39 protein-coding genes, 1 tRNA gene, 3 rRNA genes and 2 pseudogenes are annotated in these 42,792 nt (G+C 40.9%); 42 read left to right on the top strand and 3 right to left on the bottom strand.

Going from position 1 to position 42,792, the window contains the following annotated elements; translation table 11 throughout:
* Nucleotides 1-123: pseudogene (locus ADH51_RS09880) on the top strand (IS200/IS605 family transposase); the annotation flags it as partial.
* A gap of 185 nt (nt 124-308) precedes the next feature.
* On the opposite strand, the gene ADH51_RS05890 reads toward ADH51_RS09880, so the two are convergent.
* Nucleotides 309-779, bottom strand: coding sequence for a COG2426 family protein (locus tag ADH51_RS05890; RefSeq protein WP_048675173.1), 471 nt, complete (start codon nt 777-779; stop codon nt 309-311).
* A gap of 317 nt (nt 780-1,096) precedes the next feature.
* Between ADH51_RS05890 and ADH51_RS05895 the strand changes: the two genes are divergently transcribed.
* Both ADH51_RS05895 and ADH51_RS05900 read left to right on the top strand, forming a co-directional pair.
* Nucleotides 1,097-1,552, top strand: coding sequence for a CtsR family transcriptional regulator (locus ADH51_RS05895; RefSeq protein ID WP_014633783.1), 456 nt, complete (start codon nt 1,097-1,099; stop codon nt 1,550-1,552).
* A complete protein-coding gene (locus tag ADH51_RS05900; protein ID WP_048675175.1) occupies nt 1,553-4,003 on the top strand; it encodes an ATP-dependent Clp protease ATP-binding subunit in 2,451 nt (816 codons plus the stop codon).
* 129 nt (nt 4,004-4,132) lie between these two features.
* Here the strand turns inward: ADH51_RS05900 and pbp3 (ADH51_RS05905) are convergent, their stop codons facing one another.
* Entirely contained in the window at nt 4,133-5,389 is a 1,257-nt protein-coding gene (gene pbp3 / locus ADH51_RS05905; RefSeq protein WP_048675177.1) for a D-alanyl-D-alanine carboxypeptidase PBP3, read from the bottom strand.
* Nucleotides 5,390-5,533: 144 nt separating this feature from the next.
* Nucleotides 5,534-6,781, bottom strand: a complete 1,248-nt coding sequence (gene pbp3 / locus ADH51_RS05910) for a D-alanyl-D-alanine carboxypeptidase PBP3 (RefSeq protein ID WP_048675180.1) — start codon at nt 6,779-6,781, stop codon at nt 5,534-5,536.
* Between the two features lie 209 nt (nt 6,782-6,990).
* Here pbp3 (ADH51_RS05910) and pnp point away from each other — a divergent pair, with 209 nt between their 5' ends.
* The 39 genes and pseudogenes from pnp (at nt 6,991) to rrf (ending at nt 42,791) form a co-directional block, all read left to right on the top strand.
* Nucleotides 6,991-9,228 carry a polyribonucleotide nucleotidyltransferase gene (gene pnp / locus ADH51_RS05915; RefSeq protein WP_048675184.1) on the top strand — a complete coding sequence of 746 codons (2,238 nt, stop codon included), beginning with the start codon at nt 6,991-6,993 and terminating at the stop codon, nt 9,226-9,228.
* The gene (locus ADH51_RS05920; RefSeq protein WP_048675187.1) at nt 9,225-9,995 is read left to right on the top strand and encodes an SseB family protein; all 771 of its coding nucleotides are present in this window, start codon (nt 9,225-9,227) and stop codon (nt 9,993-9,995) included. Before pnp ends, ADH51_RS05920 begins: the two co-directional genes overlap by 4 nt.
* An 85-nt stretch (nt 9,996-10,080) precedes the next feature.
* Complete coding sequence (cysE, locus tag ADH51_RS05925) at nt 10,081-10,701, top strand: serine O-acetyltransferase (protein ID WP_014633706.1); 621 nt, start codon at nt 10,081-10,083, stop codon at nt 10,699-10,701.
* Between the two features lie 376 nt (nt 10,702-11,077).
* Nucleotides 11,078-12,421 carry a cysteine--tRNA ligase gene (gene cysS, locus ADH51_RS05930; RefSeq protein ID WP_048675190.1) on the top strand — a complete coding sequence of 448 codons (1,344 nt, stop codon included), beginning with the start codon at nt 11,078-11,080 and terminating at the stop codon, nt 12,419-12,421.
* Entirely contained in the window at nt 12,414-12,815 is a 402-nt protein-coding gene (locus ADH51_RS05935; protein WP_002886359.1) for a Mini-ribonuclease 3, read from the top strand. Before cysS ends, ADH51_RS05935 begins: the two co-directional genes overlap by 8 nt.
* A gap of 290 nt (nt 12,816-13,105) precedes the next feature.
* On the top strand, nt 13,106-14,782 hold the full coding sequence (locus ADH51_RS05940; protein ID WP_048675192.1) for a hypothetical protein: 1,677 nt from the start codon (nt 13,106-13,108) through the stop codon (nt 14,780-14,782).
* Nucleotides 14,783-14,829: 47 nt separating this feature from the next.
* A complete protein-coding gene (gene rlmB, locus ADH51_RS05945) occupies nt 14,830-15,573 on the top strand; it encodes a 23S rRNA (guanosine(2251)-2'-O)-methyltransferase RlmB (RefSeq protein ID WP_002886369.1) in 744 nt (247 codons plus the stop codon).
* Nucleotides 15,574-15,575: 2 nt separating this feature from the next.
* Nucleotides 15,576-16,091: an NYN domain-containing protein gene (locus ADH51_RS05950; RefSeq protein WP_002889631.1), complete on the top strand. Its 516-nt coding sequence runs from the start codon at nt 15,576-15,578 to the stop codon at nt 16,089-16,091.
* Nucleotides 16,092-16,099: 8 nt separating this feature from the next.
* Complete coding sequence (locus tag ADH51_RS05955) at nt 16,100-16,960, top strand: DegV family protein (protein WP_038675078.1); 861 nt, start codon at nt 16,100-16,102, stop codon at nt 16,958-16,960.
* Between the two features lie 152 nt (nt 16,961-17,112).
* Complete coding sequence (locus ADH51_RS05960; protein WP_004182184.1) at nt 17,113-17,583, top strand: hypothetical protein; 471 nt, start codon at nt 17,113-17,115, stop codon at nt 17,581-17,583.
* Between the two features lie 9 nt (nt 17,584-17,592).
* A complete protein-coding gene (locus tag ADH51_RS05965; protein ID WP_002886373.1) occupies nt 17,593-17,793 on the top strand; it encodes a helix-turn-helix transcriptional regulator in 201 nt (66 codons plus the stop codon).
* 249 nt (nt 17,794-18,042) lie between these two features.
* Nucleotides 18,043-18,489: a 50S ribosomal protein L13 gene (rplM, locus tag ADH51_RS05970; RefSeq protein ID WP_002886374.1), complete on the top strand. Its 447-nt coding sequence runs from the start codon at nt 18,043-18,045 to the stop codon at nt 18,487-18,489.
* Between the two features lie 27 nt (nt 18,490-18,516).
* Nucleotides 18,517-18,909: a 30S ribosomal protein S9 gene (gene rpsI, locus ADH51_RS05975; RefSeq protein WP_002888293.1), complete on the top strand. Its 393-nt coding sequence runs from the start codon at nt 18,517-18,519 to the stop codon at nt 18,907-18,909.
* Between the two features lie 364 nt (nt 18,910-19,273).
* Entirely contained in the window at nt 19,274-19,888 is a 615-nt protein-coding gene (locus ADH51_RS05985; RefSeq protein WP_038675148.1) for a CadD family cadmium resistance transporter, read from the top strand.
* Between the two features lie 11 nt (nt 19,889-19,899).
* Nucleotides 19,900-20,238, top strand: coding sequence for a Cd(II)/Zn(II)-sensing metalloregulatory transcriptional regulator CadX (cadX, locus tag ADH51_RS05990; RefSeq protein ID WP_000711083.1), 339 nt, complete (start codon nt 19,900-19,902; stop codon nt 20,236-20,238).
* A 45-nt stretch (nt 20,239-20,283) separates the two neighbouring features.
* Nucleotides 20,284-20,418 carry a hypothetical protein gene (locus tag ADH51_RS10280; RefSeq protein ID WP_002889641.1) on the top strand — a complete coding sequence of 45 codons (135 nt, stop codon included), beginning with the start codon at nt 20,284-20,286 and terminating at the stop codon, nt 20,416-20,418.
* Between the two features lie 69 nt (nt 20,419-20,487).
* Complete coding sequence (locus ADH51_RS05995; protein ID WP_230955166.1) at nt 20,488-20,772, top strand: hypothetical protein; 285 nt, start codon at nt 20,488-20,490, stop codon at nt 20,770-20,772.
* Between the two features lie 384 nt (nt 20,773-21,156).
* Nucleotides 21,157-21,738, top strand: coding sequence for a hypothetical protein (locus ADH51_RS06000; RefSeq protein ID WP_022496755.1), 582 nt, complete (start codon nt 21,157-21,159; stop codon nt 21,736-21,738).
* A gap of 3 nt (nt 21,739-21,741) precedes the next feature.
* A complete protein-coding gene (locus ADH51_RS06005) occupies nt 21,742-21,951 on the top strand; it encodes a helix-turn-helix transcriptional regulator (protein WP_002886384.1) in 210 nt (69 codons plus the stop codon).
* Nucleotides 21,952-22,643: 692 nt separating this feature from the next.
* Nucleotides 22,644-23,057: an LPKTxAVK-anchored surface protein gene (locus ADH51_RS06010; protein ID WP_002889684.1), complete on the top strand. Its 414-nt coding sequence runs from the start codon at nt 22,644-22,646 to the stop codon at nt 23,055-23,057.
* A gap of 86 nt (nt 23,058-23,143) precedes the next feature.
* Nucleotides 23,144-23,980, top strand: coding sequence for a class B sortase, LPKTxAVK-specific (gene srtB, locus ADH51_RS06015; protein WP_004182180.1), 837 nt, complete (start codon nt 23,144-23,146; stop codon nt 23,978-23,980).
* 164 nt (nt 23,981-24,144) lie between these two features.
* The gene (locus ADH51_RS06020) at nt 24,145-25,362 is read left to right on the top strand and encodes a CapA family protein (protein WP_004182155.1); all 1,218 of its coding nucleotides are present in this window, start codon (nt 24,145-24,147) and stop codon (nt 25,360-25,362) included.
* A 168-nt stretch (nt 25,363-25,530) separates the two neighbouring features.
* Nucleotides 25,531-26,004: pseudogene (gene tnpA, locus ADH51_RS06025) on the top strand (IS200/IS605 family transposase).
* A gap of 426 nt (nt 26,005-26,430) precedes the next feature.
* On the top strand, nt 26,431-26,697 hold the full coding sequence (locus tag ADH51_RS06030) for an ACT domain-containing protein (protein WP_003092287.1): 267 nt from the start codon (nt 26,431-26,433) through the stop codon (nt 26,695-26,697).
* 17 nt (nt 26,698-26,714) lie between these two features.
* Nucleotides 26,715-28,052 (top strand): PFL family protein, encoded by a 1,338-nt coding sequence (locus ADH51_RS06035; RefSeq protein ID WP_022496753.1) that lies wholly within the window; start codon nt 26,715-26,717, stop codon nt 28,050-28,052.
* A gap of 115 nt (nt 28,053-28,167) precedes the next feature.
* Nucleotides 28,168-28,872, top strand: coding sequence for a histidine phosphatase family protein (locus ADH51_RS06040; protein ID WP_004182152.1), 705 nt, complete (start codon nt 28,168-28,170; stop codon nt 28,870-28,872).
* Nucleotides 28,859-29,656, top strand: coding sequence for a M15 family metallopeptidase (locus ADH51_RS06045; protein WP_004182163.1), 798 nt, complete (start codon nt 28,859-28,861; stop codon nt 29,654-29,656). The genes ADH51_RS06040 and ADH51_RS06045 overlap by 14 nt, the downstream gene beginning before the upstream one ends.
* On the top strand, nt 29,653-30,234 hold the full coding sequence (locus ADH51_RS06050) for a glycoside hydrolase family 73 protein (RefSeq protein WP_004182173.1): 582 nt from the start codon (nt 29,653-29,655) through the stop codon (nt 30,232-30,234). Before ADH51_RS06045 ends, ADH51_RS06050 begins: the two co-directional genes overlap by 4 nt.
* Nucleotides 30,235-30,426: 192 nt before the next feature.
* Nucleotides 30,427-31,461 carry a heat-inducible transcriptional repressor HrcA gene (gene hrcA, locus ADH51_RS06055; protein ID WP_021143460.1) on the top strand — a complete coding sequence of 345 codons (1,035 nt, stop codon included), beginning with the start codon at nt 30,427-30,429 and terminating at the stop codon, nt 31,459-31,461.
* 38 nt (nt 31,462-31,499) lie between these two features.
* Entirely contained in the window at nt 31,500-32,024 is a 525-nt protein-coding gene (gene grpE / locus ADH51_RS06060; protein WP_021143461.1) for a nucleotide exchange factor GrpE, read from the top strand.
* A gap of 86 nt (nt 32,025-32,110) precedes the next feature.
* Nucleotides 32,111-33,934 carry a molecular chaperone DnaK gene (dnaK, locus tag ADH51_RS06065; protein ID WP_048675200.1) on the top strand — a complete coding sequence of 608 codons (1,824 nt, stop codon included), beginning with the start codon at nt 32,111-32,113 and terminating at the stop codon, nt 33,932-33,934.
* 353 nt (nt 33,935-34,287) lie between these two features.
* Nucleotides 34,288-35,421 (top strand): molecular chaperone DnaJ, encoded by a 1,134-nt coding sequence (dnaJ, locus tag ADH51_RS06070; protein WP_002886399.1) that lies wholly within the window; start codon nt 34,288-34,290, stop codon nt 35,419-35,421.
* A 105-nt stretch (nt 35,422-35,526) separates the two neighbouring features.
* Nucleotides 35,527-36,273: a tRNA pseudouridine(38-40) synthase TruA gene (truA, locus tag ADH51_RS06075; protein WP_048675203.1), complete on the top strand. Its 747-nt coding sequence runs from the start codon at nt 35,527-35,529 to the stop codon at nt 36,271-36,273.
* Nucleotides 36,266-37,027 carry a bifunctional hydroxymethylpyrimidine kinase/phosphomethylpyrimidine kinase gene (locus ADH51_RS06080; protein WP_048675206.1) on the top strand — a complete coding sequence of 254 codons (762 nt, stop codon included), beginning with the start codon at nt 36,266-36,268 and terminating at the stop codon, nt 37,025-37,027. Before truA ends, ADH51_RS06080 begins: the two co-directional genes overlap by 8 nt.
* The gene (locus ADH51_RS06085; protein WP_004182168.1) at nt 37,017-37,490 is read left to right on the top strand and encodes an ECF transporter S component; all 474 of its coding nucleotides are present in this window, start codon (nt 37,017-37,019) and stop codon (nt 37,488-37,490) included. Before ADH51_RS06080 ends, ADH51_RS06085 begins: the two co-directional genes overlap by 11 nt.
* A 381-nt stretch (nt 37,491-37,871) precedes the next feature.
* Nucleotides 37,872-39,419 (top strand): 16S ribosomal RNA (locus ADH51_RS06090).
* Nucleotides 39,420-39,473: 54 nt separating this feature from the next.
* A tRNA-Ala gene (locus ADH51_RS06095) sits at nt 39,474-39,546 on the top strand.
* A gap of 146 nt (nt 39,547-39,692) precedes the next feature.
* A 23S ribosomal RNA gene (locus ADH51_RS06100) occupies nt 39,693-42,592 on the top strand.
* A gap of 83 nt (nt 42,593-42,675) precedes the next feature.
* Nucleotides 42,676-42,791, top strand: a 5S ribosomal RNA gene (rrf, locus tag ADH51_RS06105).
* Together the 16S, 23S and 5S rRNA genes with 1 tRNA gene alongside form the textbook arrangement of a ribosomal RNA operon.
* Nucleotide 42,792: the final 1 nt, after the last annotated feature.

Raw genomic sequence — 42,792 nt, forward strand, 5'->3', positions numbered from 1 at the left:
CGAAATCAGAAGCGAATTGAAGAATATATTCGTAATCAATTACAAGAAGACGTGATAGCAGATCAGCTCAGTCTTTTTGAGGAGTATGATCCGTTTACAGGTGAGAAGAATAAAAGAAAGTAATCTTAAAGAGACCCGCTAGACGGGTCAGCTAGCAAAGGTGGTGCTGAAGGGAAACCATTCGGTAGGCCTTTAGGCCTCGGCCGGAAGCAGAGGCTTTCAGCCGAAGAGCAAGCCACCCGTTCTCACGGGTGGTTTTGACTGCTATTAAAAAACGTCTGAGCATGTCCCAGACGTTGAAAAAGTAATTAATGAGCGAAGGTATTTACACCAAGTAGAAGAGAGAGTGTTCCCATGATGATACCTGCAAGGATAACTCCAAGCATAACAGCAATAACACTACGTTTAAAGTCCCAATCTAGGATAGATGCTGCTAGGGTACCAGTCCAAGCTCCTGTTCCTGGAAGCGGAATTCCCACAAAAAGTAGAAGGGCCCAGAAGACACCCTTATCTCCAGCAGCTTTTTCAAGTTTTTGGCCACCACTGTGACCTTTTTTAAGACACCAGGTAAAGAAGCCAGCAATTAGAGGTTTATCTGCCCCCCATTCGAGGACACGGCGGGCGAAGAAGAAGATAATTGGAACTGGAATCATGTTCCCAATGACACAAAGAATTAGGGCTTGCCACCAAGGGATACCTGAGGCGATAGCAACAGGAACGGCTCCACGGAGCTCAACCAAAGGAATCATAGAGATTAAGAGTGCAATGATGTATTTCATGAGTAACCTTTCATAGGGGAATAAAATAAGAGATAAGACTCAAAATGACATGAGCTTTATCGAGAGTGATAAGACTAATACTACTGCGAAAGTGCTAAAAAGTACTTGTTGGATTAGGTGGGTCTCAGCCTGTCAAAGTGGATAGAAAATTTGAATCAAACACCTTAAGTTACCTAATATTTTAGTCTTATTTATTGTATCTTATATGGTCTCTAATGACAACTTTAAAAAGCTTTTTGAAGGTATAGTTTCCCATGAGCTGACATTTTTGGTATAATAATAGTCAGTTATAGTCAAATTAGACTGGAGGAATTAAGATGGCAAGAAATACATCAGATAGTATAGAAGAATATATTAAAGAATTGCTGGGCCAGTCTGGAATTGCTGAGATTCAACGCTCGAACTTAGCAGATACTTTTCAAGTTGTACCGAGTCAGATTAACTATGTTATTAAGACTCGTTTTACAGAAAGTCGTGGTTATATTGTTGAGAGTAAACGTGGAGGTGGCGGTTATATTCGTATCGTCAAGGTCAGATTCTCCGACAAGCACCACATGATTAATGATTTGCTTCAGAACTTGGCGGATCAGCTCAGCGAGCAGGTATTTACAGACTTGATTCAGTTGCTTTTTGATGAAAAAATCATCACTGAACGTGAGGGAAATTTGATTTTAGCAACTGCTAGTGATGATGTTTTAGGCGAAGATGCGGCCGCTATTCGTTCGCGTATTCTGCGCTCGCTATTACTTAGATTGGATAGAAAAGGAAATTAGATGACGACATATTCAAGAAAAATGCAGGCCATTTTCCATCGTGCTCAGCTTGAGGCAGAGCGTTTTGGAAGTCCCTTCTTGGAGACTTGGCATGTGCTTCTGGCTATGGTTGAGGTTCCAGGATCTGTAGCCTACCTAACATTTACTGATTTTGAGGACCGTATTCGTGCGGAAGAGATTGAGACCGCTGCTGTACTAGCGATGGAGAAAAGTCCAAAAGACTTGTCTGAATCAGATATTATCGATTTACGTGCACAGTCACATGCTTTAGGGGCTATGTTGCAAGAGGCAGAGGGAATTGCTAGTGTAACTGGTGCTGTAGAGGTAGGGTCTGAACACGTATTGATGGCCTTTCTCCTTCATAAGGATTTGATGGTTTGTCGCCTCCTTGAAGTCGCTGGTTTTCAATATAAGGATGATAGTGATAAGCCTCGCATTATTGATTTACGACGTTCTTTGGAGCGTTACGCAGGTCTTAGTAAGCAAGATTTGAAGGCCATTCACGACCTTCGTAAGCCTAAAAAGTCAAAGGCATCAGGGAATTTTGCTAATATGATGCAGCCTCCTCAATCTTCTACTGGGGAACTGTCAGATTACACCAAAGACTTAACGGCAGTAGCCGAGTCAGGTGCCCTTGATCCTGTTATTGGACGTGAGAAAGAAATTTCACGCATGATTCAGGTTTTAAGCCGTAAAACGAAGAACAATCCAGTTCTTGTGGGTGAAGCAGGTGTTGGTAAGACGGCCCTTGCGCTTGGTTTGGCACAGCGTATTGCTTCGGGCGAGGTACCTTTTGAGTTGGCTGATATGCGTATCTTAGAGCTTGATATGATGAGTGTGGTTGCCGGAACACGTTTCCGTGGCGATTTCGAAGAACGTATGAATCAAATCATCGATGAGATTGAAGCTGATGGAAAAATCATTCTCTTTATTGACGAATTGCATACGATTATTGGTTCTGGATCAGGTATCGATAGTACCCTGGATGCGGCTAATATTTTGAAACCTGCTCTAGCACGTGGGACTCTTCACATGGTTGGAGCAACCACTCAAGCTGAGTATCAAAAGCATATTGAGAAAGATGCAGCCCTCTCCCGTCGTTTTGCTAAGATTACAATCGAGGAGCCAAGTGTAGCTGAGGCGATTGATATTCTAAAAGGCCTACGGTCGTCTTATGAAGACTATCATCGTGTAACGATTACTGATGAGGCGGTTGAGACAGCAGTCAAGGCAGCCCACCGTTATTTGACGAGTAAAAACTTACCTGACTCTGCCATTGACCTTTTAGATGAAGCGAGTGCAACTGTTCAAGGTCGTATCAAAAAAGAAGCCAAACTTGAAATAACGCCTTTGGACGAAGCGCTTCTATCTGGTGATATGAAGGCTGCTGTTAAACAATATAAGGCTAGCCAAAAAGCAAAATTACCAAAACCTGCCTTGGTAGATGCAGATCAGATTATGCAAACCCTTAGTCGTCTATCAGGTATTCCTGTTGAGAAGATGACTCAGGCAGATAGCAAGCGTTACTTGAATCTGGAAGCAGAGCTTCACAAACGTGTTATTGGTCAAGACGAAGCAGTTTCAGCGATTAGTCGTGCTATTCGTCGTAACCAGTCAGGTATTCGTACTGGCAAACGTCCGATTGGTTCCTTCATGTTCCTTGGACCTACTGGTGTTGGTAAGACAGAATTGGCCAAGGCTTTGGCGGAGGTTCTCTTTGATGATGAGTCAGCTTTGCTTCGCTTTGACATGTCAGAATACATGGAAAAATTTGCGGCTAGCCGCCTTAACGGTGCTCCTCCAGGTTATGTTGGATATGATGAGGGTGGTGAGTTAACAGAAAAAGTTCGTAACAAGCCTTACTCAGTTCTTCTTTTTGACGAGGTAGAAAAGGCTCACCCAGACATTTTCAATATTCTCTTACAGGTTTTGGATGACGGTGTCTTGACGGATAGTCGAGGTCGTAAAGTTGACTTCTCAAATACCATTATCATTATGACTTCGAATTTGGGAGCGACTGCTCTTCGTGATGATAAGACTGTTGGTTTTGGAGTCCAAGACATTTCTCATAATCACCAAGCTATGCAGTCACGTATCATGGAAGAACTTAAGAAGGCCTACCGCCCAGAGTTTATCAACCGTATTGATGAAAAGGTTGTCTTCCATAGTTTAGAGGAAGAGCAGCTTCGTGAGATTGTCAAGATTATGGTAAAACCGTTGGTATCAGCTTTGGCTGAAAAAGGGATTGACTTGAAATTCCAACGAGCTGCCCTCAAACATTTAGCTAAAGATGGCTATGATGTTGAGATGGGTGCTCGTCCATTACGTCGCACGATTCAAACTCAGGTGGAGGATAAGTTATCTGAGCTCTTACTAGGTGGCCAAGTAGTTAGTGGACAAACCCTTAAGATTGGATGCTCGAAAGATAAATTAACCTTTACAGTAGTGTAAAAATCAAACAAAAAGACAGATTACAGGTGTAGTTTGTCTTTTTGTTGTGTCAATAGGAGTCAAGATAGAGTCAATCTTTCTGTAAAGTTGGGGTAAAAGAAAAAGCCGAGCAAAGCTCGACTGTAATGATTAGAGTTTTTCGTTGACAAAGTTGACAAAGTGATTCCACCAGACCTTGAGGAAGAAGCTTTTCTTAACTTCTTTACCAGCAACCAGTTCCATGCTAGGCATACCTTGGTTAGGCAAGTAACCTTCTCCTACAAGCGACTTATCTTCAAAGGTAGCTGTTCCAACCTTGTTACTTGAGTTGACGGGGGCTTGGACTTGATTTGTAGTGACTTTAATGTGTTTACTATTGTTAGCATCTATTTTTTGGATGATATTAAAGTCAGACTTAGCGACAGCAGTGACTTGCTTAGATTTACCATCAAGGACATGGGCTTGACTTTTACCGATAGCTTGCCCTTTTTTGGCAATGGTCTTGCTTTCCCAATGATAGACCACATAATTAAGTAGGTCATTGGTTGCAGTAAAACGGGCGTAGTCATCAGTATCGGTATTATCAGCATTCAAAATGACTGTAATAATGCTCATACCACTTTCATTTGAGTGGGCCACGAAGGAGGCACCGGCTAAATCAGTGGTTCCCGTTTTTAGGCCATCCACCCCTTTACGGTAACTAGGTTGTCCCTTAAGCATATAGTTGAAGGTTTTAAGTTTGTTAACACCATCAAAATCAGCCTCAGTTTTTTTAGTGATATCGAGAATTTCAGGATATTCTTTCACCACGTGTTGTGCAATGATAGCAACATCTTTAGCACTCATGGTATTTTCTTCGTCTGATTTAGAGCCTGGATAGATATTGTCACCTAAGTAAGAATTATTGAGACCAGAGGCATTGACAATCTTGGCATCAGTGATACCCCAATCTTTAAGTTGGGCTTTCATCATGTCGACAAACTTACTTTCGGTTCCTCCGATTTCCTCGGCTAGAGCAATCGATGCACTATTGGCACTGGAAATAAGAGTTGCGTCAAGAAGTTGTTTGACAGTGTATTTGCGGGCGTCTAGTGGAATATTAGATACTCCGGCACTGACAGTTAGTTCAAATGGGTAGTCAGAAATGTCAACTTTGCTGTTCCATTTGAGGTCTCCCTGATCTACCGCTTTATAAACCATATAGGCTGTTAGAAGCTTGGTAATAGAGCCAATCCCCGTAGAGGTGGTTGCATCTTTTTCGTATAAAATTTTGCCAGTAGTAGCTTCGACAGCGATGGCATGTTTGGCTGCGGCATCATATCCTTTTTTCTTATCTGCTGCAAAAGCAGGGGCTACGCTTCCCAGACAGAGTAAGAAGGTCATCATAAGCGTAATCAGTTTTTTCATGGTTTGTTCCTTCATGTGTTTTGGATATTTATTATACCACATTTTGAGAGGAACATAAGGTGTAGAGAAGGGGCATTTACTAACAGGACTAATTTTGAAGGCAAGATAAAACTACCTTTTGATAGCTAAAAGGTAGTTTTGTGTTTACTTATTTCCTGTAAAGAAATTAACGATATGGTTCCACCAAACTTTTAAGAAGAAACTTTTCTTGATAGATTGGTTGGCTGTTACCGAAATTTGAGGCGGATCAGAGATGTAACCTGTTCCTACGAGATTCTTATCATCAAAGGTTGCTGTTCCAATAGTGTCACCTTTTTTGATAGGTGCTGTTATGGTTTTTGCTTTGATTTTAACAGCATCATTTTTGCTGTTTATTTTTTGAATGACTGTAAGGTCTGACTCGAGCTTAGCAGAGATGGTTTGACGGTCTCCATCGGCTACCTTAATATCATTTTTCTTGATGATTTGTCCCTTGGTGTTGAGGGTTTTGATTTCCCAGTTTTGAGTCACATAATCTAGCAACTCATTTGTGGCTGTGAATCGAGCAGCTTCATCCTCTCCGCCATTGTCCGCATTCATAACAACTGTAATCAAACTCATGCCATTTTCATTGGAGTGGGCTACAAAGGATGCCCCTGCAAGTTCGGTTGTTCCAGTCTTGAGTCCATCAACGCCTTCACGGTAGTTGTCTTGCCCCTCCAACATGTAGTTGTGCGTCGTTAATTTGTTGTCACCTTCGAAATCAGTTTCGGTTTGCTTGGTGATTTCAAGTACCTGAGGATAGTCTTTGATGAGGTGGTCTGCAATAATGGCAACATCTAGGGCGCTCATCGTATTCTCGTCGTCTGGTTTTGAGCCAGGATAGCGGTTATCCCCAAGATATTTATTATTTAGACCAGAAGCGTTAAATAATTTAGCATCTGTAATGCCCCATTCTTTTAGTTGGGCTGTCATAGTGTCAACGAAGGCACTCTCTGATCCTGAGATTTTTTCAGCCAGAGCAATAGCAGCACTGTTAGCGCTGGAAATGAGGGTGGCATCTAGGAGTTGTTTAACAGTGTATTTTCGGGAATCCAGTGGGACATTTGAAACTTCTGAATCAACGGTTAAGTTGAAAGGATAGTCTGAAATATCTACTTCAGTGTCCCAGGTAATTTTTCCTTGGTCAACTGCTTTATAGACCATGTAGGCTGTTAGGATTTTAGTCATTGAAGCCACACCATCAGGGGTAGTGGCGTCCTTTTCATAGAGGACTTTTCCTGTAGTTGCTTCGATAGCAATCGCATGTTTAGCGGAAACATTGAAGTCATCTGTCTGTTCTTGTGCTAGAGCAGGTGTTACTAGGCCTAGTAAGATTAAGGCAATCATAATGATGTGTTGTAATTTTTTCATAGTCATTCCTTTGTCTCTCATAAGTGTTTATTATATCACAAAACGACTTAAATATCTGAGAGAAAGGGAATCTTAGCTGCTAACTTATGCCGGAGCTCTGCCATTTTTGACTATATTATGGTAAAATGAAAGTTATATCAAATGAATGACATAAAGTTGACCGGTTCGTTTTTATAAGGGCTGGTCATGGATAAAAAGAGGGATCAAACATGGCTAAACAAACTTTTGAGATGACCTTTGCAGGACGCCCGCTTGTCGTTGAAGTTGGGCAGGTAGCCAAGCAGGCTAATGGTGCTGTCGTCGTGCGTTATGGAGATACAACGGTATTATCAACAGCTGTTATGTCTAAAAAGATGGTAACTGCAGATTTCTTTCCTTTACAGGTTAATTATGAGGAAAAAATGTATGCAGCTGGTAAGTTCCCGGGGGGCTTTAACAAGCGTGAGGGTCGTCCTTCAACAGATGCCACGTTGACTGCTCGCCTCATTGACCGTCCTATTCGTCCTATGTTTGCGGAAGGTTTCCGAAATGAAGTTCAAGTCATTAACACCGTCCTCTCTTATGATGAGAATGCTAGTGCTCCGATGGCAGCTATGTTTGGCAGCTCTTTAGCTCTTTCTATTTCTGACATTCCTTTTAATGGTCCGATTGCTGGGGTTCAAGTGGCCTATGCCGCAGAAGATTTCATCATCAACCCAAGTGTAGCGGATAAGGAAATTTCACTTTTAGACTTGACAGTGGCAGGTACCAAGGAAGCTATCAATATGGTAGAGTCGGGTGCTCAGGAATTGTCTGAGGATATTATGCTGCAAGCACTCTTGAAGGGACATGAGGCTATTCAAGAGTTGGTTGATTTCCAAAATTATATCGTTGCAGCTGTTGGTAAGGAAAAGGCTGAGGTTGAACTTCTACAAGTTGATGCTGATTTGAAAGTCGAAATCGAAACGGCTTATTATGATCAGTTAGCTAAGGCTGTTCAGGTGGAAGAAAAACTGGCGCGTGAAGCAGCAACCCAGGCTGTTAAAGAAGAGGTCCTTACTTCTTATCAAGAACGCTTTGCAGAAGATGAAGATAAGGAAACCATTCTGCGTGATGTAGCAGAAATCCTTGAGCAGATGGAACATGCTGAAGTACGCCGTCTCATTACCGAGGATAAGGTTCGTCCAGATGGTCGTCGTGTGGATGAAATCCGTCCTTTGGATGCAGAGATTGACTTTCTTCCTAAGGTTCATGGTTCAGGTCTCTTTACACGTGGACAAACTCAAGCCTTGTCAGTTTTGACTTTAGCACCTATGAGTGATACACAACTTGTTGATGGTTTGGATCCAGAGTATAAGAAACGTTTCCTTCACCACTATAATTTCCCTCAGTATTCAGTGGGTGAAACAGGGCGTTACGGTGCACCAGGTCGACGTGAAATAGGTCACGGAGCCCTAGGTGAACGTGCCCTTGCTCAGGTTCTTCCAAGTGTTGAAGAGTTCCCTTACGCTATCCGTTTGGTAGCAGAAGTCTTGGAGTCAAATGGTTCTTCCTCACAAGCCTCTATTTGTGCAGGAACCTTGGCTCTTATGGCTGGTGGTGTACCGATTAAGGCGCCTGTTGCAGGGATAGCCATGGGGCTTATCTCAGATGGTACTAACTACACTGTCCTGACTGATATTCAAGGTTTAGAAGACCATTTTGGAGATATGGACTTTAAAGTAGCTGGTACACGTCAAGGAATTACAGCTCTTCAGATGGATATTAAGATTTCAGGTATTACACCTGCCATTCTCGAAGAGGCTTTGGCTCAAGCCAAGGTAGCTCGTTTTGAGATTCTTGACGTTATTGAGTCAGCAATCGCTGAGCCACGTCCAGAATTGGCACCAACAGCGCCTAAGATTGACAGTATTCAGATTCCTGTTGACAAGATTAAGGTTGTCATCGGTAAAGGTGGCGAAACGATTGACAAGATTATCGCTGAGACTGGTGTCACTATCGATATCGATGAAGAAGGTCTTGTTCAGATTTTCTCTAGTGATCAGGATGCCATTAACCGTGCTAAAGCTATCATCTCCGATCTTGTACGTGAAGCTAAGGTTGGAGAGGTTTACACTGTACCAGTTGTGCGTATTGAAAAGTTCGGTGCCTTTGTCCACCTCTTTAATAAGACAGATGCTCTTGTCCACATCTCAGAACTAGCTTGGGAACGCACTGAGCGTGTCGAAGATGTGGTTAAGGTTGGGGATATGGTAACTGTTAAAGTTATCAAAATCGATGAAAAAGGACGTATCGATGCCTCAATCAAGACCTTGCTCCCTAAGCCTGAAAAGATTGAGGACGGGGAAAATAAAGGAGAGCATCGTCACCGCCGTCGTTCTCATCACAAACCACGCCACCATAATGAAAATGGTGAAGCACCGAAAAATCCTGATAAATCAGAAACGAAAGAACAGATAGAAGAATGACAGAAAATCAAGAATTGCAAGCTTTTGATGAAACTCTAAAAGAATTTTTAAAGGAACCAGACCACTTTTTGACCAGTCTGGCTTTGGTTAATCACCTACAACGTACTCCCGTCTTGGCTGCCCATGACCTCTACGCAGTTGAAGTGGAAGGCAAGAAGGTTGTTCCTGTCTTCACTAGTGAACAGGACTTACAATCTTTCAAAGCTACTCAAGAGAGTGCTCGAGAACAGACTTGGATAAAACGTTCAAGCTTGGATATCCTAACACAACTGGTTCAGGCAGAACTTTTTGGTCTTGCTTTCAATTTAAAAGAGGATGGTGATTTCTCAAATACCACTCTGTTTGCAAGCAGTGAACTTATCCAGTTTATCAACTATTTCACTCAGACCTTAAATAATCTTTTGGGTGAGGAAAATCAAAAGGCAGATTCTAAAGATAAGATTTATCTTGTTCCAGCCTTCATTCACAAACGCGAGGAAGATGGTCAGGATGACCGTTTCTTTGCGACCATGTCGAATGCAGAGGGACAGAGTTATGTGCCTGTGTTTACGAACTTAACGAGCTTTGCAAAATGGTACGGTAACGAAACTTTTGGCCTACCTTTCCGTAAGGCTAAAGGGACGATTTTACAATGGCCACTGTCAGAAATTTACCAGCCTTCAACAGGTGAAAATGAGTTGGATAAGGTTCAAGGTGTTGTCATCAATCCGTTTGATGAGCAGCCTGAGTTAGTCGACTGGTCTTATTTTGAAGGGGATAGCGAGTAGAATTAGTGTTCACAGCTTTCCACTTTAAAGAATAGTAGGGCTACAACAAACAATAATAGCAATAATGATGTAAGGAGTGACCTAAATGGGTTGGTGGAAAGAAAGTATTGATATAGTAAAGAAAAATGACCCAGCAGCTCGGACGAGTCTGGAGGTTCTTTTAACCTACCCTGGATTAAAAGCCTTGGCTGCTCATCGTATCTCACATTTTCTCTGGCGCCACCATTGTCGACTCTTAGCGCGTATGCATAGTCAGTTTTGGCGCTTCTGGACTCAAATCGAGATTCACCCAGGGGCTCAGATTGCTGAAGGTGTTTTCATCGACCATGGCTCAGGCCTTGTCATTGGTGAGACAGCTGTTGTGGAGAAGGGTGCTATGCTTTACCACGGTGTCACTTTAGGTGGTACTGGTAAAGATGTCGGAAAACGTCACCCAACCGTTCGTGAGGGTGCCTTGGTTTCAGCCCATGCTCAGGTCATAGGCCCTATTGAGATTGGAAAGAATTCTAAGGTCGGTGCGGCAGCTGTGGTTGTTGCGGATGTCCCAGAAGATGTTACAGTCGTTGGTGTTCCTGCTAAGGTTGTGCGTGTTCATGGTCAAAAGGACGAAGAAGTTATCCACGATATTGAAGAAGGACGTGAATACTATAGCGAAAAACTAGAAGACCTTCTAAAAGCAGCTAGCTTCCACTCATCACGCCTATAAGGAAAGGAAACGATGAAACTCTTTAGTTCAAAGGTGACTCGATTGACGGTCGTGGGCCCTCTTGCCCTTGTTTACATTGCTTTACATAGAGCAGACTATAGCATGGCAGCCTTGTGGTTTTGCATTGCTCTTTTATGGGCTGGTCTTGTTTTTAAGCAACGTCACAAGTAATACTTGAGTTATGAAAAATTTATTCAAAAACAATCCTTTTTTGGTCTTCTATATAGTTGGGAGTTTCCTTTCAGCTATGTCTCTCTTGGCTCAAGGTCAGCTAGTTGCGGCTATATGGATTATCATTCTTGTGATACTCTTGTGTTTATACCTAAACCATATCAAGGATAAAAAATAGTTTCCAGTTAATTGAAAGGAATCTCTAGTGATTAAAATTTATGATACGATGACGCGTTCGCTCCGTGATTTTGTACCTTTGACAGAAAATGTTGTCAATATGTATGTCTGCGGACCAACAGTTTACAATTATATTCATATCGGAAATGCCCGTTCAGCAGTAGCTTTTGATACTATTCGTCGTTATTTTGAGTATTGTGGCTACACAGTCAACTATATTTCTAACTTTACGGATGTAGATGATAAGATTATCAAGGCAGCCAATGAAGCTGGCATTTCAACTAAAGAATTGTCGGACAAGTTTATCGCGGCTTTTATGGAAGATACTGCACAGCTTGGCATTAAACCAGCGACACAAAATCCTCGTGTTATTAACTACATGGATGAAATCATTGCATTTGTGTCAACCTTGGTTGACAAAGGATTCGCCTATGTCTCTGAAGGTGATGTTTACTTCCGAGTAGCTAAGTCAAACAACTATGCTAAATTGGCTAACAAGACTTTGGAAGATCTTGAAATTGGTGCAAGCGGACGTACGGATGCTGAAACAGAACGTAAGGAGAATCCTCTGGATTTTGCCCTTTGGAAAGCTGCCAAAGAGGGAGAAGTTTCTTGGGACAGCCCGTGGGGACCTGGTCGTCCTGGTTGGCACATCGAATGTTCAGTTATGGCGACTGAAATCCTTGGAGATACCATCGACATCCATGGTGGAGGGGCAGACCTTGAGTTTCCACACCATACCAATGAAATTGCCCAATCAGAAGCCAAAACTGGCAAGACCTTTGCCAACTACTGGATGCACAACGGTTTTGTCAATGTGGACAATGAGAAAATGTCAAAATCCTTAGGTAACTTTGTAACGGTTCATGATATGCTTAAGACAGTCGATGGTCAAGTGCTTCGCTTCTTCCTAGCAACACAACAGTACCGTAAGCCAATTAACTTTACTGAAAAAGCTATTCATGATGCTGAAGTCAATCTTAAGTATTTGAAAAACACCTACAGTCTTCCATTGACAGATCAGGTGAATCAAGATGAGTTGCAAACTTATCTTGAAGCCTTCCAGGCAGCTATGGATGATGACTTTAACACGGCAAATGGTGTGACTGTTCTGTTTGACATGGCCAAATGGATTAATTCAGGCAATTATGACCAAACCGTTAAGGATGCTTTTGAAAAAATGATCCAAGTCTTCGGTATTGTTTTCGAAGAAGAAGTCCTTGATGAAAATATCGAAAAACTCATTGAAGAGCGTCAAGCAGCGCGTGCCAACAAAGACTTTGCGACAGCAGACCGCATTCGCGATGAGTTAGCTGCTCAAGGTATCAAGCTTCTTGATACCAAGGATGGTGTGAGGTGGACACGTGACTAAACACCTTGATGTCAACCTTATTAATGGTATTGCTCTCGCTTTTGAGGGAGATGCTGTTTATTCCTTGTACATTCGCCGTCACCTGATTTTTCAAGGTCAGACCAAGCCAAACCAATTGCACCGTCTAGCTACACGCTATGTGTCGGCAAAGGCCCAGGCTAGTCTCATTGAAAAAATGCTAGAGCAAGAGCTTTTGACTGAAAAAGAGCTAGATATCTATAAACGAGGTCGTAATGCCAATAGCCATACCAAGGCTAAAAATACAGATGTCATTACCTACAAAATGTCAACAGGCTTCGAAGCAGTCATGGGCTATCTTCATATGACAGAGGATATTGCTCGCTTAGAGGAACTGATTGCTTGGTGTATTGACGAAGTTGAAAAAGAAATCTAAAAATTCTGCCGAGAGCAGGATTTTTTGTTATTTAAAGGCTATAAAAATTGTAACAGTTAGCCGGAGTTTCAACATTTAGATTATTTGAGAATCAAAGTAATTCAGCGTCTTGACAATGAAAAATAAGATGAAACTAATATTTAGCATCTTAAAAATGAGAAAATTAAGGGATGTCTGACACGTGTAAAACCCCGATATTATAGCGTTTTTTTAATAAAACTAATTTGACAGAAAGTAAAAAAAAAGTCTATAATATTAGTAAATGAGGCCATAAAAAAATGAGGAGGTGAATGGAAATAGCTAAGAAAAAAGTTTTCTATACAACTTTTGCTGCTTTGATTTTATCTAGCTTTACGCTTCAAACAGGTAAAGCAGATGAGGTTCAGGTAAAACCTGATGAAGCTAAAATAAATTATGTTAATAGTGAGGCACCAGCTCCAGTTGCTCCTCAGGCTGATCTTTCTTCAGTAGGAGCTAAGGCAGAGCCAGCGAGTCAAGTAAGTTCAGTAGTGACCTCAACGTCACTGATGGTTGTCTCTTCAAGTGAGACAGATGAGGGGCTTCTTGAGGTACATTCTCAAGTTGATATCGTGGAGACTAGCGTTTCTACGACGACACCTCATTCAGAAGAGGCTCGTGCCCAAGCTTTTGGTGAGGATCGATCAGTAGCGGCGTCTGAACGAGGAGATGCAAACTCAACATCTGATTCTGAACAAGCAAAACCAAATATTGTGCTTACTTATGATAAGTCTCGTGAGGCTACAGCGACTGCAGAGTCTCAAGCTGTAACTTCAATGTATAAGAGTGAAAGCACACTATACACATCTGAACTTGCTGGAAATACACATGCAGTTATTGAAAAATCAGAGTATTCTTCACTGGATTCTCATACGACATCTGTAAGTGCGACTCCTACTAGCCAAGCTATTGCAACTTCTGAAGTCGCTTCTGAGTCTGCAAGTACTGCAAGCTCTCTTGCATCTACGGCTCCAGAAACGAGTCAGTTAAATAATAATTCAGAAGATAGCTTAACTGTCCTTACGGTTGGCTGGAAAGATTCATCATCAACTTCTGAGGTCTTTAAAACTTCTGAAGTGGTTTCTATGTTGCAAAGTGAGAGTTTGACCTATTCGTCAGAGGTAACCTTTACGGATGGACTCATCTCAGAAATCTTAGCGACTCCAATCACTTCTGAAGTATATACCGTTGTTCCAAAACGAGACAGTACTGGAGCGCTTCTTGAAGATCAACCTGCTGTTACAGGGAATACAGATATTCTTTATTTAGCACGTGGTGAAATCTTTAACGTCAACTTTGATGTTAACAAGATGGAAGGTAAGAAGATTAAGGGCCTTAATCTAGTCCTTGATGGCAAACAAATTCATCATAGCTACTTTGTTGAAGGAACTTTGGATGAGGTCAATGCTGGTTTGAGTGCCTACCATTTGGCAGAGCAAACGACTGGTATTCATAAAATGACCTTTGAGTTGATTGATACGAATAATAATATTCATTACCTGACACAGACTTTTAGCGTCTTTAATGAAGGTGAGCGTCCAGTGACACCGGATAGTTACCGTAGGAATCAGTATTCATCAACAACGACAACAACGACTGTACCGGTTACTTATAATACCAGTGCAAATAGCTACACTGAAACCGCCAATCATATACAAGCTACGGCTGTTAATGAGTTGGCTGAGACAACTAGAGCGCTAACACAGCAATTGGCAGAACAAATTGCTGAGGTTTTGAGTGGTTGGTCTTCAGCAATTTCTGGAAATAGTTCAACAAGTACAGGTTCAATTGATATCTTCCAAGCAGCAGGTAAAACCATTACTCAAGCTGCGAGAAAGATTGCAGAATCAATCTCAGATCCAGATACAATTGGTAAGCAAGCTTTGGCTGCTGCAACTGTTGTTCTCGTTCTTCTAGTGCTTTACCTAGCAGCAATTACATTTATTTAACATGCTTTGCCCTCGTAAGAGGGCTTTTTTTATGATAGAATTAGCTTATGAAAACAACTAAAGAATCAAGTCTAGACATTGTTTATGGTGTGCATGCCGTAACAGAGAGTCTGGAAGCAAATACTGGAAATAAACTCTATATTCAAGATGATCTTCGTGGGAAAAATGTTGATGCCATTAAGGCTTTGGCAGCTGAAAAGAAGGTGTCTATCTCTTGGACACCTAAGAAAACCTTGTCTGATATGACAGGAGGAGCTGTGCATCAAGGTTTTGTTCTTCGTGTGTCAGAGTTCGCTTATTCTGAGCTCTCAGTTATTATGGATAAGGCTGAACAAGAGGAGAATCCTCTAGTCCTCATTTTAGATGGACTCAACGATCCTCATAACTTTGGTTCTATCCTACGTACAGCTGATGCTACTCAGGTGACAGGAGTTATTATTCCTAAGCATCGTGCTGTGGGGGTAACACCTGTCGTTGCCAAGACATCAACAGGGGCTGTGGAGCATATTCCCATTGCCCGAGTGACCAATCTTAGCCAAACTCTTGATAAGCTTAAAGAAGCAGGCTTCTGGGTATTTGGTACGGATATGGATGGCACCCCATCTCATAAATGGAACACAGCTGGAAAGGTTGCCCTTATCATTGGTAATGAAGGTAAGGGAATCTCTGCTAACATCAAGAAACAAGTGGATGAGATGATTACTATTCCTATGAGTGGTCATGTGCAGAGCCTTAATGCCAGTGTGGCAGCTGCAGTTCTCATGTATGAAGTTTATCGAAACCGATTGTAACTATGAAAAAAAGAATACTTCTAGTTGATGGTTATAATATGATTGCCTTTTGGCAAGAAACCCGTCAACTCTTTAAGACTAATCAGCTTGATGAAGCTCGTGAAACCTTGCTTCGTAAGCTCAATCATTATGCTAACTTTGAACATATTGATATTATCTGTGTGTTTGATGCCCAGTTTGTTCCAGGGAGCCGTCAACGTTATGATCAATATCGTATCAGTGTTATTTTTACTGAGGAAGATGAGACAGCAGATAGCTATATTGAGCGCGCAGCGGCTGAGATGAATACTGTTCAAAATCTAGTTGAAGTAGCAACTAGTGACTTAAATGAACAGTGGGCTATCTTTTCACAAGGAGCTTTACGTGTTTCGGCGCGTGAGTTGGAAGAGCGTGTCAATACAGTAAAGTCTGACTTAGACAAGATGTCGGCACATATTGACTTAAAGACACCAAAACTACGTCCATGGGACGATGCACAATTAGGGAAATTACAGGACCTTTTAAATGAAATAGAATAGAGGGATTTATGACATTTAACATTTTGACAGATTCCACAGCAGATCTAGATGAAAAATGGGCTCAGGAGAATAAGGTAGAGCTCGTTGGTTTGACCATCACGCTTGATGATATCGCCTATGAGACCGTTGGTCCTAACCGTTTAACGAGTGACCGTCTCTTAGAACGTATGCAAGAAGGCAGTCAGCCAACCACAAGCCAGGTGAATGTTGGTCAATTTGAAGAGGTTTTTCGTCGTCATGCTAAAAATGGTGATGCTCTTCTCTATATTGCCTTCTCATCAGTGCTTTCAGGTACTTATCAAAGTGCTGTTATAGCGCGTGACATGATTTTGGATGAGTACCCAGAAGCTGTCATTGAGATTGTAGATACCCTGGCAGCAGCAGGTGGGGAAGGTTATCTCTCTATCTTGGCGGCAGAAGCTCGTGACCAAGGTAAGAGCTTATCTGAAACGAAAGCCATGATTGAGGACATTCTGCCACGTTTACGGACCTATTTCTTAGTTGATGATCTCTACCATCTCATGCGTGGGGGTCGCCTTTCTAAGAGCTCAGCCATTATTGGTAGTTTGATTAATATCAAGCCTCTTCTTTGGCTGGACGCTTCAGGTAAGTTGGTTCCTCTGGCCAAAATCCGTGGACGTAAAAAAGCCATTAAAGAAATGGTCCTACAAGCTACCCAGGATATTGGACATAGCACAGCAATTGTCGCTTATGCCAATGATATTGAAGCAGCGAAGAATCTAAAAGAACAATTATTAGCAGTTGACGGCATTGAGCAAGTGCTTATTATGCCACTTGGACCAGTCATCTCTACCCACGTCGGACCAGATACCTTAGCTGTCTTTACGATTGGTAAAGAAGCTAGATAGAAATAGTGTCAGATAGGATTTCCTATCTGATTTTTTGTTTTCTGAAATGATAGATTAATAGAATATAAAAAGATAATCCATACAAAATGAATGATATATTTGACATAGTGTAAAATAATGCTATAATGAATCTAGAAAATGGAGGAAACAAAATGAAAAAGTCAAAGAAAAAAGTAGCTAGCACGATGGATGAACGTGCTCAGTTGATCAGCGGAGAATCTTCTGCTAGAGGTTATTGGGTAGCCATGCTTGGTATATTTGTAACGATTATGGTTGCTAGCAAGACACACTCCGTCGAATTAGTGCAGTCACTATTAATCATCACTTTCTTTGGTTCTATGTGCCTAGTATTAGTTCACAGCGTATCACGTAATGGGCATCCATGGTTGCTAGACAAAAAACTTGAAAAGAAGATGCTCATATTATCCTGGGTAATGTGTTTTTTGGGAATTTTTATATCGCTAATGGGCCTCTTAAGTCTATTTCAGTCGTTTAAGATAGGGAAGAATCTTATGAGTAGTGTGGCATTTTTGACATTGGGTTTGACCCTTATTTGCGATTGCTGGGTTATTATTAACAGAATCAAGAAGAACCGTTTGGAAGAACTAGAAGACGAAGAATAGGATTTTTGAATGAAAAATTTAAAAATGAAGTCAGCTCGTGTAGCAAAGGATCTCACTCAACAAGGCTTGGCAGATGCAATTGGTGTTTCGCGTCAGACCATTTCAGCTATTGAAAAAGGTGATTACAACCCTACTATAAATCTGTGTATTGCTATCTGCAAAACTCTGGACAAAACTTTAGACCAGCTTTTTTGGGAATCTGAGGATTAGTTTGTACTCTTTAGATGTTATTTAGGCATGAATTCTAGTCTTACACCTTATAAAATGAGAGACTAAAAAAATACAAAAAATAAAAGAAAAACACCTCCAAATGACTTGCCTTGGACGTGTTTTTTTGATATTATGTTAAACGGTATTGTTTACCCCATTTGAAAGGCCCCGGAACCTTCCAAATACTTTTCGATGGGAAGGAACACCCATCACTCGTAAACAAAAATCGAACTATATATAGGAGAAATCATGAACAAAACAACATTTATGGCTAAACCAGGCCAAGTTGAACGTAAATGGTATGTCGTTGACGCAACTGATGTGCCACTTGGACGTCTTTCTGCAGTAGTTGCTAGCGTACTTCGCGGAAAAAACAAACCAACTTTCACACCACACACTGATACAGGTGACTTCGTAATCGTTATCAATGCTGAAAAAGTTAAATTGACTGGTAAAAAAGCAACTGATAAGATCTACTACACTCACTCAATGTACCCAGGTGGATTGAAACAAATCTCAGCAGGTGAACTTCGTTCTAAAAATGCTGTTCGTTTGATCGAAAAATCAGTTAAAGGTATGCTTCCACACAACACTCTTGGACGCGCACAAGGTATGAAATTGAAAGTCTTCGTTGGCGGTGAGCACACTCACGCTGCACAACAACCAGAAGTACTTGATATCTCAGGACTTATCTAATTCTAAGAGGAAAGGAGCACTAATATAATGGCACAAGCACAATATGCAGGTACAGGACGCCGTAAAAACGCCGTTGCACGCGTACGTTTGGTTCCAGGTACTGGTAAAATCACAGTTAACAAAAAAGATGTAGAAGAATACATCCCACACGCAGACCTTCGTCTCGTTATCAACCAACCTTTTGCAGTTACTTCAACTGAAGGTTCATACGACGTACACGTTAACGTTGTAGGTGGTGGATACGCTGGTCAATCAGGTGCGATCCGTCACGGTATCGCTCGTGCACTTCTTCAAGTAGATCCAGACTTCCGCGATTCATTGAAACGCGCTGGACTTCTTACTCGTGATGCACGTATGGTTGAACGTAAGAAACCAGGCTTGAAAAAAGCCCGTAAAGCGTCACAATTTAGTAAACGTTAAAACTTATTTATACTTATTGAAAGCATTTCGTCTAATACGAGATGCTTTTTTTCTGGTTTAATTTTACAAATTGGGAAAATTAAAAAGTACAAATTAATGAAGTGATTATTGATAAAAATAGTTAATAATTGGTTAAACAAAATATATAACTCGTTTATAAATTTATAGAAATGAACCATTATAAATCTCCTCTTAAATATTGAAAAAATCATTGGCAGTGGACATACTTTAAGACTATATATTTCTGAAACTAGTTTCACAATACAAATATTGACATGCAATTATTAATTGGTGGATTTTAAGTTGACATCTACAAAGTTTAATGTTAGAATACATTCAAAAATATATTTGAATGAGGTATTTTATGATTCAAAATGTTGTTACTTCAATAATCCTGTATTCTGGGACAGCCGTAGACTTACTTATTATCCTAATGTTATTTTTTGCCAAAAGAAAAAGCAGAAAGGACATCATTAACATCTATTTAGGACAATTTCTAGGCTCTGTTAGTCTAATATTCCTAAGTTTGCTTTTTGCATTTGTCTTAAATTATATTCCTAGTAAAGAGATTTTAGGTTTACTCGGTTTGATTCCAATTTTCCTAGGCCTCAAAGTTTTGCTTTTAGGAGATTCTGATGGAGAAGCTATTGCAAAAGATGGTTTGCGAAAAGACAATAAAAACCTGATTTTTCTAGTCGCTATGATTACTTTTGCAAGTTGTGGCGCTGACAATATTGGTGTCTTTGTCCCATATTTTACCACCTTAAATTTAGCGAATTTGATAGTGGCTTTACTTACCTTTCTAGTCATGATTTATCTCTTGGTTTTTTCTGCCCAAAAATTGGCACAAGTCCCTTCTGTTGGAGAAACTTTGGAGAAATATAGCAGATGGTTTATTGCCGTTGTTTATTTAGGATTGGGGATGTATATCCTGATTGAAAACAACAGCTTTGACATGCTAAGGACTGTGTTCGGCTAGGAGAAAAAATTATGAAAAAAGATAGTATCTGCCAAGTGAATATTATAAATCAACAAAATGTTACAACCGCAACGAACTACCTTGAAAAGGAAAAAGTCCAAAAATCACTTCGTATTTTATCAAAGTTTACCGATAATAAACAGATAAATATCATCTTTTATCTCCTTGCTGTTGAAGAACTCTGTGTCTGTGATATAGCCTGTTTACTAAATCTCAGTATGGCATCTGCCTCCCACCATCTTCGTAAACTAGCCAATCAAAACATCTTGGATACTAGAAGAGAGGGGAAAATTATATATTATTTTATAAAAGATGAGGAAATCAAAGACTTTTTTAATCAACTAGGATAACAACTATTTTTACTACTTTACCATGATTATATATAGGACTTATCTATGAAATTTTTTGATGAAAATTACTCACAAGAAATACCTACTCGTATCAAATGTTTAAGAAAAAAGTATAATTTAAAGCAAAGCGACCTAGGTAATGCAGGTCAAGTTAGCCAAGTTGAAAAGGGAGGAATTTGAAAGAATTTGTATCTTTTATTTTTTGTTTCATTTATGCCATATGCTACTGGAATAGTTAGTAGTCATTTCATGAATCATATGGCACAGCTCTTTTATGGACTGATCGTTATTGTTTCAACGGTAGCAAACTGGTTTTTACATAAAGTAATTGATAAACCCAATATAGATCAGAAAGAATTACTTGAAGCTACCGCACAATATAGGAAGTTATTGATACCTGACCTAATAATTAAAGGAGTGGGATTGATTCTATCCTTAATTCTCTATCCTCCGATTATGATGTATAGTGTTTTAATTGCGGCATTTTACATCATAACTTTAAAAACACTATCCGAAAAAAGAGTGAATAACTAAAAAACGGTGACCAAAGTTAGGTGTATTATTTTAATGCTTAGAGACCTAAACTATTCCCCTATTTTAAAAATATTGATTCAGATTTTATGAAATTAAAAAGTAGATATTGTTCAGAAAATCCTTGATATTACGCTGTTTTTAGTCCAACTGAAATCCATACTTTCCAAACCAGGTCTTAAGAAAGCTCGTAAAGCTAGCCAGTTCTCAAAACGTTAATTCGTTACTGGACAGCAGAGTACAAACGAAAACACTTTGCAGCTTGCAAGGTGTTTTTTTGTATAGATTTCTGAAAAGTGTTCAAAATCTTACTAGAGTTTTGTCTTCATCTTGAAATTCTTATAACAATGTGATATATTTATAACATATTAAAAAGAGGTGACTGAAATGAAAATGTCGAAGAACTTAAAGATAATCCTTTATATCGCTAGCGTGCTTATTGTTGTATGTTTAGTATTATTTCTGGGGAATCACCTACCGATTCTAGCGAAAGGTGCTATTATGACGACGGCTTGGCTTCCTTCGTATTTGGTTTGTACGATGGTATCGGTCCTCTCAAAATCAACCTATCAAAAGAAAGAAAAAAACATGTTTGGGATTACTGCAAAATTATATACAGTGCTTGTACTTCTCTCGTCCTCGATCTATACTATTGGAGTTTGGCTGCTAACTCCTGGTTCTTTGATTAAGAATATAATGTTAGGAATTGGATTAAGTATTCAATTGTTATTAATGTTTTACTTCTTATTCAAGAGAATTAATGAAGAACCCGATGAACGATTTTATAGAAATATTGCAAAGTCCTCTTCCATTTTGTTTACAATAGCAATCTTTATATTATTGGGAATGGCAACCTTGATAGCTGTCTGTAAAGTTTTCGTTTTGAATGCTGGATTCCTTTATATTTTGGTGGCTTTTTTACTCTTATTATTTGCCATTACTTACTTTATCACTGAAAAAAGGGGATGAAATATGGCGAAAGAAAGTAAAATAAAGACTAACTTGAAAGAAGTAAGGGAAGCTTATGGTATGACTCAACAAGATTTAGCAGATCAAGTAGGAATACGGAGAGAAACGATTGTTCACTTGGAAAATAACCGCTACAACCCTTCGTTGGAAATGGCTTTAAAAATAGCACAAGTCTTTAATAAACAAGTAGAAGAACTATTTCGTCTGAAATAAGAGAAGTAAAACAATCCAATTGATTTGTGTATCAGTTTTTGGAAACTTGTTATTCTGAGACGAGGTCTTGGTAAGAGGGAGTAGTTTCAAAGGAGTTATTTTTGACTACATCTTAGTTAAAACGCTTTCAAAAATAAGATAATAGTTTATTTTTCAAGCATTTTAACCCAATAATAGAACTTTTTAGGTCGAAATGCTCTCAAAAATGCTAATGTTTCTCTAATCTATTCACTTTTGAGATCTTGCATATTATGTAGTTATCATACAAAAATGATAAAAGTGAATGAATACATTTATTTGAAAGATAATATTGTTATATACTTCAAACATATTATCAGTAAGAGGGTTTTATACGTCTATTAAATATCTTTTGATTTTTAGCCATAAAACCTCACATAATAATGAATGTATATTTTACAAATTATGCTTTTATATATGATTTAAATATGTATTTAAACTTAGCAAAGGACATAATAAATTACCTAAAATAACATTAAAATTAAAAATGATTAATTATTACTATTTGGTAACACACCTCAAAAAACCTTTGTTTGTAGGAATTGTAGGATATATTAAAAATTTAAAAAAGTTTTTAAAATTTGTTGACATATCTCTAGATAGTGTTATAATCTATAGATGTCAGGGAGGTCCTGATACTAAATATATAATAATCCATTAGAGGAGAAACAATTATGAAAAAAGTATTGCTTACATCAGCTGCAGTTCTTGCAGTATTCGCTTCATCAGCAGCAGTTTTCGCTAACGACGGTAACGTTCACACTGGAAACCTTGATAACAAAACTGAAGCAACTGGTGGTGACTTCTTCACAAACAACGAAGGTGGTCTTACTCAAGCTGCTAAAGATGGTCTTAACAACGTTGACGCAGATTCAACTAAACAAAAATTTGAAGATGCTGGTGAACACATCGAACCAAAACGTGATGCTAACGGAAACATCATCAAAGATGAGTTTGTAGTTACTGATAAAGCTAACGCTAACAAAGACGCTAAAGAAGAAGCTAAAGCTGTTAAAGCTGCAGAAAAGAAAGCTCCAGCAGCTAAAGCTGAAGCTAAAGCTCTTCCAAACACAGCAGCTGTTAAATAATTAACTGCTATTGCTAAAAAGAATATCACTGGGGCTAGAGCTTCGGTGATATTTTTCTATGGATAAAGAAAAGGATTTGACATTTCATGAGTAATCATAATCGTAAATCTACTGGATCTCGCAAAAAACTGATTGCTGGGATTTCAGCCCTAGTCATTGCTGCTTTGGCTATCTTCCTTGGCTTCCAGTTTATGTCTCCGACAGCATCGTCCTCTAATGGTGTTAAGAGTGTTTTAACGACTAAAAAAGCAAACACTTATAAAGTTTCAGATGAGGAGAAAGCCTACCTCAAAAATAAATTTGATGGTCTTGAGGCGACAAACCCTGATACTATCGCTTATGTCTATGCACCAGGGACTAAATTGGATGAGCCAGTTGTTCAAACAACGGACAATTCAACCTACTTAGATAAAACATTTGATGGAGGAAACGTTCCATATTTGGGAACGGTCTTCATGGATACAGACAATAAGAAAGATTTCAGCGATCGTTTGACTTGGCTCTTCGGTCATGCTCGAGGAAGTAAGGTTGCTGATAGTCGTATGTTCAACGATGTTAACTACTATAGTGATCAGTCGTTCTTTGATAAACACAAATATGTTGTTATTGAGACGCCTCAACGTAAGTATTATTATGAAGCACTTGCTATGGTAATTGTGCCTGAAGACACAGCTTTCTATCGTACATCATTTGAAAGTGATAAAGACTTTAAACAACAGTTGGATATCATCTATGATCAAGCAAGTGTTAAAAACAAGGATTTGAAGGTTAATGCTTCGGATAAATACCTCGTTCTTTCGACTTGTCGTGAGGAAGATGAAACGATTCGTGCTAATCTCTACTTGCGTCAAATTCCAGACTCTGAAATGTCTGATTTTGTAGCTAAACATGGTAAAGATTTGGAATACACACCAACACGTTAATTATTAACAGAACTCTACTTCGTATGAAGTAGAGTTTTTATCTTGTCTAAGAAAACAGATGCTTTCAATCGTCATGGAATTGAGATGTAACCGTTTATTAATCTTTTTTATCATCAATGGATAAGTTTTTTTGGTACACTAGAAGTATGAAAAAGGAGAGTATTATGAAACAGAGCCAGGCTAAAAAGCGTGACAATGCGATGACTAATAAGATTTTGATGGGGTTGATTGCTCTCGTCTTAGGTTTGCTTTTTCTTGAGATTTTAATTGTTCATAGTAAGAACGAACAGCAAAAGAATGCCTCGAACCAGGTACAGACAGCACGTATCATGGCTAATGGGGACTTGCTCTATCATGACGGTCTCTATATGAGTGCCCTTCAGTCAGATGGTAGCTATGATTTCACGGAGAATTTTACTTATGTGAAGCCGTGGTTACAGCAGGCTGATTTGGTCTTGGGTGATTTTGAGGGAACGATTAACCCTGATTATCCTTTGTCAGGCTATCCTCTGTTTAATGCTCCTCAATCAGTGACAGCAGCTATCAAGGATGCTGGCTATGATGTTATGGATTTGGCTCATAATCATATCTTGGATTCTGGCTTAGAGGGAGCTTTTACAACGGCTGATGCTTTTAAAAAAGTGGGAATTGATCCTATTGGTGTTTACGAAAAGCCGGTGCGAGACAAGGCGCCACTGCTCATCAAGAATGTTAATGGTATCAAAGTTGCAATACTTTCCTATGCTTATGGTTACAATGGTCTAGAGTCGAACTTGACGGATAAAGAGGTTGCAGACCACTTATCGAATTTGGATGAAAAACGTATGAAAGCCGAGATTCAGCGTGCCGAAAAAGAAGCAGATATCACGGTTATCATGCCTCAGATGGGTGTTGAATATCGTTTGGAACCGACAGATGAACAGGTTAAACTCTATCATAAGATGATTGATTGGGGTGCTGATATTATCTTTGGAGGTCATCCTCATGTGGTAGAGCCTTCTGAGGTGGTTAAAAAAGATGGACAGCAAAAACTTATTATTTACTCAATGGGGAATTTCATTTCTAACCAACGTATAGAGACAATGGATGGTGTGGATAGCGCAGAGTGGACAGAGAGGGGTGTCTTAATGGATGTCACCCTTGAGAAAAAGAATGGTCAAACCACGATTAAGACTGCTCAAGCACATCCGACTTGGGTTAACCGTACGCCTAAAGGAACGAGTTCGCCAGAGGGATACCCTTTGTATACTTACCAAACTTATATTTTAGAGGATTTCATTAAAGGTGGTAAATATAGAAATAAACTAGATGAAGAAACCAAAGAGCGTATAGATACTGCTTATAAAGAAATGAATGCCCATGTTAATTTAAAATGGAAATAAAGCTAAGATATCGCCTGAATTTGGCGATATTTTTTTGTCTTACGAAAACCACTAGCTGTGCTAGTGGTTCCGAAAAGCTTTTAGCGATGTATCAAAAAAGTCCCCCTAAAGTGTTATATTAGATAAGGTTTCCCGACCACTAACTAATATACAAAAGGAGGCCCCCTGATGAGACAGGATAATAATAGTTTAGCACATACTACATGGAATTGTAAGTATCATGTTGTGTTCGCACCCAAATATCGACGTCAGATAATCTATGGGAAATACAAAGCAAGTATTGGTCAAATCTTACGATTATTATGTGAAAGAAAAGGTGTTGAAATTCATGAAGCAGAAGCTTGCCCAGATCATATTCACATGTTAGTGAGTATACCACCGAAGCTAAGTATTTCCTCATTTATGGGATATTTAAAGGGCAAAAGTAGCTTAATGATATTTGATCGACACGCAAATTTAAAGTATAAATATGGGAATCGTAAATTTTGGTGTCGAGGGTTTTATGTTGATACGGTTGGACGAAACCAGAAGCGAATTGAAGAATATATTCGTAATTAATTACAAGAAGACGTGGTAGCAGATCAGCTTAGTCTGTTTGAGGAGTATAATCCGTTTACAGGTGAGAAGAATAAAAGAAAATAATCTTAAAGAGACCCGCTAGACGGGTCAGCTAGCAAAGGTGGTGCTGAAGGGGAAGCATTCGGTAGGCCTTTAGGCCTCGGCCGGTAGCAGAGGCTTTCAGCCGAAGAGCAAGCCACCCGTTCTCACGGGTGGTTTTGACTGTTTATCGACAAGTTACCCACAGACTTATCCACAGGTGTGGAAAAGTCTGTCGATAGTGTTGAATCTTGATTTTTCAAGGTTTTAAAAGAAGGAAATTATTTAGGTTGTGAACAAGTTTATCCACAAGTAGTTGGGTCAGAGAGAGGATATTTTTATAAACGATATTAGTTAAATTCCTCGGAAACATTCGTCTTTTTCAAGAAAAAAGATGCAAATTTCATAAAAAATAGCATTTTTAATCAAAATATGCTAAAATTATACAAAATAAAATGATGGAGGCTTCTCATGAAAGCGATTATTACAGTTGTAGGTAAGGACAAAGCAGGTATTGTTGCGGGTGTTGCGACTAAGGTGGCAGAACTTGGCTTGAATATTGATGATATTTCTCAAACAGTTCTTGATGAATTCTTTACCATGATGGCGGTTGTATCATCGGAAGACAAACAAGATTTTACACACCTACGTGCTGAATTGGAAGCCTTTGGAGAGTCATTGAACGTTAAAATCAACATCCAAAGTTCAGCAATTTTTGATGCTATGCACAACTTGTAAGATAGGAGTAGCTTAAAATGGATATTAAACAGGTCACAGAAACCATTGCCATGATTGAGGAGCAGAACTTTGATGTTCGTACCATTACCATGGGGATTTCACTCCTAGACTGTATCGATTCAGATATCGATAAGGCGGCGGAAAAAGTCTATAACAAGATTGTATCTAAGGCTAAGAATTTGGTAGCTGTTGGTGACGAGATTGCGGCTGAACTTGGTATTCCGATTGTTAATAAACGTGTGTCTGTTACTCCGATCTCAATCATCGGTGCGGCAACAGATGCAACAGACTATGTACCTTTTGCGAAGGCGTTAGACCGAGCAGCTAAGGAAATCGGTGTTAACTTTATTGGTGGTTTCTCTGCACTCGTTCAAAAGGGCTACCAAAAAGGTGATAAGATTCTTATTAATTCTATTCCACGTGCGCTTGCAGAGACTGATTTTGTCTGCTCATCTGTCAACATTGGTTCAACAAAGACTGGTATTAACATGACAGCGGTACGTGACATGGGACGTATCATCAAAGAGGCTTCTGAGGCAGATCCAATGGGCCCAGGTAAATTGGTGGTCTTTGCTAATGCGGTTGAAGATAATCCATTTATGGCAGGTGCCTTCCACGGTGTTGGTGAGGCTGATGTTGTAATCAATGTTGGGGTTTCAGGTCCTGGTGTTGTGCAACGTGCAGTTGAGAAAGTTCCGGGCGAAAGTTTCGATGTTTTAGCTGAAACAGTTAAGAAGACCGCCTTCAAAATCACACGTGTTGGTCAGTTGGTTGGTCAAATGGCCAGCGAACGCCTTGGTGTCGAGTTCGGTATTGTAGATTTGTCTCTTGCGCCAACACCAGCAGTTGGTGATTCAGTAGCCCGTGTACTTGAAGCTATGGGTCTTGAAGTTGTTGGTACGCATGGTACTACTGCAGCTCTAGCCCTTCTTAACGACCAAGTTAAAAAAGGTGGTATCATGGCATGTAACCAAGTTGGTGGTTTGTCAGGTGCCTTTATTCCAGTTTCTGAAGATGAAGGTATGATTGCGGCGGTTCAATCTGGTCATATCAACCTTGAAAAATTGGAAGCTATGACAGCTATCTGTTCTGTTGGTCTAGACATGATTGCTATTCCTGCTGATACGCCAGATACAACAATCGCGGCCATGATTGCTGATGAAGCGGCTATCGGTGTCATTAATCAGAAAACAACAGCTGTTCGTATCATTCCTTATGGTAAGGAAGGTGACATGTTGGAACTTGGTGGTCTTCTTGGTTATGCACCAGTAATGAAGGTAAACAAAGCTTCATCGGCTGACTTCATTGCGCGTGGTGGTCAAATCCCAGCTCCTGTTCACAGCTTTAAAAACTAAGCGGATGTTAAATGCTTTGCCAATTGGTAAGGCATTTTCTGATGGTCTCGCTGGCTAGATAGTGGAGGGGATTTGTGCTATAATGAATTCAAAAATGACGGAAAGAAGGGGCGCTATGAGTGAGGTTAAGTTGTATATTGCGAGACATGGCAAAACGATGTTTAACACCATTGGTCGTGCACAAGGTTGGTCTGATAGCCCTTTGACCCCGTTCGGTGAAGAAGGTATTCGTGAATTGGGGGTAGGTCTGAAAGCAGCAGGTATTCCTTTCAAGGTCGCATATTCTAGTGATTCAGGTCGAACGATTCAAACCATGGATATCATTTTACGTGAGACGGGTTTAGAAACTATTCCTTATAAACGTGACAAACGTATTCGTGAGTGGTGTTTTGGTAGTTTAGATGGTGGCTATGACGGTGAACTTTTCTACGGTGTGCTACCGAGAACAGATGCTTTTCAAGGTAAGGATTTGCATGAGGTAACTTATCCTGAGCTTGCACAGGGTATCCTTGATGTGGATACGGCTGGTTGGGCAGAGCCTTGGGAAGTGCTCAGAAAACGTATTTTAGAGGGGTTCACAGCTATTGCAGAAAATCTTGAGAGGTCTGGTGGCGGTAATGCTATTGTCGTTAGTCACGGTATGACCATTGCAACCTTTGCTTGGTTAATTGATTCTTCTGTCGAGCATCCTTCATTGGACAACGGTTCGGTTACTGTTGTTGCTTATGAAAATGGTAAATTTACATTAGAAGCACTTGGCGATATGACTTATCGTCAGGTTGGGCGAGAGATAATAGAAAAAGAAAATGGTAAAAAATAACTATCCAAGTCGCCGTCAGGCGAAAAAGCAAACCAACTGGTTTTTGGTTATCAGTAGTGTCTTGATTGCAGTTCTTTTAGTTGTAGCAGGACTTTATTCAGTATTTGGTGTCAGTCGTACAGTCCAACAAACCAATGGATCGTCAGTAACAAAAAGTAGTAAGCAAGCTACCGATGCGACTCAAAGCAAGGATGCAAAGGGACTACCTGATGTATCGCCTAAAGACTGGCAATTGCTTTTGGTAAATCGAGATAATAAGTCTAAAGAACTTAACCCTGAGATTGCTGATGTCGATGGTGTTTCTGTAGATGCAAGAATTGCTAAGAACGTTAAGGAGTTTTTAGCAGCTGCTCAAGAAATTGATCCAAGTTATCACTTGATATCAGGTTATCGTAGTGTTGCTTATCAGACTGAACTTTATAACAGTTATGTTCAGCAGGAAATGGCTGCTGACCCAAGTTTGACGGAGTCTCAGGCGGAGAAAAAGGTTCAAACCTATTCACAACCACCAGGAGCGAGTGAACACCAAACAGGTCTTGCGATTGATATGAGTACTGTAGATAGCTTAAATGAAGCAGATCCAGATACAGTAGCTAAAGTCAAAGAATTGGCGCCGAAATATGGCTTTGTTCTTCGTTTTCCAGATGGTAAAACATCGTCAACGGGTGTAGGCTACGAGGATTGGCATTTCCGCTATGTTGGTAAAGAGTCAGCAGAGTATATGACTGAACATAATCTTACTTTGGAAGAATATTTGGCATTATTAAAGGAGAAAGCTAAGTGAGACGACGTTTTAAACTAAAAGCCTTCATTACCTTAGTTGTTGTTTTTGCTTTAGGTATTCTCTTACCTTTGATTCTTCATGCCTCTACAGATGATAATGCTCGTGCGGTAAAGGTTGCTTACACACAGCAAGAATTTATTGAGACCTTAGCTCCAACAGCTCAAAAGATGTCTAAAAACTATGGTGTACCTGCGTCTATTCTCCTTAGTCAAGCTGCATATGAGTCAAATTATGGTAGCAGTCTTTTATCTGTTAAATATCATAACATCTACAGTCTCCCTGCTCAGCCAGGTCAAGAACGTATTCGTTTAAAGGATAGTATCTACAGTAAAGGGAAATGGCAATACCAAAAGGTGGATTTTGCAGTTTTTAAGGATTGGTCAAGTTCTATGATGACTTATTTAGAAGAACTTCGCCAAGGAACATGGGGTGAGTCGACCTATAAAGAGGTAGCAGGAACGACTAGTTATAAAGTTGCGGCAGAAAAACTACAAGCTGCGGGTTTTAGCAGTGATCCAGATTATGCCAAACACCTCATATCTATTATTGAGACCTATCATTTGTCAAAATATGATTGATAAGATTAGAGTGCCTCTGAGGTGCTCTTTTTTTGTTTTTCTAGGTCTTAAGATGTATTTTTAGCACTCTTTTTATAAGAGTGCTAATTTTTTGGTTTTTTGGGTTGACATGTTCAAGTTTAGGTGTATAATAGAATCATAAGTTAGCAGTCGATGTGTTAGAGTGCTAATAAATAGAAATGAGGTGACATCGTGATTACGCAAAGGCAAAACACTATTTTGAATTTGATAGTTGAGATGTTCACTCGTACACATGAACCGGTTGGTTCTAAAGCATTACAAGAATCAATTGATTCGAGTTCAGCGACCATTCGTAATGACATGGCCAAGCTTGAAAAAATGGGCTATCTTGAAAAAGCTCATACTTCTAGTGGGCGTATGCCAAGCCGAGCAGGTTTCCAGTATTTCGTCGCTAATTCTTTGAATCTTGATACGATTGATGAACAAGATGTTTATCAAGTGGTCAAGGCCTTTGATTTTGAAGCCTTTAAACTTGAAGATATCTTGGATGCAGCGGCGAAGCTGCTGGCAGAAATGACAGGATGTACAGCAGTGATTCAAGATGTGGAACCGACACGACAACGTCTGACTGGATTTGACATTGTTCATCTATCCAATCACGACGCTTTAGCGGTTCTTACTCTAGATGAATCTAAGCCTGTGACAGTTCAATTTGCTATTCCAAAAAATTTCTTGTCTAGTGATTTGGAAATTCTTCATAAGCTTGTTCAAGAACGTTTTTTGGGAAACACTGTCTTAGAGATCCATTACCGATTGAGAACTGAGATTCCTCAGATTGTGCAAAAGTATTTCAAGATAACAGATAATGTTCTTGATTTGTTTGATTATATCTTTTCACAACTTTTTAAGGAATTGATTTTCATCGAAGGTAAGGTTGCATCACTGACTTATGCCGACTTAAAAACCTATCAATTTTTGGACAATCCACAACATGTGGCACTTGAGCTTCGATCAGCTATCTCCGATGATGAAGTGACCAAGATTTCGGTTGCAGAATCAACTGAAGAAGCGCTTGAAAATGTCACAGTTATGAGTCATAAATTCCTGATTCCTTATCGTGGGATGGCACTCATGCATGTGATTGGTCCAGTTGAAATGGATTATCGTCGCATGGTTAGTTTGGTCAATGTTATTAGTAGAGTTTTGGTTATGAAGTTGACGGATTATTACCGTTACCTCAATAGTAACCATTATGAAGTTAGCTAAAATATAACATTTAAAAAGTATAGAAAGAGGTGTATGCCTTGACTGAAGATATTAAAAAAGAAGACGTGAAAGAAGAGGAAGCTACGGAGACAACTGAAGAAGTTGTAGAGGAAGTAAGCGAACCTTCTGAACTTGAAGAAGCCCAAGCGCGTGCCGAAGAATTTGAAAACAAATACCTTCGTGCCCATGCAGAAATGCAAAACATTCAGCGACGTGCAAATGAAGAACGTCAACAATTGCAAAAGTATCGTAGCCAAGATTTGGCAAAAGCGATTTTGCCATCACTTGATAACCTTGAACGTGCTCTTGCCGTTGAGGGCTTGACTGATGATGTCAAAAAAGGTTTGGAAATGGTGCAAGAAAGTTTAGTGCATGCTCTTAAAGAGGAAGGAATTGAAGAAATTCCAGCTGATGGTGATTTCGATCATAACTTCCACATGGCAATTCAAACAATGCCTGCAGATGATGAACATCCAGCAGACACGATTGCACAAGTTTTCCAAAAAGGATATAAACTCCACGAACGCGTCTTACGCCCAGCTATGGTAGTGGTATATAACTAATTGAAACCTTGTCCGAAATGACAGAAAACTATGAATGAAAGATAAAAAAAGCAAAATAGAAATTAAAGTAAAAAGGGGAAAAACATATGTCTAAAATCATTGGTATTGACTTAGGTACAACAAACTCAGCAGTAGCAGTTCTTGAAGGAACTGAATCAAAAATTATCGCAAACCCAGAAGGTAACCGCACAACTCCATCTGTTGTGTCATTCAAAAACGGTGAAATCATCGTTGGTGACGCTGCAAAACGTCAAGCAGTAACAAACCCAGATACAATCATCTCTATCAAATCTAAGATGGGTACTTCTGAAAAAGTTTCTGCAAACGGTAAAGAATACACACCACAAGAGATTTCAGCTATGATTCTTCAATACTTGAAAGGTTATGCTGAAGATTACCTTGGTGAAAAAGTAACTAAAGCAGTTATCACAGTTCCTGCTTACTTCAACGATGCACAACGTCAAGCAACAAAAGACGCTGGTAAAATCGCTGGTCTTGAAGTAGAACGTATCGTCAACGAACCAACCGCAGCAGCCCTTGCTTACGGTTTGGATAAGACTGATAAAGAAGAAAAAATCTTGGTATTCGACCTTGGTGGTGGTACATTCGACGTATCTATCCTTGAACTTGGTGATGGTGTCTTTGACGTATTGGCAACTGCAGGGGATAACAAACTCGGTGGTGATGACTTTGACCAAAAAATCATCGATTACATGGTTGAAGAATTCAAGAAAGAAAATGGTATCGACTTGTCAACAGACAAGATGGCTCTTCAACGTTTGAAAGACGCAGCCGAAAAAGCTAAGAAAGACCTTTCTGGTGTCACTTCAACACAAATCAGCTTGCCATTCATCACTGCCGGTGAGGCTGGACCTCTTCACTTGGAAATGACATTGACTCGTGCGAAATTCGATGATTTGACTCGTGATCTCGTAGAACGTACGAAAACTCCAGTTCGTCAAGCCCTTTCAGATGCAGGTTTGAGCTTGTCAGATATTGACGAAGTTATCCTTGTCGGTGGTTCAACTCGTATCCCTGCCGTTGTAGAAGCTGTTAAAGCTGAAACTGGTAAAGAACCAAACAAATCAGTTAACCCTGATGAAGTAGTTGCCATGGGTGCTGCTATTCAAGGTGGTGTTATTACTGGTGATGTCAAAGACGTTGTCCTTCTTGATGTAACGCCATTGTCACTTGGTATCGAAACAATGGGTGGAGTGTTCACAAAACTTATTGACCGTAACACTACTATTCCAACATCTAAATCACAAGTCTTCTCAACTGCAGCAGACAACCAACCAGCCGTTGACATCCACGTTCTTCAAGGGGAACGCCCAATGGCAGCAGATAACAAGACTCTTGGACGCTTCCAATTGACTGATATCCCAGCTGCACCTCGTGGTATCCCACAAATCGAAGTTACTTTCGATATTGATAAGAACGGTATCGTATCTGTTAAAGCTAAAGACCTTGGAACTCAAAAAGAACAAACAATTGTCATCCAATCTAACTCTGGTTTGACAGACGAAGAAATTGAAAAGATGATGAAAGATGCTGAAGCAAATGCTGAAGCAGATGCAAAACGTAAAGAAGAAGTAGATCTTCGTAACGAAGTTGACCAAGCTATCTTTGCGACTGAAAAAACAATCAAAGAAACAGAAGGTAAAGGCTTCGACACAGAACGTGATGCTGCTCAATCAGCTCTTGATGACCTTAAGAAAGCTCAAGAATCAGGTAATCTTGATGACATGAAGGCTAAATTGGAAGCTCTTAACGAAAAAGCTCAAGCTCTTGCAGTTAAACTTTACGAACAAGCTGCAGCAGCACAACAAGCTCAAGCAGGAGCAGAAGGTGCACAAACAGCAGATAACTCAGGCGACGATGTCGTAGACGGAGAGTTTACTGAAAAGTAAGATGCAAAGTTCGTTAAAACCTCACAGTGAAAATAGGAAGATTTCTCTTTTTCACCAAGAGGTTAGGGCGTGCTCAGTTCGGTAAGGTGTTGAGCTTAGCTAGTAAATGATAAAAAGAAATCCAGAGGTTGCAAACCAGCCTCTGTTTTTCGCTAAAATAAGTGAAGTGAATATAAGATATAGTTTTACTTCGTATCGTAACAAATATAAAATAGAAAGGAACAAAGAGTGTTCGTCGTTGAACACGGGCTAGGGATTAAGCCAAAAAGATAGTTGGTTTCAAGGGACTAGGTGTTCATCTTCAAAACTATTACTTTGGCTTTCTTCATTAGATGCCCTTTGTATCTAAAATTATGAACAATACCGAGTATTATGATCGTCTTGGGGTATCTAAGGATGCCTCTCAAGATGAAATTAAACGTGCCTATCGTAAGATGTCTAAGAAATACCACCCAGACATTAATAAAGAACCAGGTGCGGAAGAAAAATATAAAGAGGTTCAAGAGGCCTACGAAACTTTAAGTGATGACCAAAAACGTGCAGCCTATGACCAATACGGACCAGATGGTGCGAATGGTTTTGGAGGTCAAGGAGGCTTTGGTGGCTTCGATGGTGGTGCAGGCTTTGGTGGCTTTGAGGATATCTTCTCTAGCTTCTTTGGTGGTGGTGCTACTCGTAACCCGAATGCTCCACGTCAAGGTGATGATCTTCAGTACCGTGTCAACCTAAGCTTCGAAGAGGCGATTTTTGGTGCCGAAAAAGAAGTTCACTACAATCGTGAAGCAACATGTAAAACATGTTCGGGATCTGGTGCAAAACCTGGAACAAGCCCTGTAACTTGTGGTCGCTGTCATGGTCAAGGGGTTATCAATGTCGATACGCAAACACCACTTGGTATGATGCGTCGTCAAGTAACCTGTGATGTCTGTCATGGAACAGGTCAAGAAATTAAAGAGCCATGTCAAACTTGTCACGGAACAGGACATGAAAAACAAAGCCACAAAGTATCTGTCAAGATTCCAGCAGGTGTTGAAACAGGTCAACAAATCCGTCTTGCAGGTCAAGGTGAAGCTGGTTTCAATGGTGGTCCTTATGGAGACCTCTTTGTAATCATCAATGTTAATCCAAGCGATAAGTTTACTCGTGATGGATCAACAATTTACTATACACTTAACATTTCCTTTGTTCAAGCTGCTCTTGGTGATACTGTCGAAGTACCAACAGTTCACGGAAACGTTGAGATGACCATTCCAGCAGGAACTCAAACAGGCAAAACTTTCCGTCTAAAAGGAAAGGGTGCTCCACGTCTTCGTGGAGGTTCACAAGGAGACCAACACGTTACAGTTAAGATTGTAACTCCAACGAAGCTAAACGATGCTCAAAAAGAAGCTCTCCTTGCCTTTGCCAAAGCAAGTGGTGATGAAAAAATCGCACCACAGAAAAAAGGTTTCTTCAATAAAGTAAAGGATGCCTTAGAAGATTTATAAAGGAAGGACGCTGAAGGCGTCTTTTTCTTTATGTTAAAAATTGTATGGGGTCAGTTGCTAATCGACCTACTTTTTATCCTTGAAAAAATCTGATATGATAATTTTATGGTTAGATACAAAGCGACAATTTCCTATGATGGTACACTTTTCTCAGGTTTTCAAAGACAACCAAATGCACGTTCTATTCAAGAAGAACTTGAAAAGACTCTCTTACGGTTAAATAGCGGAACACCTGTCACCGTTCATGGAGCGGGTCGTACAGATGCAGGTGTTCATGCCTATGGACAAGTTATCCACTTCGACTTGCCCCAGGAGCGGGATCCAGAGAAGTTACGTTTTGGTTTAGATACGCAATGTCCAGATGATATTGATGTTGTTAGTATTGAACTTGTATCAGAAGAATTTCATGCACGATACAATAAACACAGTAAAACTTATGAGTTCCTAGTAGATGCAGGGCGACCTAAGAACCCCATGATGCGTAATTATGCTACCCACTATCCTTATCCTTTGAGTTTAGCACCTATGCAGGAGGCTGTTAAGGATTTGGTCGGTACACATGATTTTACAGGCTTCACAGCTTCAGGAACTTCTGTAGAAAATAAAGTACGCACAATTACACAAGCTAGTGTATCTATCGATGAGAAAACTGGATTTTATATCTTTACTTTTTCTGGCAATGGTTTTCTCTATAAGCAAGTCAGAAATATGGTCGGTACCTTGTTGAAGATTGGCAATGGTCGCATGCCTGTTTCGCAAGTTAAGACAGTGTTGGAAAGTCGTGATCGTAATCTCGCAGGACCAACGGCAGCAGGAAATGGGTTATATTTGAAGGAGATAAGATATGAGTGATGAATTGATTTTAGCGATTTCGGGGAATGATATTTTTAGTGGTGGCGGACTTCATGCAGACTTAGCGACGTTTACCACTAATAAACAGCATGGATTTGTGGCTCTTACCTGTCTGACAGCTATGACTGAGAATGGTTTTGAGGTCATTTCGGTTGATACTCATGTTTTTAAACAACAACTTGACTCACTAAAAGATGTCCCATTCTCAGCAATTAAAATTGGTTTGTTGCCTAACGTTGAAATCGCAGAATTAACGTTGGATTTTGTTAAAAAACATTCTGATATTCCAATTGTCTTGGATCCCGTTTTAGTATGTAAGGAGACTCATGACGTTGAAGTTTCTCAACTACGTGATGAATTGGTTAAATTTTTCCCTTATACCACGGTTATCACTCCGAACTTACCTGAAGTCGAACTGCTTATAGATAGAAAGGTTAAGACTATTGATGACATGAAGCATGCGGCTAGCTATCTCAATGAATTGGGTGCTAAGACTGTCGTTGTCAAAGGTGGAAATCGCTTGGATGGTAATAAAGCGATAGATGTCTTTTATGATGGAACAGACTACAAATTGTTTGAAGAAGCTGTGCTAGACAAAAATAATACCGGTGCAGGATGTACATTTGCTTCAAGTATAGCTAGTGAATTAGTTAAAGGATGTTCAGAAACTGAAGCTGTGGCAAATGCTAAAGCCTTTGTTTATGAATCAATTAAACAATCAAATGAATTTGGAGTAGTTCAATATGCAAAATAAGAAAACAAAAGAGCTAACATTATTAGCTATCTTAACGGCTTTATCAGTGACCTTTGGATTCGTAGCGAAAATTCCGACTCCAACAGGCCTCTTAACTTTGGTAGATGCAGGAATCTACTTCACAGCCTTCTATCTTGGCAAGAAAGAAGGGGCAATTGTGGGAGGACTATCTGCATTTTTGATAGATTTGCTATCATCTGCTCCGCAATGGATGTTTATTAGTTTGTTAATCCATGGTGCACAAGGTTATTTTGCTGGATTTAAAGGTAACTACCGTATCCTAGGTCTTCTGATTGCTACAATTGTGATGGTGGGTGGCTATGCACTTGCTTCAGTATTTATGTATGGAACAGGAGCTTCAATCGCAGAAGTTATTCCTAATTTCTGCCAAAATGCTTTTGGCCTAGTCGTTGGATGGGTATTGTATCAAGGATTCAAAAAAGTTAAATCTAAAAAAGGGTAATAGTTTTACTAAAACCCTATTGACAAGAATGTATTTGGGTGATAAGATATAAAAGTTGTCTTAACTGACTTGCCACAAACTTGAAAAGATTCCAAAACTTTAAAAAAGTTATTGACAAGACAAGTGAGAGATGATATTATAAATAAGCTGTTTCGGGAGAGACAGCGGACACGAGAAGTGAAAAAACTTCAAAAAAAGTGTTGACAAGGCATTCTAGATTTGCTAGAATATAGAAGTTGTCTTAAGAGAGACAAAGACCTTTGAGAACTGAATAAGAAACCAAGTGCAGGGTTATGATAGAAGACATTATAACCTGTCAATTTACAAGAATAAATCGTCAGACGACGGTAATGAGTTAACGCTCGAACAATTATTAAAGTTTTTAATGAGAGTTTGATCCTGGCTCAGGACGAACGCTGGCGGCGTGCCTAATACATGCAAGTAGAACGCTGAAGAGAGGAGCTTGCTCTTCTTGGATGAGTTGCGAACGGGTGAGTAACGCGTAGGTAACCTGCCTTGTAGCGGGGGATAACTATTGGAAACGATAGCTAATACCGCATAACAATGGATGACACATGTCATTTATTTGAAAGGGGCAATTGCTCCACTACAAGATGGACCTGCGTTGTATTAGCTAGTAGGTGAGGTAACGGCTCACCTAGGCGACGATACATAGCCGACCTGAGAGGGTGATCGGCCACACTGGGACTGAGACACGGCCCAGACTCCTACGGGAGGCAGCAGTAGGGAATCTTCGGCAATGGGGGCAACCCTGACCGAGCAACGCCGCGTGAGTGAAGAAGGTTTTCGGATCGTAAAGCTCTGTTGTAAGTCAAGAACGAGTGTGAGAGTGGAAAGTTCACACTGTGACGGTAGCTTACCAGAAAGGGACGGCTAACTACGTGCCAGCAGCCGCGGTAATACGTAGGTCCCGAGCGTTGTCCGGATTTATTGGGCGTAAAGCGAGCGCAGGCGGTTTGATAAGTCTGAAGTTAAAGGCTGTGGCTCAACCATAGTTCGCTTTGGAAACTGTCAAACTTGAGTGCAGAAGGGGAGAGTGGAATTCCATGTGTAGCGGTGAAATGCGTAGATATATGGAGGAACACCGGTGGCGAAAGCGGCTCTCTGGTCTGTAACTGACGCTGAGGCTCGAAAGCGTGGGGAGCGAACAGGATTAGATACCCTGGTAGTCCACGCCGTAAACGATGAGTGCTAGGTGTTGGATCCTTTCCGGGATTCAGTGCCGCAGCTAACGCATTAAGCACTCCGCCTGGGGAGTACGACCGCAAGGTTGAAACTCAAAGGAATTGACGGGGGCCCGCACAAGCGGTGGAGCATGTGGTTTAATTCGAAGCAACGCGAAGAACCTTACCAGGTCTTGACATCCCGATGCTATTTCTAGAGATAGAAAGTTACTTCGGTACATCGGTGACAGGTGGTGCATGGTTGTCGTCAGCTCGTGTCGTGAGATGTTGGGTTAAGTCCCGCAACGAGCGCAACCCCTATTGTTAGTTGCCATCATTCAGTTGGGCACTCTAGCGAGACTGCCGGTAATAAACCGGAGGAAGGTGGGGATGACGTCAAATCATCATGCCCCTTATGACCTGGGCTACACACGTGCTACAATGGTTGGTACAACGAGTTGCGAGTCGGTGACGGCAAGCTAATCTCTTAAAGCCAATCTCAGTTCGGATTGTAGGCTGCAACTCGCCTACATGAAGTCGGAATCGCTAGTAATCGCGGATCAGCACGCCGCGGTGAATACGTTCCCGGGCCTTGTACACACCGCCCGTCACACCACGAGAGTTTGTAACACCCGAAGTCGGTGAGGTAACCTTTTGGAGCCAGCCGCCTAAGGTGGGATAGATGATTGGGGTGAAGTCGTAACAAGGTAGCCGTATCGGAAGGTGCGGCTGGATCACCTCCTTTCTAAGGAAAAACGGAATGTACTTGAGTTTCTTATTTAGTTTTGAGAGGTCTTGTGGGGCCTTAGCTCAGCTGGGAGAGCGCCTGCTTTGCACGCAGGAGGTCAGCGGTTCGATCCCGCTAGGCTCCATTGAATCGAAAGATTCAAGTATTGTCCATTGAAAATTGAATATCTATATCAAATTCCATATGTAATTGATTACATATAGATAGTAACAAGAAAATAAACCGAAACGCTGTGAATATTTAATGAGTTAGGTCGAAAGACCAAAATAAGGTTAAGTTAATAAGGGCGCACGGTGGATGCCTTGGCACTAGAAGCCGATGAAGGACGTGACTAACGACGAAATGCTTTGGGGAGCTGTAAGTGAGCAATGATCCAGAGATGTCCGAATGGGGGAACCCGGCAGGTAATGCCTGTCACTCATTACTGTTAAGGTAATGTAGAGGAAGACGCAGTGAACTGAAACATCTAAGTAGCTGCAGGAAGAGAAAGCAAAAGCGATTGCCTTAGTAGCGGCGAGCGAAACGGCAAGAGGGCAAACCGAAGAGTTTACTCTTCGGGGTTGTAGGACTGCAACGTGGACTTAAAGATTATAGAAGAACTACCTGGGAAGGTAGGCCAAAGAGAGTAATAGCCTCGTATTCGAAATAGTCTTTATACCTAGCAGTATCCTGAGTACGGCGAGACACGAGAAATCTCGTCGGAATCTGGGAGGACCATCTCCCAACCCTAAATACTCTCTAGTGACCGATAGTGAACCAGTACCGTGAGGGAAAGGTGAAAAGCACCCCGGGAGGGGAGTGAAATAGAACCTGAAACCGTGTGCCTACAACAAGTTCGAGCCCGTTAATGGGTGAGAGCGTGCCTTTTGTAGAATGAACCGGCGAGTTACGATATGATGCGAGGTTAAGTTGAAGAGACGGAGCCGTAGGGAAACCGAGTCTTAATAGGGCGCATTAGTATCATGTCGTAGACCCGAAACCATGTGACCTACCCATGAGCAGGTTGAAGGTGAGGTAAAACTCACTGGAGGACCGAACCAGGGCACGTTGAAAAGTGCTTGGATGACTTGTGGGTAGCGGAGAAATTCCAAACGAACTTGGAGATAGCTGGTTCTCTCCGAAATAGCTTTAGGGCTAGCGTCGATGTTAAGTCTCTTGGAGGTAGAGCACTGTTTGGGTGAGGGGTCCATCCCGGATTACCAATCTCAGATAAACTCCGAATGCCAACGAGATATAATCGGCAGTCAGACTGCGAGTGCTAAGATCCGTAGTCGAAAGGGAAACAGCCCAGACCACCAGCTAAGGTCCCAAAATATATGTTAAGTGGAAAAGGATGTGGGGTTGCACAGACAACTAGGATGTTAGCTTAGAAGCAGCTATTCATTCAAAGAGTGCGTAATAGCTCACTAGTCGAGTGACCCTGCGCCGAAAATGTACCGGGGCTAAAACATATTACCGAAGCTGTGGATACCTTTATAGGTATGGTAGGAGAGCGTTCTATGTGCGAAGAAGGTGTACCGTGAGGAGTGCTGGAGCGCATAGAAGTGAGAATGCCGGTATGAGTAGCGAAAGACAGGTGAGAATCCTGTCCACCGTAAGACTAAGGTTTCCAGGGGAAGGCTCGTCCGCCCTGGGTTAGTCGGGACCTAAGGAGAGACCGAAAGGTGTATCCGATGGACAACAGGTTGATATTCCTGTACTAGAGTATATAGTGATGGAGGGACGCAGTAGGCTAACTAAACCAGACGATTGGAAGTGTCTGGCCAAGCAGTGAGGTGTGATATGAGTCAAATGCTTATATCTCTAACATTGAGCTGTGATGGGGAGCGAAGTTTAGTAGCGAAGTTAGTGATGTCACACTGCCGAGAAAAGCTTCTAGCGTTAATTATACTCTACCCGTACCGCAAACCGACACAGGTAGTCGAGGCGAGTAGCCTCAGGTGAGCGAGAGAACTCTCGTTAAGGAACTCGGCAAAATGGCCCCGTAACTTCGGGAGAAGGGGCGCTGACTTATGGTCAGCCGCAGTGAATAGGCCCAAGCAACTGTTTATCAAAAACACAGCTCTCTGCTAAATCGTAAGATGATGTATAGGGGGTGACGCCTGCCCGGTGCTGGAAGGTTAAGAGGAGTGCTTAGCGTAAGCGAAGGTATGAATTGAAGCCCCAGTAAACGGCGGCCGTAACTATAACGGTCCTAAGGTAGCGAAATTCCTTGTCGGGTAAGTTCCGACCCGCACGAAAGGCGTAATGATTTGGGCACTGTCTCAACGAGAGACTCGGTGAAATTTTAGTACCTGTGAAGATGCAGGTTACCCGCGACAGGACGGAAAGACCCCATGGAGCTTTACTGCAGTTTGATATTGAGTATCTGTACCACATGTACAGGATAGGTAGGAGCCTATGACCTCGGGACGCCAGTTTCGAGTGAGGCGTTGTTGGGATACTACCCTTGTGTTATGGCTACTCTAACCCAGATAGGTTATCCCTATCGGAGACAGTGTCTGACGGGCAGTTTGACTGGGGCGGTCGCCTCCTAAAAGGTAACGGAGGCGCCCAAAGGTTCCCTCAGAATGGTTGGAAATCATTCGCAGAGTGTAAAGGTATAAGGGAGCTTGACTGCGAGAGCTACAACTCGAGCAGGGACGAAAGTCGGGCTTAGTGATCCGGTGGTTCCGCATGGAAGGGCCATCGCTCAACGGATAAAAGCTACCCTGGGGATAACAGGCTTATCTCCCCCAAGAGTTCACATCGACGGGGAGGTTTGGCACCTCGATGTCGGCTCGTCGCATCCTGGGGCTGTAGTCGGTCCCAAGGGTTGGGCTGTTCGCCCATTAAAGCGGCACGCGAGCTGGGTTCAGAACGTCGTGAGACAGTTCGGTCCCTATCCGTCGCGGGCGTAGGAAATTTGAGAGGATCTGCTCCTAGTACGAGAGGACCAGAGTGGACTTACCGCTGGTGTACCAGTTGTTCTGCCAAGAGCATCGCTGGGTAGCTATGTAGGGAAGGGATAAACGCTGAAAGCATCTAAGTGTGAAGCCCACCTCAAGATGAGATTTCCCATGATTTTATATCAGTAAGAGCCCTGAGAGATGATCAGGTTGATAGGTTAGAAGTGGAAGTGTGGTGACACATGTAGCGGACTAATACTAATAGCTCGAGGACTTATCCAAAGAAAGTAACTGAGACATATTGACAACGTTAAGGTTTCTTGATACAGTATAGATATTCAATTTTGAGTTGAGAATACTCATAGTTAAGTGACGATAGCCTAGGAGATACACCTGTTCCCATGCCGAACACAGAAGTTAAGCCCTAGTACGCCTGATGTAGTTGGGGGTTGCCCCCTGTTAGATACGGTAGTCGCTTAGCG

The sequence above is a fragment of the Streptococcus sp. 449_SSPC genome (assembly GCF_001073005.1).
Taxonomy (GTDB): Bacteria; Bacillota; Bacilli; order Lactobacillales; family Streptococcaceae; genus Streptococcus; species Streptococcus salivarius_F.

Excerpts from the sequence above, each read along its gene's own strand:
- ADH51_RS05890 (WP_048675173.1), bottom strand. The coding sequence starts at position 779 with ATGAAATACATCATTGCACTCTTAATCTCTATGATTCCTTTGGTTGAG.
- ADH51_RS05895 (WP_014633783.1), top strand. The coding sequence starts at position 1,097 with ATGGCAAGAAATACATCAGATAGTATAGAAGAATATATTAAAGAATTG.
- ADH51_RS05900 (WP_048675175.1), top strand. The coding sequence starts at position 1,553 with ATGACGACATATTCAAGAAAAATGCAGGCCATTTTCCATCGTGCTCAG.
- pbp3 (WP_048675177.1), bottom strand. The coding sequence starts at position 5,389 with ATGAAAAAACTGATTACGCTTATGATGACCTTCTTACTCTGTCTGGGA.
- pbp3 (WP_048675180.1), bottom strand. The coding sequence starts at position 6,781 with ATGAAAAAATTACAACACATCATTATGATTGCCTTAATCTTACTAGGC.
- pnp (WP_048675184.1), top strand. The coding sequence starts at position 6,991 with ATGGCTAAACAAACTTTTGAGATGACCTTTGCAGGACGCCCGCTTGTC.
- ADH51_RS05920 (WP_048675187.1), top strand. The coding sequence starts at position 9,225 with ATGACAGAAAATCAAGAATTGCAAGCTTTTGATGAAACTCTAAAAGAA.
- cysE (WP_014633706.1), top strand. The coding sequence starts at position 10,081 with ATGGGTTGGTGGAAAGAAAGTATTGATATAGTAAAGAAAAATGACCCA.
- ADH51_RS05940 (WP_048675192.1), top strand. The coding sequence starts at position 13,106 with ATGGAAATAGCTAAGAAAAAAGTTTTCTATACAACTTTTGCTGCTTTG.
- rlmB (WP_002886369.1), top strand. The coding sequence starts at position 14,830 with ATGAAAACAACTAAAGAATCAAGTCTAGACATTGTTTATGGTGTGCAT.
- ADH51_RS05950 (WP_002889631.1), top strand. The coding sequence starts at position 15,576 with ATGAAAAAAAGAATACTTCTAGTTGATGGTTATAATATGATTGCCTTT.
- ADH51_RS05955 (WP_038675078.1), top strand. The coding sequence starts at position 16,100 with ATGACATTTAACATTTTGACAGATTCCACAGCAGATCTAGATGAAAAA.
- ADH51_RS05960 (WP_004182184.1), top strand. The coding sequence starts at position 17,113 with ATGAAAAAGTCAAAGAAAAAAGTAGCTAGCACGATGGATGAACGTGCT.
- ADH51_RS05965 (WP_002886373.1), top strand. The coding sequence starts at position 17,593 with ATGAAAAATTTAAAAATGAAGTCAGCTCGTGTAGCAAAGGATCTCACT.
- rplM (WP_002886374.1), top strand. The coding sequence starts at position 18,043 with ATGAACAAAACAACATTTATGGCTAAACCAGGCCAAGTTGAACGTAAA.
- rpsI (WP_002888293.1), top strand. The coding sequence starts at position 18,517 with ATGGCACAAGCACAATATGCAGGTACAGGACGCCGTAAAAACGCCGTT.
- ADH51_RS05985 (WP_038675148.1), top strand. The coding sequence starts at position 19,274 with ATGATTCAAAATGTTGTTACTTCAATAATCCTGTATTCTGGGACAGCC.
- cadX (WP_000711083.1), top strand. The coding sequence starts at position 19,900 with ATGAAAAAAGATAGTATCTGCCAAGTGAATATTATAAATCAACAAAAT.
- ADH51_RS10280 (WP_002889641.1), top strand. The coding sequence starts at position 20,284 with ATGAAATTTTTTGATGAAAATTACTCACAAGAAATACCTACTCGTATC.
- ADH51_RS05995 (WP_230955166.1), top strand. The coding sequence starts at position 20,488 with ATGAATCATATGGCACAGCTCTTTTATGGACTGATCGTTATTGTTTCA.
- ADH51_RS06000 (WP_022496755.1), top strand. The coding sequence starts at position 21,157 with ATGAAAATGTCGAAGAACTTAAAGATAATCCTTTATATCGCTAGCGTG.
- ADH51_RS06005 (WP_002886384.1), top strand. The coding sequence starts at position 21,742 with ATGGCGAAAGAAAGTAAAATAAAGACTAACTTGAAAGAAGTAAGGGAA.
- ADH51_RS06010 (WP_002889684.1), top strand. The coding sequence starts at position 22,644 with ATGAAAAAAGTATTGCTTACATCAGCTGCAGTTCTTGCAGTATTCGCT.
- srtB (WP_004182180.1), top strand. The coding sequence starts at position 23,144 with ATGAGTAATCATAATCGTAAATCTACTGGATCTCGCAAAAAACTGATT.
- ADH51_RS06020 (WP_004182155.1), top strand. The coding sequence starts at position 24,145 with ATGAAACAGAGCCAGGCTAAAAAGCGTGACAATGCGATGACTAATAAG.
- ADH51_RS06030 (WP_003092287.1), top strand. The coding sequence starts at position 26,431 with ATGAAAGCGATTATTACAGTTGTAGGTAAGGACAAAGCAGGTATTGTT.
- ADH51_RS06035 (WP_022496753.1), top strand. The coding sequence starts at position 26,715 with ATGGATATTAAACAGGTCACAGAAACCATTGCCATGATTGAGGAGCAG.
- ADH51_RS06040 (WP_004182152.1), top strand. The coding sequence starts at position 28,168 with ATGAGTGAGGTTAAGTTGTATATTGCGAGACATGGCAAAACGATGTTT.
- ADH51_RS06045 (WP_004182163.1), top strand. The coding sequence starts at position 28,859 with ATGGTAAAAAATAACTATCCAAGTCGCCGTCAGGCGAAAAAGCAAACC.
- dnaK (WP_048675200.1), top strand. The coding sequence starts at position 32,111 with ATGTCTAAAATCATTGGTATTGACTTAGGTACAACAAACTCAGCAGTA.
- dnaJ (WP_002886399.1), top strand. The coding sequence starts at position 34,288 with ATGAACAATACCGAGTATTATGATCGTCTTGGGGTATCTAAGGATGCC.
- truA (WP_048675203.1), top strand. The coding sequence starts at position 35,527 with ATGGTTAGATACAAAGCGACAATTTCCTATGATGGTACACTTTTCTCA.
- ADH51_RS06080 (WP_048675206.1), top strand. The coding sequence starts at position 36,266 with ATGAGTGATGAATTGATTTTAGCGATTTCGGGGAATGATATTTTTAGT.
- ADH51_RS06085 (WP_004182168.1), top strand. The coding sequence starts at position 37,017 with ATGCAAAATAAGAAAACAAAAGAGCTAACATTATTAGCTATCTTAACG.